Source organism: Oscillibacter sp. PC13 (assembly GCF_900115635.1).
In the GTDB taxonomy this organism is placed as follows: Bacteria; Bacillota; Clostridia; order Oscillospirales; family Oscillospiraceae; genus Oscillibacter.
In genome coordinates this window covers 114,624-165,309 of sequence record NZ_FOXE01000005.1, presented here as the reverse complement: position 1 = coordinate 165,309, position 50,686 = coordinate 114,624, and the positions used below count along the sequence as shown (strand labels likewise).

The following is a 50,686-nucleotide window of genomic DNA, read 5'->3' as shown; positions in this document are numbered from 1 at the left end:
CAAATCTTGCACCCGATACACAATTCCTCGTTCACGACCGCTTTCAGGGTTACTTTCTTCACGTTCGTTCCTCCTTTTTCCTATCCTCTTTTGTCTCTATTTGTTCGGTAATATCAAATCTCGTTCTTGGTTCTATGCAAAACAGGCATGAGGAAAGTTCTCTCCTCATGCACACTGTCATGTCGCCCATTTGGTGCTTTCAGCAGGCCACAGCCGTCTTATTTTTTGTAATAGCCAAGCCGGGCGGATAGCTTATCCGTACAGGCCAACAGATCCCTTTTTACCTCTTCCACATCCACATCCTGGACGCGCCCATAGGCAAAGGACAAACTCACAGCCAACTCCGCATCCCCGGTGTGCCGCAAAACTGGAGACGCTATGCAGGTAACCCCACGCTCAATCTCTTCCCGATCCATGGCAATGCCGGTGCGGCGAACCTCATCCAGTTCTTTCCGCAGTGCATCCTTTCGCGTGATGGTGTGCTCCGTTCGCTTCTGGAACATCTGGTTCCAAATATATTTGTTCAGATACTCCTCCGGCAGGAATGCCAGCATGGCCTTTCCAACACCGGTACAGTACATGGGCGCCCTCATGCCTACATTGGATGTGCTGATCAGGGAATTTCCGCGATCCAGCTTGTCAATATAAAGTACCTCCCCTTCACTGTGCGTTGCAATATGTACAGTTGCCAAGTACTTCGCCGCCAACGGCGCACAGCACTCCTTGGCCTCATTCCGCACATCGATTCTGGACAGCACCAGATTTCCCAATTCGAACAGCATAATACCCAGCCGGTATTTCTTGCTGCTCTCCACTTGTTCCAGGTAGCCGTAGCTGGCCAAAGTGTTTACCAGACCGAACACCGTACTTTTGTTCAGCCCCATCTCCGCGGCCAGTTCTGAAATTCCCATCTCCGGGGTCCGCTCAAAGCAACGGATGATTTCTGCTGCCCGTGCCACAGACTGCACTTGTATCCCGTTTTTCCTCTGTTCCTGTGTCATCGTTCTTTCCATTCTCTTCTCGTTATCAGCCAAAACCTAAAGCGCCATTTGCTGTATTTTACAATTATGATATCATAACTCCCCACACATTTGTCAATGCTTTTATTAATATCAAACTATATTCGTTAATGGCATACAATTATTTTGTGAAAATTTGATATTTCTGTCACTTGATAAAAAAATTTTCCTTGTTCTCAATTTCCAAAAAAGTCCGCTCTTTAAAGATCGGCCTTTTGGGTAGATAAATGGGAAACTGCCAGCGGTTTCGCCGGCAGTTTCCCATGGAAAGAAAAGAATAATATCAATTAATCCTCATTGTAGCTTTTAGCAAGCCGCACGTAGGTCTTGTAGCGCTCGTCTGCTTCCTTCTGTGCCTCAGCAAACAGCTTCTCGGCAATCTCAGGATACTTAATCTTGAGGCCGGCGTAACGGACCTCGCCATTGAAGAATTCGCTGACAGGTACAGAAGGCTGCTTGTAATCCAGAGAGAAGGGCTTCTCGGCCTTGTTGGGATCGTAGCGGTACAGGGGCCACAGGCCGCAGTCCACGGCCTTCTTCATCTCCGCCTGGACATTGTTCATGCCGGCCTTGATGCCGTGGTTAATGCAGGGAGCATAGGCAATCACAATAGAGGGCCCCTTGTGATTGACCGCCTCCGTGACAGCCTTCATCAGCTGACCGGGATTGGCGCCCATAGCAACAGAAGCCACATACACGTTGGGATAGGTCATCATCAGGCGGCCCAAATCCTTCTTGGCTGTCTTCTTGCCGCCGTCGGCAAACTTGGCGGAAGCGCCCACGGGAGTTGCCTTGGAGGACTGTCCACCGGTGTTGGAGTACACTTCGGTATCCACCACGAAAACGTTGATATCCTCACCAGAGGCCATCACGTGATCCAGTCCGCCGTAGCCAATGTCGTAAGCCCAGCCGTCGCCGCCGAAGAGCCAGACGACCTTCTTGCTTAGCTGATCCCTGTGCAGCAGAATCTGGTCGGCCAGTTCCTTTGCCTCGCCGGTGAGCTCTGCCTTTTCCAGAGCGGCCACCAGAGCACGGGCGTCCGCATCGTTCTTGTCCAGGTCCTCGAAGGTCTCCAGCCATGCGTTGATGGCGCCCTCCAATTCGGTGCCGGCCACCAGGGGCAGCAGCGCCTCGGCCTGCATCTTCACGCCATTGCGGCGCTGCTTGACAGCCAAGACCATGCCCAGACCGTTTTCAGCCTGATCCTCAAACAGGGTGCCGTAGAACGCGGGGCCGCGGCCTTCCTTGTTGACCGTGTAAGGCAGAGAGGGGAATGCGCCGGCCCACGCCAGGGAGCAGCCCACGCCGTTAACCCAGTAGGTCTTCTCGCCGTACAGCTGGGTGATAAGCTTGGCATAGGGGGTCTCGCCGCAGCCTGCGCAGGCGCCGGAGAACTCCACCAGAGGCTGGCTGAACTGGCTGCCCTTCAGGGTCTTACGCTCGAACACGCCCGGCTTGTCACTGAGGGACAGGGCATAGTTCCAGTTGGTCTCGTCGTACATGGTGTCGTCCACGGGCTCCATGGTCAAAGCCTTGTCCTTGGCCAGGCAGGAAGCGGCGCAGCTGCCGCAGCCGGTGCAGTCCAGGGTGGAGACCTGCAAACGGTACTTCAGCCCGGCAGCCCCCTTGGCGTCCACCATGGTGAAGCCGGCGGGAGCGGCCTTGGCCTCCTCGTCATTCACCAGGTAGGCCCGGATGGCAGCATGGGGGCAGACAAAGGTGCACTGGTTGCACTGCAGGCACTTGTTGGGTTCCCAAGCAGGCAGGCTGCTGGCAATGCCGCGCTTGTCGTACTTGGAGGTACCCAGGGGATACGTGCCGTCCTGGTGCTCCAGGAAGGTGGAGACGGGCAGATCGTCGCCGCGCTGGCGGTTGCAGGGAATCACAATGTTCTTGACCACATTGGGCAGATTCTCGTCCACGGTGCGCTCATCCTTTGCCTGAGACCAAGCGGCTGGAATCTCCACCTTCACGGGGCTGTTGATACCAGCGTCTACGGCAGCCAGGTTCATGTTGACCACCTTCTCGCCCTTCTTGGCGTAGGTCTTCTGGGCGGCTTCCTTCATGTAGCGGACCGCGTCCTCCACAGGCATGACGCCCGAAAGCTTGAAGAATGCAGCCTGCAGAATCAGGTTGGCGTGGTTGCCAAGACCCAGATCCCGGGCAATCTTGTTGGCATCCACCGTATAAAACTGCACATTGTGGTCAGCAATGTACTTTTTCACGTCGCCGGGCAGGTTCTTCTCCAGTTCTTCACCGCTCCAGGAGGTATTCAGCAGGAAGGTACCGCCGTCCTTGATCTCATGGATCATGTCATAGCGGGTGATGTAAGATTGGGAATGGCAGGCCAGGAAGTCAGCGGCCTTGATTAAGTAGGTGGAGCGGATGGGGCTCTTGCTGAACCGCAGGTGGGACTTCGTGATGCCGTAGGACTTCTTAGAGTCATACTCGAAATAAGCCTGGGTATACATACCGGCGTGGTCGCCGATGATTTTGGCGGAGTTCTTGTTGGCGCCGACCGTACCGTCGGAGCCCAGCCCCCAGAACTTGCAGCTGACGGTGTCCGCAGACTCGGTAATCAGCGGCTCCTTCACATCCAGGCTGAGATGTGTCACATCGTCCACAATACCGATGGTGAAGAGGTGCTTGGGCGTCCCGCTCTTCATGTTGTCAAACACGGCCTTAATCTGAGCGGGAGTAACGTCCTTGGAGGCCAAACCGTAGCGGCCGCCGAACACTTCGGGTGCGTTTTCCTTGTTGGCATAGCATGCACACACATCCAGATACACGGCGCCAGCGATGGCGCCGGGCTCCTTGGAACGGTCCATGGCGGTGATCTTCTTGACGGTCTTGGGCATGGCGTTCAGGAAGTACTGCATGTCGAAGGGGCGGAACAGGTGGATCTGCAGCATGCCGACCTTCTCGCCCTTGGCGTTCAGGTAATCTACCACTTCCTTTGTGGCCTCGCAGGCAGAGCCCATGATCACAATCACGCGCTCAGCATCCTCAGCACCGTAGTAGTTGAAGATGTGGTAGTCACGGCCGGTGATCTTGTTGATGCCCTGCATGTAGCCTTCCACAACGCTGGGAATGGAGTCATAGGTGCCGTTGTTGGCCTCCTGAGATTGATAGTACACATCGGGTCCCTGCACGGTGGTCCGCTGAACGGGATGCTCGGGGTTCATGGCGATCTGATGGTAGGCCTCCAGCGCATCCTGATCCATCAGCTGTGCCACCTGATCCAGATCGATCATCTCAATCTTCTGGATCTCGTGGGAGGTACGGAATCCATCGTGGAAGTGGATGAAGGGAACCCGGGTCTTTACTGTGGTCAGATGTGCAACTGCAGCCAGATCCATAACTTCCTGCACGCTGGCAGTGGACATCATGGTGACGCCGGTGGTACGGCAGGTCATTACATCCTGGTGATCGCCGAAAATGTTGTTGGCATGCTGGGCCACAGAACGGGCCGCCACGTGGAAGACAGCGGGCATCCGGTGGCCAGCCATGATGTACAGGTTGGGGATCATCAGCAGCAATCCCTGGGAAGAGGTGAAGGTCGTTGCCAGGGCACCAGCCTCTGCCACGCCGTGAAGCGCGCCGGAAGCGCCGCCCTCGGACTGCATCTCAACCAGCGTTACCGGCTGTCCAAACATATTCTTGCGGCCGGCGGCAGCCCACTCGTCCACCTTTTCACTCATCGGGGACGACGGCGTGATGGGGAAAATGCCGGCCACTTCCGTGAAGTGGTAGGCAACGGTGGCGCAGGCTTCATTGCCATCCATCGTTTTCATGATTTTTTTCTCAGACATGAAGATCCTCCTATTTAAATATCTCTATCCATCCATGCGTCTTTTCCCGGCGCGGAAGCTTCCGTGCCGGGAAAAGAGAGTCGCATCTTAAAATACCTTGGCAAAATTACATCTTAATGACAGCGCCCTGGTCAGCAGAGGTTGCCACCTTTGCATACAGCCGCAGGTAACCGTTGGGGATGTTTTTCTTGGGCATCTCCAAAGTCTTATAGCGCTCTGCAATCTCTTCGTCGGAGACATGCAGCTCCAACTTGCCCTCGTTGACGTCAATCAGAATCTCATCGCCGTCATGAACAATGGCCAGAGGGCCGCCCTCAGCAGCCTCGGGGGAGATATGGCCCACGAAACAGCCGTTGTTGGTTCCGGAGAAGCGGCCATCGGTAATCAAGGCAGCGGACTTGCTCAGGCCCACGCCGTACATGTACTTCATGGCCTTGAACATCTCACGCATGCCGGGACCGCCTTTTGGCCCCTCGTAGCGGATAACCACCACATCGCCAGCTTCAATTTTACCACCCAGAATGGCTTCTTCGGCCTCCTCCTCACTGTTGTAGCACTTGGCCTTTCCGACGAAGTGATGCATGGAGGGGTCAATGGCGCCGGGCTTGGAAACAGCGGTATTGGGGCACAGGTTGCCATGGAGCACGGCCACACCGCCGGTCTTGGAGAAGGGAGCCTCCATCGTCTTGATGATGGTGGGATCCTCGGGATACTCATATACATACTCAGCCAGGTTTTCCTTCAGGGTCTTGCCGCTGACAGTCATGACAGAGGTGTCCAGCAGATCGCCCAGGCGCTCCTCCACCTTCGGAATGCCGCCGGCGCGGTAGAAGGCCTCCATCTCGGGCTTGGCGGCGGGGTTCACCTTAGCAATCTGGGGCGTGATCTTGCTGAGGGTCTCGAACTCCTCTACCACGTTCATGTCCAGCTCCGCCTCGTTGGCAATGGCTGACAGGTGCAGCACCGCGTTGGTGGAACCACAGATGGCCATGGTGACCTTGATGGCGTTGCGGATGGCCTCCTTGGTCATGATCTGGCGGGGAGTAATGCCCTTCTTGCACAGATCCACAATCGCACGGCCAGCCTCGAAGGAGTGGCGCAGACGGGCGGCATAAGCGGCGGGAATCAGGCCGCCGCCGGGCAGAGACATACCCAGAGCCTCGGCCACACAGCACATGGTGTTGGCAGTACCCAGGAAGGAGCAGGAACCGCAGCCAGGACAAGCAGTGTTCTCCAATGCGTCGTACTCGCGCTCGGAGAGCTTGCCGGCCTTCACCATACCCAAAGCCTCGGAGATAGAGGTCAGGTCGGACTTGCGGCCGTCAAACTCGATGCCGCCCAGCATAGGGCCACCCACGCAGACGATGCAGGGGATATCCAGGCGGGCAGCGACCATCAGCATAGCGGGAACAATCTTATCGCAGGAAGCCAGCAGAACCAAGCCGTCCAGCCGATGAGCCTGCGCCATAATCTCCACGGAGTTTGCAATAATTTCGCGGGAGGGCAGAATGTAGTGCATGCCATCGTGGCCCTGAGCCACACCGTCGCAAGCGGCGATGGTGCCGAACTCTGCGGGTGTGCCGCCGGCGGCGTAAATGCCGTTCTTCACGTACTCTGCCACTTTGTCCAGATTGTAGTGGCCGGGAACCAAGGTATTCCAAGTGTTGGCAATACCGATCAGGGGCTTCCCCTCCTTCAGTTCGCTGTCCGTATAACCCATGGACTTAAACAAAGAGCGCGCAAATGCGCTATCTTCCATGCCAAGGATCGCCTTACTCCGAAGATCCATTCAATTTTTCCTCCTCAAAATATGTCTCTGATTGAATTCAATCTCTATCTTTACTGAACAAGCCATGTCTTTACGGCGCAATTCCGTTCTACATTACTGTCCGTCGTTCTCGAATTTATTATAGTGGTTTGTCTTTCATTTGTCAATATCGGACATAAATCGCCAATGTAAAATATGTAGGACATTTTTTATACTTATTGACAGCCGTCTGTGTTTATCCTATAATATATACAAAATGATATTCTGTATTGCAGAACATTTCGAAGGAGAGAGGACGATCCATGGCTACCACAAAGAACATCCAGTCGGTTGAGCGCGCCTTTGCAATCTTAGAATCCTTTCAGCAGCATGGCGGAATGGAGCGCAGCGTCAAGGAGATCTCTGAGGCCCTTGGACTCAATAAAAGCACCACATTCGGCCTGATCAATACACTGACCAATTTGGGATATCTTCAGCAAAATACAGGAAATCAAAAATATGTTCTGGGCCTGAAGCTTCTCAGTTTTTCCAACACCATTAAGGTGCAAAACAGCATTATCCGCACAGTACATCCCTATCTGGAGCAAATTAATCATAAGTATGGCGAAACCGCCCACTGCGCTGTGGAGCATCAGGAAAGCGTCATTTACTTGGATAAAGTGGAAGCAACCGGTTCCATTTCCATCAATACCCAAATCGGCACACAGAACTACATGCACTGCACCGGCGTTGGAAAGTGTATTCTCGCCTATATGCCCACTGATTATCAGGAAAACATTCTTTCTGCACCGCTGAAAACCATGACCTATAATACGATTACCAATTCCGAGCAACTGCGGGAGGAGATTCGGAAGATCCGGGAGTCCGGCTTCGCCATTGATAACGAGGAAGTGGAAGTTGGCCTTTCCTGTGTGGCGGTTCCCGTATTCTCCGCCCCAGACAAGGTTGCCTGCTCCATCAGCATTTCCGGCATGACGCCCAGGGTGCAGATCGCTATGAAGAATGGCTTGATAGAGGACTTGAAGCATTCTGCGGCGTCCATTTCCAAGAGCATGTTCGGATACGAATACACTGTGTCAGAGATCAAGTGATAAACCTTTCATTTACAAAGCAGCGGGGGAAAATTCCCCCGCTGCTTTTTTGTCTTTTCCTTATCAGTAGCAGGTCACACCGCCATCGATGGGCAGATTCACACCGTTGAGGAACGATGCTTCCTCACTCACCAGATACAGCACCGCATTGGCTACATCATCCACAGTTGTCAGGCGGCCCAAGGGGATCTCGTCGATCCTCGCCTGTTTTTTTGCCGGATCCGCCATCAGTGATGCCACAAACGGCGTGTCAATGGTGGCTGGATGAATGGAATTGCAGCGAATGTTGTCTTTGCCGTACCGGGCAGCCACAGACTTGGTCAGCAGCGTCACCGCGCCCTTCGTGGCCGTATAGGCCTCCGGTGTGTTCATATGGCCAATCAGGCCGCAAATGGAGGAGGTGTTGATAATCGTACCACCTCCCTGCCGACGCATCACAGGAATAGCATATTTGGTGGCAAGGAACACGCTGCAGGTGTTCACCTCCATCATTTTCATCCATTCGTCCTTCACCATCTCCTCAATGGGCTTCCGAATATTGATTCCCGCATTATTGACAACAGCATCCAGGCGGCCGCTCTCTGCTACGATCCGTTCCACCACCGCCTTCCAGTTCTCTTCGCTGGCAACGTCCATACCGGCGCTGTGAACCCTCCAGCCCATATCTGTCATTTCCTTAGCCAGTGCCTCTGCCCGGTCCGCTGCCAAGTCCAGCACCCAAACCTCAGCGCCATTTTCCGCCAGTAACTTTGTCTGCGCGGTGCCGATGCCGCCTGCGCCGCCGGTAATCGCCACCACTTTGTTTCTCACTGTCATGTAAAATAATACCCCTTTTCAGCCCCTGGTCTCCTTGTCCTGCCAGGCCTTGTTGGGATTCTGAACCCCCATTTTGCCGCCGGTCACCTCAAGGGTAGTGCCGGTAATGTAACGGGCATAGTCGGATGCCAGGAATGCCATGGCCCACGCCACATCAATTGGCTGGCCAAAGGAGTGCATGGCAATGGCACTTTTCATGTCCTCTCCGTTGGATTCTGTCAGAGCACGGGTCATATCCGTGTCAATCACGCCAGGAATATAACCGTTGACCCGAATACCATAGGGTGCCAGCTCTGCCGCCAACGTTTTAATCATGGAACTGACGGCGGATTTTGTGGCGGCGTACACCCCGCTGCCCACAGAGGGGAACAGCGCCGCAAAAGAGGATGCCATCAGCAAAACGCCGCCTCGCTCCTTCATCGTGCGGTAAGCGATTCTGGCCCCCAGATAGGCGGACTTCATGTTGGTGTCCACCGTCTTGTCCCACACTTCCTCCGTGGTGTCAATGATGCTGTACTGCGGATAGATGCCGGCGTTGCTGACCCAGATATCAATAGGGCCCAGTGCCGCCTTAGTATGTGTGGCAAAGGACTCCATGGAATCCGCGTTGGAAACGTCGCAGGTCTCGCCGAAAACAGCAATTCCCTTTGATTTCAAGCTGTCCAACGCCTTTTCCAGCTTTGCGGAATTGGTCCCGCAGACGGCTACTTTGGCACCAAGCGTACCAAACAGCTCTGCGCAGGCCAAGCCAATGCCGGAAGTTCCTCCCGTGATCAGGGCGACCTTGTTGTCAAAACGAATCTCCATATGTTTGTCCTTTCATGGTTTTATTTAAAATCTGCCCTCCGGCGGATGCCGGGTTAAAAGCAAGCCGGGAACACTCCGGTAAACGAAGTGTCCCCGGCAGGGAAAGCATATTTTATTCAAGAAAAATCAGCCCAGCAAACCCACTGCGTTAAAGATGGCAATGGCAATGATGCAGATGACGGATGCCACGGCACTGGGGATGGTGACATACTTCAGGGACTGCTTGGTATCCAGGTGGAAGAACTGACCCATGACCCAGAAGCCAGAGTTGCTGACGTGGTCAAATGCCAGGGTGCCAGCACCGATAGCCAGAACGGCAGCCAGGGGGGACAGCCCCAGGGAGGGCAGCATGGGCAGAACGATACCGGCGGCAGTCATACCCGCGGTGGTCATGGAGCCCACGGCGGTCATCATAATGACGGCCACGGCCCAGGGAATCAGGATTGCGGGAATAGGGCTGTTGCCCACCATCTCAGACAGGGGAGCCAGAGCCGGAGCACTCTTCAGCACAGTGCCGAAAGCGCCGCCCATAGCCGTGATCAGCAGAGGAGACAGGCAGACCAGCAGACCGCGGGCAACCCACTTGTTCAGGGCAATTTCGCTCACCTTGGAGTCCGCCTCGTTGGGGAAGTTCTCCTGATAGGCAGCCAGAACAGCCTTGCGCTGCTTATACGCCAGCCACAGGGAGTACAGGACGCCGATGAACAGAGCGATGACCTTGTGACCGATGGTCGTGCAGACAGCGTAGAAAGCGCCCTCGGGATCCGCGTACATAGAGGCGAAAGAGGACAGGGAGATCAGTGCCACGGGCAGCAGCAGGGGCAGGAAGGCCACAAAGGTGCCGGGCAGGTTTGGATCCTTGATCAGAATGTCGTCAATGCTGTCGGAATCGGTCTCAGCCAGGCCCTTGACCATCTCGGGATTGGGCTCAATCCATTCCTTCTCGGTCCATCTCTTCAGCACCAGCCAAGTGCCGAAGAAGCCGATCAGGGCGACAACAACACCCCAGACAATGGTCATGCCCAGGTCAGCCTCAAACATGATGGCAATGGCCAGAATACCGGGGGTGGGCGGTACCAGACCATGGGTCAGGAACAGGCCCAAACCGGTGAAAGAAGCCATCGTAGACATAGAGATGTGCTTCCGCTTGGAGAGCATGGAAGCGATGGGGGCGGTCAGCACCATGGTGATGTCGCCGAACACGGGGATGGACATGATGAAAGCGGTCAGTGCAGGGGCGAGCTCCATATTCTTGCCTCGGAACAGCTTAATAAAGAAGTTGGCAATGACCTTGGCCGCGCCGGTATCCTCGATGGCCATAGAGATGATACCGCCGAGGATGATGGTGATGCCGATGCTGCCCAAGGTTCCGCCAAAGCCGCTGCCAATCATATCAGCAGTGCCGGACACGCCGTAACCCAGAACAATACCGGTAAGCAGAGCAGTGGTGAACAGGGCCATGACAGGGTGAACCTTCAGCTTGATAATCATAAGCATCAGGACGAGAATTGCTGCCACCAGAACTACAAGAAATACTCCAGCAGACATAACGTGTTTTCTCCTTTTTCTCTAAAATATTCTGTAGAACTTCTGCAGCATCTTTTTCATTCGCGTATTGCTTTCCCAATGTTGTGGCAGCAGAATCTGCAGACCACTGTCTCACTTACACAGCGTTCTTTTTTGCCGCTCGATATTCTACAATATTGAACAACCAGATATTAAATCATCCGATGTGAGTTTGTCAATATCCCGGCGAACTTTTTAGCACTATTGCTGTAATTATCGTTTATAATTTGTTTAATATATCTATTGAATAATTTGCAATTAACATTTTTTTAGACTTCCTGTTTTTTTACCTACACCTCACTTTTCTCTAACCATTCTTTATTATAGAATTTTAGTCTATATTGATGCTTTTTATCGATATTGCCGTACAATTGCCTGACTTTTCACAATGTTTTTATTGTTTCACAGCAAAAAATGCCATGCGCCACTCCCTGTTTTCTTTTCCCTGAATTTCCTGTATAATGAAAAAATAGTGAATACATCATTTCGCGCCATATTTTCTCACAAAAATTGCTTGTACCAATTACTTCCGGAATGGTACAACTATAAATTTATGGGAGGCGATTCCTTGAAACAGCTTTTTTCGATGCAGGTGATTGCTCATATCCGGAGTGATTTCTCATCCAAATTCGGAATTCCCCGGCAGAGCGGTTTGGTGGATGCCCTGGAGTCTACCATCGTTCTTGAACCGCCGTTTCGTAATCCCGATGCGTTGCGGGGGCTGGAGGATTTTTCTCATATTTGGCTGATTTGGGCTTTTTCAGAATCTATACAGGAGCGGTGGTCCCCCATGGTCCGCCCGCCCCGGCTGGGCGGAAATGTACGGATGGGAGTCTTTGCAACCCGTTCTCCCTTCCGGCCAAATCCTATCGGACTCTCCTCTGTGCGTTTGGAGCGCATCGAGCTGACGGAAACAGTGGGGCCTGTTCTTCATGTACGTGGGGCTGACCTGATGAATGGCACGCCCATTTTTGATATCAAACCTTATATTCCCTATGGCGACTGTCATCCAGATGCGTTGGGTGGTTTTGCCCCCGCCGCACCTGAGGAAGTATTGAAGGTCTGTATTCCTCCGGACTTATTGGAGAAGGTTCCTGCCAAGCGGCGCGAAGCCCTCCTGGGTGTTTTGGCACAGGATCCGCGTCCTCCCTATCAAAAGGATCCAAACCGGGTCTATGGATTTTCCTTCGCTGGTGTGGAAGTTCAATTCCAGGTGGCAGATCCCGTCTTAACCGTGGTGGATATTTCCGCTTCGGCAAATGCGTATCCGGACAATACCTGAGCGTATATAGCAGAAAGGAGACAGACGCGATTGCGTCCGTCTCCTTTTTTCGCAGCCTTATCGACCACCTGGCACCAATGCCGCCGCATGGTGTGCCGCGGTCTGTTCTGGCTGATAGTACAGCCCTTCCCTATCATAGATTGCCTGCAGCTGCCGTCCCACCGACTCCAGGCTTCTGGACTGTGCGGTACAGAGGCCAGCCGCGGCAAGAGACGGCAGCCGGCCGCTGAGAAGGCCGTCTATTCGATCTCTGAACCCTGTCTCTGACGACGCCTTGTAGACTTGCACGCCGTCTGTCAGCCAGTCCCGGTAAACCGGGATATCCCGCACCACCGTCGGAATCCCGCAGGCCAATGCTTCCAATACCACGATTCCCTCCGTCTCCTCATGGGAGAGAAAGGTAAATACGTCGCAGCCGCAATAGGCGTCCCGCAATTCTTCCCGGCCCACAAAGCCCGGAAAAATCACATTATCGGGGGCCGTTTCAATCGCCTCCCGGATCTCCGCCGGCACCAGCTCCAATTTGGTATATCCAAACCAAAAGAATTTCACATCCGGCATGGATCTGGCCAGGGCCACGAACTCCGGCAGGCCTTTTCTGGCAATATAATGTCCCACGGAGAGCACGGTCTTCTCCGTCTCCGCCAGGCCGTATTTCTTCCGGAACGTCTGCCGGTGCTCTGTACTGGGAGTAAAAAAGCTGGTGTCCACGCCGTTGCTGAGACTGTAGATGGGGCGACGAATATGGTATTGCACCAGCAGCTGCCGGGAATACTCCGTAGGTGTAATCACCACATCTCCGCTGCTGTAGCAGAGGCGGATCCATCTCCGGAACAGCGGAGCCAGCAAATTGGAGCCCCGAAATGAATTTCGGAAGTCCTCCATGGTGGAGTGGCCGTAAAATACCACCCGTTTTCCATGAAGCCTGGCCCACAGGGCCGCCAACAGGGAGTCCGGAAATACGGTGTTGCAGTGGACCACCCGAGCCTCCCGGCTGCCGCGAACTGTAACGGGGATCCCTGTTCGCCGCAGCATCTCCCGCTGATGCTCGACAGCCTGGCCCACACCGCTTTTGCGAACCAGCGCCAGCGAGCCGCTATATAGCTGAACGCTCATAAAAGACGCCTCTCTTTATCATTTATCGAACTTAGACAATTGCCGACAGCCATTGGAACGCCGCGCTCAGCCCCAGGCTGTACAGGGCAATGGAGGCCGGTTTTCCAAACCAGATAATGGTGTTGAAGGTTCGCCAGGACATGGGTGTGGTCCCTGCCAACCAGCACAGGAAATCATCGGGTGCCACAGGGAAAAAAATAGCAAGTGCAAACCACTTAGAAAAATGCGTTCCTGTCCAGAGCTCGTATTTTTCAATGGTCTCCCGTCGGAACAACAGGGAGAGAATCGGGCGGCCGTAGAGCTTGGCCAAGAAAAAAGCAGCCATGGATCCCAAGCAGATCCCCACGTAATTATAAAGGAAGCCCATCCAGGGACCAAAAAGCAGCACTCCCGCCAGGCATCCCAGCCCACCGGGCAGAATCGGCACGATTACCTGTACAGCCTGGAACAGAACAAATACTGCCGCGCCAAAGGCCCCGAAGCCCCCCATAAAACTCTGCAGCGCCTCCTGAGACGTAAACAGCCGATGCTGCAGGCCGTACAGTACGAAGAGCACACAGAAGCCCGCGCCCATCAAGGTGCAGAAATTGATTGCGGCCTTGTTGATATATCTTGGCATAACGGATTCTCCTTTATGCAACAGCGCCGCTGTGGCCGCGCTCCAATACTTGGGCATAGACGGCCTCCATCCGGCGGGCAAAGGTTTCGGCGGAAAATTCCCGCCGAGCCAGCTCTGCCGCGCGGCAGGCCATCTCCTCCCGCAGATTTGGATCTGCCAGCAGGCGCGCCACCCCCGTGCGAAAGCCTGCGCCATCCTGAAATTGCCATCCATTGACACCGTCCACAATGACGCCGGAAAGGCAGGGATCGCGGCGGCAGAGCGCCGGTACACCAGCGGCCAGCGCCTCAATATAAGTAAGGCCTTGTGTTTCACTGTTGGAGGCGCTGACAAAGACATCCCCCAGCCGGTAATACTGTAAAATCCTATCCGGTGGAACCATCCCCGCAAAAATCACTTGACGCTCCAGTCCCAAGGTCTGTACCTGGCGCTCCAGCGCGGCACGGTACGGCCCATCTCCCACCAGCAGCAGCGTGATGCGGTCCCGCTGCAGTGCCGCCATATGCCGCACCAGCTCATCAATGTTTTTTTCCTCTGCCAAACGTCCAACATAGACCATCACAAAATTCTCAGAAGGAATTTCCAGACTCCTCCGCAGCTCCGCCTGCGCGGCAGCATCCGCCGGAGCGGAAAACCGCATCAGGTCAATGCCAGTCGGAATCACATGAACGGGGCGCTCCACCTGATACCGTTCCAAAAGCTCCCGAACCTTTGCCGTCGGTGCAATGACGCAGGCCGTTTGGCTAATCACCCACCGGGAGAAGGCCGCCACGGCAGCCTGTCCCCACCGGCGGCTTGGTGAAAAATAATGGGTATAATCTTCATATACCGTGTGGTAGGTATGGACAATGGGCGCCCCTGTGGCAGCAGAGAGCTTGCGGGCCAGAAGGAACGTGGAAAACTCGCACTGGGAGTGGATGATATCCGGCCTCCATGCCGCCAATTCCGCCAGCAGCTCCCGGCCCGGAGCCGTTCGCAGGCGAGCGCCGGGATAAATCATCCCCGCACTGACGGCGCCAATATATGTAACACCATCCTCGCACCAGGAATATGGCGTCTGGGACAGCGTCAGCACCCGCACCTCGTGTCCCCGTGCCATGAGCCCCTGCCTCAAATTCAATACGGAGGTTACCACCCCGTTAATAGTGGGTGCGTACCAGTCGGACGTAATTAAAATCTTCACAAACAAGCCGCCTCCTTTTTCAGGCGAAAATCCATTATCTGTACTAACCGTATTAATACAGTTAGTATTGCATTTCTGAATACACATGTCAAGTATCTTTGCAAAAAATTCACAAACTTGTTATACTGTATTATTCTAGTAATACAATAACACAATAATACAGTGTTGTCAAGCACAGTCTCCGAAAGCTTTTGTAAAATTAAGGAAGGCAAACCGGCAGCGCTTTTCTCAGCCGGATATCACTGATACGAAAGGCCGGACGGCTTTTCTTCAAAACAGGCCAACAGGAATCAGAAAATTTTCCAATTCCTGTTGGCCGTATCGGATCATTTATTTTGTCCCCTTCTCAGAAGGCGGTATAACGCGGCGAAAAGCCCACCTTTTTTTCGGGAAGGCACCTGCGTTGCAGACAGCTGCGGCAGGTGCTCCAGATCATACTGTTGGGAGGAAAGCAGTGTCTCCCCCGCCCTGTTCCGGATATAGTCTCCATTTGGCTGCAGGCAGCACCCCTTCACATTATCCCGGATCTGGCGGTCCAGGTACGCCAGCAAAAAGGCTTGAATCTCCGGGCTTTCCACAGGACAGGCAATTTCCACCCGCCGCTCTTGGTTGCGGGTCATAATGTCTGCAGAGGACAAGTAGATCTGCCGCAGAGGCCCATCCCCAAAACAGTAAATTCTGGCATGTTCCAGAAACCGCCCCACAATACTGGTGACTGTAATATTGGCCGTCTTTCCGGGAATGCCGGGAACCAGGCAGCAGATGCCGCGGACGATCAAGTTGACTTGAACCCCCGCCTGTGAGGCCTCCGCCAGTTTATCAATCAACTCTCGTTCCGTGACAGAGTTTGTCTTTATCAGGATGCGCCCTCGTTCTCCCCGGGCAATCTCAGCGTCGATCTGCCGCAGGAGTGTTTGCTTCAGGGAAACCGGTGCCACCAGAAGCTTTTGGTAGCTGCCCCGGAGATCTCCAATCAGCATATTCTGAAAAAAAGCCACCGCATCTTGTGCAATGGAAGAACTTGCAGTCATCAGGCAAAAGTCTGTGTACAAGGTCGCGGTCTTCTCGTTATAGTTTCCCGTTCCAACTTGTGTGATATGGGAAATTCCCGTCTTCTCCTTCCGGGTAATCAGGCAAATTTTTGCATGGCATTTGTAGCCGTTCGGCCCGTATATGACCCGGCAGCCAGCCTCCTCCAATTCCTGCGCCCATTCGATGTTATTGCGTTCGTCAAACCGGGCCCGCAACTCCACCAGTACGGTAACAGCCTTTCCGTTTTCCGCCGCCGCACACAAATATTTGGCCACGGCGGACTTTCGGGCCAGCCGGTAAACAGTAATCTGAATGGAGACCACCGCAGGGTCCGCAGCAGACTCCTTCAAAAGCTCCAAAAAGGGCTGCATAGATTGATAGGGGTAAAACAGCAGTACATCCCGCTGCCGAATCTGATCCAGCATGGGTGTCTCACGGTTCAAATAGACGGGATATGTGGGCACATGAGGCGGATAGAACAGCGAGAGATCCGGGCTGTCTATCTGATAGGCATAGTCCAGCGACAATGGAGCGGTGCAGGTATAGCACTGGTTTGGCTGCAGCTTCAGCCGCTGCAGCAGCACCTTCCGAAGCGCCGGGGCCTCTCCCTGCAACTCCAGGCGCACTGGTGCCAGCCGGTCCCGCTGGCGGATCAGTTTGGCCATATGGCTACGGAGATCCAAATCCTCCTCGTCAAAAATTTCATCGTAGGAGATATCCGCATTGCGGGTAACGGCGATGATGGACTGCTCCTCCACATGGTAAATTTTAAAAATCTTTCGCACATATGCGGCCAAAATGGTTTCTGTCCGCACAAAGGAGCCCGGATACCCAGGCAATGCCAGAACAGCCGGAACCGTATCCGGGATTCCCACAATGCCGAGGCGGTGATTTTCTCCGTCCCGCAGGAGGGCAGCGGTATACAGTTTCTTGTTCTTCAGATGCGGAAAGGGATGGCTCTGATCGATGATCTGGGGTGCCAGAAGCGGCTTCATATTCTTCTTGTAGTAATTGCGGACGTATTCCCGTTCTCCATTTTTCAGCCGATCATAAGGAATGTCCTCCACTCCGCGCTCTGCCAGTGCCCGGTGCACTGTGTCGTAGATGTGGTCTCTCTGACGAATCAAGGGCGCCACCGCCTCATAAATTCTGACCAGCTGTTCGGCAGGTGTGAATCCACCCTTGTTCTCCCGGGTTTCCGCCGCCACCAGGGACATGTCCAGAAGGCTTCCAACGCGCACCATGAAAAACTCATCCAGGTTGCTGGTAAAAATAGAAAGGAATCGAAACCGCTCCATCAGCGGCACCGATGAATCCGCGGCCTCTTCCAATACGCGCTGGTTGAACTTCAGCCAGCTCAGCTCTCTGTTTTGTGTATAGCTCAAATCCCAGTGTCCAGCAGCCTGTGACATAAATACCCCTCCCGCACGCCATATTGACTGATATAGAGTTCCTTTCCGCAAAGCTCTCCGCACAGGCCCTGCATCAGCAGAATGCCCGGCAGAATCGTGTGAATGCGATCCGGGCAGGCACTTAGAATCAGCTTTCTGGCCCGGCGATCCCGCTTCATTAAAAAAGCAGTCAGTTTCTCCAGTTCTTTTCCCATCAAGCGCCGGTTATCCGCCGTACGGCCATAATAGCTATTGGCAATTTTTAAAACGGCTCTGGCAGTTCCGCCGACACCGCATACCAGCCCAGCCTTTGCCGACGGCAGTCTGGCGCCCTCCAGCATCTCCTGAACAGCAGCATAGATCTCCTCTGCCTCGCTCCGCTTTGGCCAAATTTTAGAGACATATCGCGTAAAAAGGTTTAGTGACCCCACAGGCAGGCTCTGCGCCCGCAGGATTCTTCCCTCCCGCACCTCTACAATCTCCGTACTGCCGCCGCCGATATCAAACATGGCACCATTCTCCAGTTCCGTGGTACACAAAACCCCGTAATACCCCAGCTCGGCTTCCAGATCACCCGGCACCACATCCACCTCCAGGCCCGTCTTCCGCCCAATGACATCCAAGGCCTCCTCCGTATTTCGGATGTTTCGCAGGGAGGCCGTTGCAAACACATGCATTTCCTCCATGCCAAACTGGTGCAGCAGGCTGCGAAAATCCAGCAAAACAGCGCAGGCCCGGTCAATGCCCTCTTGGGACAGCGTGCCGTCCACAATGTCATTTGCCAAGCCCGCCATAACCTTTTCTGAGAATAGCAGCTCAAACTTCCCCTCCGGCAACGGATGGTATACCGACAGGCGGATGGTATTGGACCCCAGGTCCACAACTGCGATTTTCATCACATTTTCTCCTTTTCCGGCGGCACAGCAGCCAGCTGTACTCCTGAGAGGATAGCCGCCAATTCCAAATGTATCCTATTCTGATAGCATCCCATAAAATTCAAAAGCAGCTTCGTATTAAATCTGCGTAAAATCTTTTGTAAGCCGGAAACTTTCCTGCGTCTGACAGGTACACTGCCCTTTTCCCATTATTCCTTTCCCGCAGGCTTTTTATTGCCGCCCTAGCTCACGAAGAAAACAGGGGCGATTCCTCCGTGGGAATCGCCCCTGTTTTCAGCACGCTCCATCCATAGCCAGCACAGCGGCCTTTGTCGCGTGAATTTGTGGGGTGTCAAATACCGGCAGCGCGGTGTCCTCCTGCCGGATCAGCAGTCCGATTTCTGTGCAGCCCAGAATAACACCCTATGCCCCGCGCTTTGCCAGTCCGTCAATGATGGTAAGATATGCTTTCCGGGAGGTTACCGAAATGGTTCCCAAGCACAGTTCCTTGTAAATGACATCATTGATAATCTTCCGATCCACCTCATCCGGAACCAGCACATCAATCCCAGCCTTGACGAGTGGTTCCTTGCAGAAATCCTGTGTCATGGTATATGTCGTTCCCAACAGCGCAGCCCTGCCGATGCGGTTTTGCAGCAGCTCCGCCGCCGTTGCCTCAGCAATGTGCAGCCGCCTTTGGCAATGCCGCTTCTTCCAATGACAGCTCATTTTTCACACTGCTTCCTGGCTTTCCGGCGGCCGCCGCAGTTGACGGTCTACTCGCAAAATCACATATACCGCCGCTAAAAAAGTCAGGAATGCGGCGCAGGGCATGGACAGCATCAAACCGTAAATGCCGTTTTCCGCTCCAAAGGAATCCGCCGCCAGCTTTGGCATCAAAATGGCCAGTGGGACAGCCAGCACGACTTCCCGCAAAAAAGACAGCAGCGTGGACTCCAATGGTTTGCCCAGTGACTGCAGAAAAATAAAGGCCGCCTTGTTGACACAGTCCGGGATCATCATGCACAGATACAGGCGAAACGCCAGTTTGGCAAACGCGAAGTACTCCGGGGCATTATCTGTGCCAAAAACGCTGATCAACCGGACAGGAAAGGCCTGAAACAACAAGAATGCCACGGCACCCACCGCAGCCTCTGACACCAGCAGGCATTTCATCAGGCGGCGACAGCGCTCGCAGCGCCCGGCACCGTAGTTAAACCCCACCACAGGAATGCAGCCGGCAGCCATACCCACTACAACAGAAATGACGATTTGGAAGAACTTCATCACAATTCCCTGCACCGCCATAGGAATGGTAGCCGTCCCATCTGTACTGAAAGCAGAGGCTACGCCATAAATCGTGACCATATTATTGATAACGGCCATGGACAGCACCAGCGAGAACTGGCTTAAAAAGCTGGTGAATCCCAAAGGGAAAAACTGCGCAATCAGGCTCCAGCGCAGCGGGAGGCTGTCTTTTCGCAGCCGAATGGTACGCATGCGGAAGAGGTAAGCCGCCGAGATCACTCCAGTGATCACCTGACCCGCCACTGTAGCCACAGCGGCTCCCATCACACCCCAGTCCAACACAAAAATGGCAATGGGATCCAGTATCACATTTGCCACCGCTCCGGAGACCGTGGCCACCATGGCCAAGCGCGGCGCGCCGTCAGAACGGATGATTGGATTCATGGCCTGGCCAAACATATAAACCGGAATGCCCAGAGCAATCCAGAAGAAGTATTCCCGGGCATATTGCCGTACACTTTCATCCATCTTATCGTTGGCGCCGAAAAGCCACAACAGCTGGTTTGCAAAAATCAGGTATACCGCCGTCAAGACGACCCCTGCCGTCACTGTCAGTACAATCGCGTTGCCGGCGGCGCGGTTGGCGCTGTCCTGGTCGCCGCATCCCAGCCGGATACTAATAAAGGAGCATGCGGCGTCTCCAATCATAGTAGCAATGGCCAGGGCCAATACCGTCAGGGGGAAGACAATGTTCGTGGCACTGTTGCCGGCAGCCCCCACTCCCCAGCCGATAAATATCTGATCCACAATATTATACAGTGCTCCCATCAGCAGGGAAATGATACAAGGGATGGCGTACCGGCGCATCAATCTTCCCACTGGTGCCTCCAGCAGGATCTCATTTGGTTGTTCCATTTTGGTTCACCTCTCAAAAATTTCAGGCGGCACCGTATGATGTTTGCCGGTGCCTTTTCAAAAAAGAAGCAGAAATGCGTAAGCCCCTTCAGTTTGGGCTTACGCATTTCTGCTACACAACAGCGTTATTTTACTCCCGTTTTTTCGAAAATGTCAAGCCGGAAGTCTTTCATGGAGGGGCAGCTCTTCAAAATTCAGAACTTTTTTCATAGCCAGGCGATAGACCAGAAGAGACACCAATGGGCCCAGCACATCTGAAACAGGCTCCGCGTAAAAAGCGGCTCTGGCTCCAAAAAACAACGGCAGAGCCATCAGCGCCGCAAAATATACACCCTTTCGGAAAAAGGACAGCGGCAGAGCAAACTGTACCTGCCCCATACCGGTGAGTCCGTCCACCACCACATACTGCGCGCCAAGCGGAATAATGGCAAGCGTGCAGACCTTAATAGCAGAAAAGGCCTCTGCTGCCAAATCCGGCTCGGCGGTAAACAGGCGGACAAACAGCGGTCCAGCCAGTCGGGCCAGCACAAACAGCAGCGCTACATATCCCACACACATCAAAAGGATGTGTTTCTCCGCCTCTAAAACCCGGTCCCTCCGGCGCGCACCGTAATTAAAGGCCAGGATTGTCTGCGTGCCGGCGGAGATGCCGCCCAGCGGCATTGTCACAATCAGCATAAAACTCTGCGCAATCGTGGCGCAGGTCACCAACTGATCGCCCAGCGCTGCTCCGCCATATCGCTGCAGGATGGAGTTCATGCTGATGATCATCACATTATCCACAGCGATAATCGCAAAGGGTGTAAAGCCAATTGCCAGAATACGGCCCATCAGCCGCCAATGATATCTGCCAAAAGTAATGCGGACAGGTACCTTCGGCCCAAACAGGAACCGCAGCACATAACCACAGCTGGCCATCTGGGAGAGCACCGTGGCCAAGGCTGCTCCCACAACGCCCATGTCCATCCAAAAAATAAACACTGGATCCAGGATAATATTCAGCACCGCTCCCAGCACCACGGATTTCATGCCTACCTTGGAAAAGCCCTGGCAGATGATGAATTGATTCATTCCCAGAGCCAGCAGGTTAAACACCGTGCCGAAGAGATAGACGGTAAAATAGGCATTGGCATAGGGATAGGTCACTTCACTGGCGCCAAAAGCCATCAGCATCATATGTCGCATAGGAAATACCGCCACGGTCAGAATTCCGGCACAGATGCAGAGCATCAAAAAGCCATTGGCCAAAATGCGCTGTGCCTCTTCCGCCTTCCCCGCCCCCAGCCGAATGCTCATCAGCGGAGCACCGCCCACGCCAATCAAGGAAGCAAACGCCCCCAGCATTGTCACGACCGGGCCGCAGACACCCACACCTGCGAGAGCTGTCTCTCCGATCAGGGGGATGTTACTGATATAAATACGATCCACAATGCTGTACAGAACGCTGACAAACTGTGCCAGCATACTGGGAATTGCAATGCGCCAGACCAGGGAGCGGATGGGATCTGCACCCAAATTGTTTTCTAGTTTCATCTTACGCCGTCCCACTTACCAAAAAATCAGGACTGCCCAACGCTGGGCAGCCCCCTTATTATAGCAGGTACATTCGACTTTTCAAGCGGGAATTTTCTCTTGTGCCGCAGCCACAGCGCGATACTTCTATATTCCCGAGAGATCGAAGTCCGGCGTATATTCTTCTTTCGCTGACGTACGCTCCTGCGTAAAGCCATCCGTGATGCCGCAGTTCTCCAGATAGGCCTCAGCTGCCCGGTACTCCGCCTTTGTCACATGGCGGCCGAGATTTCCGGAAGCTCCAGGCTGGGGGGTATACTGGCTCATCAGGGAAAACAGTACATCCCCTGGGGCAAAGGTCTCCGCCACCCAGTCGATAGCCCGGCGCGTGTTCTCCAGCTCTCCCGGCAGAAGCAGATGCCGGATCAGCACACCGGATTTCAGCAGGCCGTTTTCTATCCGGTACGGTCCCGTCTGGCGGAACATTTCCAAAACGGCCGCTTTGGCCCAGTCGAAGTAATCTTCAGCTGCGGAATACCGCTTCGCCGGTTCCGGAATGGCATACTTCAAATCCGGCAGGTACACCTGCACTCTTCCCTCCAGCATCTTCAATGTCTCCGGCCTTTCATACCCGCCACAGTTCCATACCACCGGCACAGACCAGGGCTCCCCGCCAAGCGCTTCCAGAATCGCCGGTGTAAAGTGAGTGGGGGTAACAAGATCAATACAGGCGGCACCCTGGGCAATTAACTCCTGGAAAATCTCCCGAAGCCTCTCTGTCGTGACAGGTCTCCCGAAGCCCTCCTGCGAGATGACGCCGTTCTGGCAAAAGCAGCACCGGAGATTGCAACCGGAGAAAAACACCGTCCCGGCTCCGTGTTCTCCTACAAGGCATGGCTCCTCCCACTGGTGAAGCATGGCCTTGGCTACCACCGGGAGGGTCGGCATACGGCACAAGCCGCCGCCCGCCGCCTCCGTCCGCTCTGCTCCGCAGTTTCGTGGGCAAAGCCGGCAGATCATGGCTGCTCCACTCCGAAGTCCGGTCCCAGGTTCCCCTCCCGCCAGTGGCGGCGGCACAGGCCGATGTACTGGTCATTGGCCCCCAGAACTACCTGGGCGCCCTCCTTCAGCACATGGCCCGCTTTGTCAAACCGGGCATTAAACGTGGCTTTTTTGCCGCACCAGCAAATGGTCTTGACCTCCTCCAGCTTGTCCGCCATCACCAGCAGCGCCTCGCTGCCGGGAAAGAGATCCCCCTTGAAATCCGCCCGCAGGCCATAGCAGATGACGGGAATTCCCAGATCATCCACCAGATACACCAGATACATCACTTCTTCCCGGGTCAGAAACTGGGCCTCATCCACAATCACGCAGGCGTTTTGCTGCAGCTCCATAATCGTCAGCTGACGCATCTCGTCAAAATACATGCAGGGATAGGTCAGCCCGATGCGGGAGACCACCATATGATCCCCGTCCCGGGTATCCATCCGCGGCTTGACCAGCAGGGTCTGCTGGCCCCGCTCCTCATAGTTGAACCGGGTCATCAGGGCGTTGGCCGTCTTGCTGGAGCCCATGGCCCCATATTTGAAATAAAGCTGTGCCATTGATTTGTTGTCTCTCCCTCTCAGTCTTGTTTCCCTTCCTGCAGCACTGCGGGAAGGGAATACTCCGGCGGCAGCTCCGGGGCGTCCATCACCATTTTTTTGCAGCTGCCGCAGTACCACACCGTTTTGTACCGGCATAAAAAGCCGCCCTCGTCATCAATCCGCGGAAGATCTGGCCAGCCAGCGTTCACAACCCCTGGCCGCCGTCTGGTACAGCGGATGGCATCCCGGCCTGTGGCCAGATAGATCCTCTCCATCGCCTTTTTGCACCAGGGGCAGTTCTCTGCGGATGTCTCGTTCTCCGCCTCTCCGACGGCGGCGTTCTTTGCCAGCCTGCCGAAGTCCTTCAGTGCATCCAGAACGTGCTCCCCATCGGGCGGTGTTCGCTGTTTCCTCTCCGGCGGAGATGCTGCCGGGCGGCGCTCCGGCTCCCAGTCCCAGGGGTCCTCGCTCTTCTTCCAAAAGGCCATTATTGTTCCTCCTCATCCTCTGTCCGGGGAAGATGACCCTCAAATATCTCTCCCGACCGCCGGGGCAAAAAGGAAATGGGCGCAGGCGTCTCCTTCCCGTGGTGGTAGCACCACAGCCACCGGAAACACCAGAAGAGCTTCCGCAAGAGCAGCAGAAGCACTGCAATCAGCAGCAGGTTTAAAAATTCCAAATTACTGCCCCTCCTCTTCGGAGTCCTCCTCCTGATAGTCCACCGTATACACCGGCCCATCAAAGCGGGGCTCCTTGGGTGCCTCCCGCCCGGGCGCGCCGCTCCGTCTCCGGCGCATCAAAAACACGATGACAGCCACCAGTAAAATCGGCACCGCCAACCGCAGTATCAGCATCACAAGTCCGACCAGCAGCCGGAAAATTCCCAGCGGCAGGCCCACCAGCCATCCCATGGCAGTTCTCCTTTCCTATTCTCTCACAGCGTGCAAACCCAGCCCGTGGAGGGCGGGTACGTTTTCTTCTCAAACCGGGGATCCACCCCCCAGGCAGCAGCGATGTTCAACACGTCCTCTTCGCCCGGAAACAGCTCCCCGGAGCTGTCATCGTTGGAACAGGGAAACGCCGCAAAGCCCAGATCCAGCTCCTCCGGTGTCAATGGGCCGATATTCCTCCGGCAAGCCTCTCCCTCTTCCCAGCAGTATTCCCGTGCGCGGACGCCATTCCGATACCTTCCCCAAAGGTAGAAATCTGATATCCGATGGGAAGCAAAAAACTGCACTTCTAAAAACTGGCTGGAAAATGCGTCCAGCGGCCGCTGGTCATCCCACTCCCCCAGAAGATCCTCCGCGCCGATCACCAGCACGAATTCGTCCAGAGCCGGCGATACAAACACCTGTCCGTTCCGCCTTGCGGCAGCCAGCCCCGTGATCCAGTTGGCGGGCTGCCGGGATCCAGGTTCCAACTCCGAGATAATCCGCTCCGGGTCTCCACACCTTACCGCCAGCCAGGTGGTTTTATATCCAAAAGGTACGGGGCTGTCCGGCTCCGCGGAGAGCTTAGCCTCTTCCTCAGGCGCCGTTTCCCCGTTTTCCAGCCGGATGGTACCCCCATAGGCGCCAAGGGCTTTTAACTGGCGGACCAGCTTTCTGTGCCTTCGCCAAGCCTGCAGCCGTTCTACGGCTTTGCTCAGCAGCCAGCCCACAGCCACCAAACACCAAAAGCGTCCCATCAGCAGGCCCGCCAGCAGCAATACGGCACCCAGCAGCAAATTCCGCACAGTCACCTCTCCAGTTCTCTCTTCGCTTCCTCATAGTACCGGGCAAAGGCGGAGGGTACAGCGTGCGTCTCAAGCCCTGCGGCATCCACCCATTCCCATTCCGCCGGACCGTTCCCGGCCACCTCCAGGGTATACCCGGTCATGTGCCATTCCACGTGGGTAAAGATGTGCCTGGCCGTCAGCTTGTTCTTCCAGGCCCTGGACTCCAACCCCCAGGCAACCACTGCCGCCGACGCGGACTGCTCGTCCATGCTCCCCTCTACATTGGGAAACTCCCACAGCCCCGCCAAGAGGCCGCTGTCGGGCCGCTTCCGCAGGGCGGCTCTGCCGTCCCGCAGCAGGAGAAATACCGTCTTCTCCTCCGTCCTCCTTGCCCTTTTCGCTTTTTTCACCGGCAGGCTCTCCGCCGTGCCTCTCAGCCGGGCCAGGCAGAAGTCCGCCGCCGGACACTCTCCGCATTTCGGCGGTCCGTTGGGGACGCATACCGTGGCTCCCAGTTCCATCGTGGCCTGGTTGAAAATGCGGATGTCCGCCTCTTTCTCCGGCATCACCGCCTGAACCATGGCCCGAACGTTCTTTTTGGTTTTTGGATCCGCGATGTCGTCATGGCAGTCGGTCAGCCGGGTCACCACCCGGAGGACGTTGCCGTCCACCGCCGCCTCCCGCCGGCCGAAGGCCGCTGAGGCGATGGCGCTGGCGGTATAATCCCCAACGCCCGGCAGCGCCAGCAAGCCGCCGTAGGTATCCGGGAACTGCCCTCCAGCCTCTGCCACCAGTTTTGCCGCCTTCTGGAGATTTCTGGCCCGGCTGTAATAGCCGAGCCCCTCCCACAGCTTCATCAGCCGTTCCTCCGGCGATTCTGCCAGAGCCTCCACCGAGGGGAACGTCTGAAGGAACCGGGCATAATAACCCAGTACCGCCGCCACCCGGGTCTGCTGAAGCATAATTTCCGACACCCAAATCCGGTAGGGGTCCTCGGTTTTCCGCCAGGGCAGGTCCCGGGCGTTGGCCCGGAACCAGGCCAGCAGAGGCCCGGGGAGCCGGGCGAGAATTTCCATTGTCATTTTTTCTGTACACATGGTATGATTGTAGCATATCAGCGGCGGAGTTCCCACCCCCTGCCGATATTTTTTTGAAAACCTCTTGACTTTCCCCCTTATGGAAGGTATACCATCCAATCAGAAAGTGAGGTACAGCCCTTGAAAATCAATGAAGTGGAGGCCCTGGTGGGCATTACCAAAAAGAATATCCGCTTTTACGAGGCCGAGGGTCTGCTGACTCCACGGCGGAACAGCGAGAATGGCTACCGGGAATACGGCGATGCGGAGGTGGAGACGCTGCGGCGCATCAAACTGCTGCGAAAGCTGGGGATGCCGCTGGAAGAAATTCGTCAGATGCAGGGCGGCGTTCACACCGTGGGAGACGGCATGCGCCGCCATCTGGTAACCCTGGAGCGGGACCGGGCCAATCTGGAGGAGGCCGCCCGTCTGTGCGCGGAGCTGGCGGACTGCCGGGAACGGCTGGATGCTCTGGACGCGCAGTCGCTTCTGGAACGCATGGAGCAGATGGAACAGGAGGGAACCACCTTTATGGATAAGCAGAAGCGGGACACCAAACGCCGCCGGTACGTAATGCCGGTGGCCATGGCCATACTGATGACCATTCTCATGGCGGCGCTCATCTGGCTGTTTTTATGGGCCTTCTCCACAGACCCTGCCGGCGCGCCGCCGCTGCCCCTGCTGGCGCTGTTTGTGGCAATTCCGGCGGTGGTGATTGTGGGCGTGCTGGCCGCGTCGGTGCAGCGCATCCACGAAATCGGCAAGGGGGAGGAAGAGGATGCCAGAAAATATTGAACCCCGGCGGGTACCCCCAAAGTCCCGGAAAAAGAAGGCGGTGCTGTCCGCGCTGCTAAGCGGGGGCTGGCTGCTGTTTTCCGCGGCGGTGATGCTGCTTCTGCGACAGGTCGTGCAGCCCGGGGGCATTCTGTCTGTTTTGCTGCTGGCGCTGGCCGTGCTGGATACGGCCTTGCTGCTGCCGCTGGCGTTCTGCCTGCGGCAGCGCCTGAGAGAAATTCAAGGAGGAGAAGAAGATGAAGCTTGTCAGTATTGAGACCATTCCCGGGCAGAATTTTGAAACGCTGGACATTGTGAAGGGAACGGTGGTCTACAGCAAAAACTTCGGCCGGGACTTTATGGCCGGTATGAAGACGCTAGTGGGCGGCGAGATTGTGGGCTATACAGAGATGCTGAACGAGGCCCGCCAGATTGCCACTAAACGGATGGTGGACGCGGCAGAGGCTCTGGGTGCGGATGCGGTTGTGGGGATGCGGTACGCCTCGTCCTCCGTCATGCAGGGCGCCGCTGAGGTCATTGCCTATGGAACGGCGGTGAAGTTTTTGTGATGACGGTCACGTTTCTTGCCCACAGCGGTTTTCTGGTCGAGCTGCCGTCGGTGCTGCTGATGTTTGACTGGCAGAGCGGCTCCCTGCCGCCTCTGCCTAACGGAAAACCGCTGCTGGTCTTTGCCAGCCACCGGCACGAGGATCACTTCAACCCTCAAATCTTTGCTCTGGACGACAGCTGCAGAACCGTCCGGTTTCTGTTGGGTAAAGATATTCGCCTCTCTCCAAGGCACCGGGAGCGCTGGGCGCTCTCCGATGAAACCGCGGCGCACTGCCTGTGCCTCGGCGGAAACGAAACCGCGGACCCGCTGCCGGGCATCCGGGTGGAGACTCTGCCCTCCACCGATGAGGGCGTGGCCTTTGTGGTGACGGCGGACGGCAAAGCCCTCTACCACGCCGGTGATCTGAACTGGTGGCACTGGGAGGGGGAGGACAAAGGCTGGAACCGCAACATGGAAGTGGATTTCAAGCGCTTCATAGAGCCTCTCCGGAGCCGCCGGCTTGACTTGGCCATGGTTCCCCTGGACCCCCGGCAGGAGGCGGCCGCGGACTGGGGCCTCTTATATATTCTGACACTGGCAGACCTCCGCCATGTGCTGCCCATGCACCAGTGGGAAGACTTCGGCCTGACGGCAAGGTTCCTCTCCGGTCACCCGGAATATGCCGGGCAGGTGGAGGTCATCACCGGGCCTGGGCAGCGTTTTGCCTTTCCGGACTAGGAGAAAATCCCGCCGGGCAAATCCGCTGCTCATAAAACAGGAAAAGCATTCTGCCGCTTCCAAAGAAAGCGGCAGAATGCTTTTTGCGCAGAACAGCCCGACAAATACATAGGCAGGCAGCGCCTTCATGGTCTTGACCATTTATAACCGCTGTTTTCATACGCCGTATCTTTCATCGCTTAACGAAAGCCCGCCAGTTTACGCACCTGCAGCTAAGGCCGCCTTTGACATTTATTTTTCCTTTGGAGTCTTCTTTGCAACCGGAATCCAAACCTCATACTGTGCGTTTTGCGGATCCGGATTCAGATAGACCTCGATATCCGGAGCATTGGCATATTCATATCCGGAACCCGGAAGCCACTCTGTAAGAATGCGCCGTTCAAGTTCCTGGATCGACCGGTTATCGCCCGCTCCGGAAAAAATTGCCCATGTGGACGCAGGCACGGTATATTCCTTAAAGTTCTCCTTTTCCTTTGTACTTGAAACAGCAATAAAATATTCCCACTGTTTTTCATCATTACAAACGCTGACGCCCAAAAGTCCCATTGGCGGCGTGTCCATCATATCCGCCAGCTTTTGTATCGTTCCGTCTGCGGCAGCGTCTCGCCACATCTTTGGTACAACCATAAAGTTTTTTTCAATTTCTCTGTCAAGCGGTGCAGATATACCAATTACGCGAAAAGCACCGTTTGTTTCAATTCGATAATTCATCTCTGTTGCTCCCTTCAAAGTCATGCAGAATACAATGGGAGCGAAAAATTTTACCGTAGCGCCTTTTTTTCTGAGTAGCGACGGAGCTATTCTGTGAAATGACCGAAAACTTCTGTGGAATGCTGTGGGCGAGCTGTAGCCGTATTTTAAAGCAACATCGATAATTTTTTCCCCGCTTTGCAGGTCACTCGCTGCCAACGACATTTTTCTTCTTCGGATGTACTCTGCCAGAGAAATACCCGCCATATAGGTAAACATTCTCTGATAGTGATAGGCTGAGCAGCATGCAATCCGTCCAAGCTGTTCGTAGTCGATTTCGTCGGTCAAATGTTCCTCGATATAACTCACGCTCTGGTTCAATCTTTCAACCCAATCCATTGAGATACCCCCGCATCCGCATATCATCATACCGCTTTTTCTAATGACTGTTCTCTCAATATCTGCACAAAAAAGAGAGCTTTTCCAGGAGAACGCCTGTCCCCCATCAAATTTTTCCTCTCTTCATCAAAATCATATCAGCTCCAAAGGCGTCGCGCAAGAGTGCAAGCGCGTGCACTGATACACCGCTTTGCGGCGTACGCTGCAAAAGATGTGTTTTATAATCACCCGCCAAATGCCCGGGGGATTTTTTATATGGCCGGCAGATGGCGGATCCGCCGTTCTCCGGGCGGCCCTGCCAACTTGAAAGCGGACCACAGGGATGCCCCCCGTGGTCCGCTTTATTTTCCATTTGCTACTCCGGCAGCCACAGATAGCTCCCGGCCGTGCCGGAACCCGTATCCGCCGAAAACTCCGGTACAAAGCCGGTATTCTCACCTGCCGCAGCGACTTCTGCGGCCAGTGCTTCCGACTGTTCCTCAGTGGCAACTGCATAAATCCGCTCCACCTTGGGCGCCACATCCGCCAGCATCAGTCCCGCGATATTGTCGCTTCCCTCCGCAATGACGGTCTCCGGCAGCTCCAACGATAACCTGACGTCGGAATCCGCCAGCGCCGCCTCCATCTCTTCCAGGAAAGCCGCCAGGTTCTGGTTTTTCATCGTCTCGCCGTAATTGATTTTATCCAGCTTGCCCGCCGTGGGATAGCTCACATCCGTCAGCAGGATTTCGTCAAAACCCAACTCCGCCAGTTCCTTTGCCATGCTGCACAGATACTGCCGGGCAGCGGGCTTCCCCGGATCCAGCCAGTTGGAATTATTGCCGTCGTAAAAGATATAGCCGCCGGTGTTCTTCAGCCCCATGCCTTCCACATCCGCTTTGGCGGCAATCGGGTCCAGGAAGCAGGCGAGCCGGGCAATCGTATAAGGGTACGTTTCATTCACTTCGGCAATGGCGGCCGCAGTGGAGGTCTCTGTCTGCACAATGGACGCACTGACAGCGGCAGCCGCGGCAGAGTCGTAATACACGTGGCCAGAGGCGTCCTTCACCGTCAAGGCCACGGTGTTGGCACGGGAGACCGCAAGGGTGGAGGATGCCAGAATGGACATCTTTCTCTCTTGCCAGGCGCTGTCTGTCAGCGGCGTCTCCGTCAGCTGAACCGCCCTGATCTCCGGGTCTTTCTTCGTCTCCTCAATGGTAATATCCAAATCGTCCGGCGTCTCCTCCGGTTTGTCCGGTTCCTGCTGAGGCAATTCCAGGTGCGGCCGCCCGTTTTCGTCATAGACAATATAGCGCTGCATCGCTATGACCGAAAGAGCAGCCAGAATGATCAGCACCAGCAAAACTGCCAGCACGATCTTTCCCTTGGACGTACGTCCCCGATAATTATGGTATCCTCTTGTGGGACTCATCCCCCGTCACCTCCGCTCTGCAATCGCTTTGCGCCGCGGTCAGTCCTCAATGGCCATCATCTTATTCACCCGGCGCTCGTGGCGTCCGCCGTCAAACTCCGTGGAGAGGAACACTTCCACCATCCGCTCCGCCATATTCTTTCCGGTAAAGCCAGCGCCGATGGCCATCATGTTGGCGTCGTTATGACGGCGGGTCAGCTCCGCCTGCAGGCAGTCGGCACAATGGGCGCAGCGGATGCCCCTTACCTTGTTGGCGGCAATGGAAATTCCGATGCCGGTGGTGCAGATCACAATACCCCGCTCACACGCGCCGGAGGCCACCGCCCGGGCCGCCGCCTCGCCAAAGTCCGGATAGTCGCAGCTCTCCGTAGAGTGGCAGCCGAAATCCTCATATTCATACCCCAGTTTTTCCAGAACGGTCTTCACATATTCTTTCAGCTCATATCCGCCGTGATCGGAAGCCAACGCAATTTTCATCATGCCAAACCCCTCATTTTTATCAGTATTGGTGGAATTCATCCTACGCTTTCCAGAAGCAAAATGCAAGTCATAACTTGTGCCACACGGCCTTCTGCCGCTCAAACGTGCAAAACTGTGTGAATCCGCAGTCTCTCAGCAGGGCCTGCCGCTCCGGAATCGCGCATCCAAGATGCCGGGGCGCGTGCGCATCAGAACCCAGAGTGATGATTTCGCCGCCCAGCCGGAGGTACCGACGGAGGATGTCCGCGCCTGGCAGGGGCTGATTTCCCCGATTGGTATTCAGCTCCATGCCGCAGCCGTTTCCAATCAGTGTCCGAAGAATGGTGTCTACCTGCTCTTCAAATCCGTCAAAGGTCAGATGGAATCCCCGGTTCTCGTTGAGATACCGCAGCGGCAGCGTCAGATGGCCCAGAACGGTAAACCGCCCCCACTCCGCCATCTTCTGTACCTGGCCCAGATAGTCGGCGATTCCAAGGTGGGCTTCTCTCTCATCTTTTGGGTCAAAGTAATAGAGATCGTCGCCACGGTACCGCTCCGAGAGCATATGGATCGATCCAATGATGAAATCCAGATCCGGTGCCTTGGCCAGCATCCGATCACACCAGTCAAAATTCCACAGGGCGTCCCCCAGTTCAATGCCCAGCCGCAGCTGAATCTGGCCGCCCCAGGCTTCCTGTGCCTCGTCAAACTCACGGCGCAGGGCATCCCAGTCATAATCCGTCTCCCGCAGGCGGACATCTCCAAACTGCACTGGTTCCACATGATCGGTAAAGCACACCTCATCCAGCCCCGCCGCCACGGCGGCCGCCGCCATGTCCTTCATGGAGGTTCCCGCATCCGGGGAAATCCGGGAGTGGGTATGATAATCTGCCAAATACATTCGCTCACTCACTTCTTGAACTTTTTGAAGAACTTTTTTCGCTCCTCATAGTTGTTCTCGCCCACACTTTCGGCAAACTTTTTCAAAGCTTCCTTCTGCTCCCGGTTCAGGTTTCTAGGCGTCTCAATGTACACCGTAACATACTGGTCGCCCCGGCCATGGCCGTTGATGGAGGGAATCCCCTTTCCCTTCAGGCGGAAGGTGGTGCCGGACTGTGTTCCCTCCGGCAGGGTATACTTCACTTTGCCGTCAATGGTGGGAATCTCCAGTTCCGCACCCAGCACCGCCTGGGCAAAGGTAATGGGCGCCTCGCACAAGACAGAGGTTCCCTCTCTCCGGAACAGCTCATGGGGCCGGACGGTGATGGTAATCAAAAGGTCGCCGGCCGGGCCGCCGTTTTTGCCGGCGTGGCCCTGTCCCCGGATGGAGATGGTCTGGCCGTTGTCAATACCGGCGGGAATACTGGCTTGGATGGTCTTGCGCTTCCGGACTACACCGCCGCCGTGACATTCCTTACAGGGCTGGTGGATAATCTTGCCCTTGCCGCCGCAGCGCCCGCAGGGCGAAGTGGTGGCAAACACGCCCATGGGCGTCTGCCGCCGCACCTGCACCTGGCCGGTGCCATGGCACTCCGGGCAGATCTCTGGCGTGGTTCCCTCGGCACAGCCGCTGCCGTGGCAGGTGTCGCAGGCCTCATAGCGCTCCACCGTCACGGCCTTCTCGCAGCCGAAAGCCGCCTCCTCGAAGCTGATGGCCAGCGACTGCCGGATGCTCTCGCCCCGCTGGGGAGCATTTGGATTCGTGCGCCGTGCGCCGCCGAAGCCGCCGCCGAAAAAGCTGCCGAAAATGTCGCCCAGGTCCCCAAAGTCAAAGCCCCCGTCGAAGCCCGCTCCGGCACCGAAGTTGGGATCCACCCCGGCATGGCCGTACTGGTCATACCGTGCTTTCTTATTGGGATCCGACAAAACCTCGTAGGCCTCGTTGACCTCCTTGAACTTTTCCTCGGCCTCCTTGTCGCCGGGGTTCAGATCCGGATGATACTTCCGGGCCATTTTTTTATATGCTTTTTTGATCTCATCCTCAGAGGCGCCTTTGGCAATGCCCAGGACCTCGTAATAGTCTCGTTTCTGCTCAGCCATAGAAAAAACTCCTCATTCTCGAAACGCCACATAAGGGACAGGCGTTTCCTGTCCCTTATGGCTTTATGAGAGGTGCTTACTTATTCTTGTTCTCGTCGTCATCAACCACTTTATAGTCGGCATCATAGTACTGGCCTCCCTGCTGGGCACCAGCGTCAGGGCCTGCCTGGGGACCGCCCTGGGCGCCCTGTGGATTGGCCTGCTGATACAGCTTCTCACTGACGGCGTAGAAAGCCTGGGTCAGCGCTTCGGTGTCCGCCTTGATGGCCGCGGTATCCTGACCTTTCAACGTCTCCTTCAACTTGTCAATTCCGGCCTGCACCTTGTTTTTGTCGTCGGCGGGAATCTTGTCGCCCATCTCAGCCAGTGTCTTTTCGCTCTGGTAGACCATCTGGTCGGCCTGGTTGCGGACTTCCACTTCTTCCTTCAGCTTCTTGTCCTGAGCGGCATACTGCTCGGCTTCCTTGACGGCCTTTTCAATGTCGTCCTTGCTCATGTTGGAGGAGGAGGTAATGGTGATGTGCTGCTCCTTGCCGGTTCCCAGATCCTTGGCGGAGACGTTGACAATGCCGTTGGCATCGATGTCGAAGGTCACCTCAATCTGTGGCACGCCGCGGCGGGCCGGAGCAATGCCGTCCAGGTGGAAACGGCCCAAAGACTTGTTGGCAGCGGCCATCTCCCGCTCGCCCTGCAGTACGTTGACCTCCACACTTGTCTGGTTATCAGCTGCAGTGGAGAAAATCTGGCTCTTCTTCACGGGGATGGTAGTATTGCGGTCAATGAGCTTGGTGCACACCCCGCCCATGGTCTCAATGCCCAGGGACAGCGGCGTCACGTCCAGCAGCAGCAGGCCCTTCACATCGCCGGTGAGAACGCCGGCCTGCAGGGCAGCGCCCATGGCCACGCACTCGTCGGGGTTGATGCCCTTGAAGGGCTCACTGCCGGTGAAGTTCTTTACGGCCTCCTGCACGGCAGGAATCCGGCTGGAACCGCCCACCAACAGGACCTTGCTCAAATCAGCGGGCTTCAGGCCGGCATCGCCCATTGCCTGCCGGACAGGGCCCATGGTGGCGTCCACCAGATGGGCGGTCAGCTCATTGAACTTGGCCCGGGTCAATGTCACATCCAGATGCTTGGGGCCGTTGGCGTCGGCTGTAATATAGGGGAGGTTGATGTTGGAACTGGTCACGCCGGAGAGCTCAATCTTCGCCTTCTCGGCAGCCTCTTTCAGACGCTGCATGGCAACCTTGTCGCCAGAGAGATCCACACCGTCTGTACGCTTAAACTCGCTCACCAGATACTTCATCACGCACTCATCGAAGTCGTCGCCGCCCAAGCGGTTGTTTCCGGCAGTGGCAAGTACCTCGATGACGCCGTCATCGATCTCCAGAATGGAGACATCAAACGTACCGCCGCCCAGATCGTAAACCATGATCTTCTGGGACTGCTCCTTATCCACGCCGTAGGCCAGAGCCGCAGCGGTGGGCTCGTTGATGATGCGCTTGACATCCAGACCTGCAATGCGGCCGGCGTCCTTGGTGGCCTGACGCTGAGAGTCGGTGAAGTACGCGGGGACCGTGATGACCGCCTCGGTGACGCTCTGGCCCAGATAGGCCTCTGCGTCTGCCTTCAGCTTCTGCAGAATCATGGCACTGATCTCCTGGGGCGTATAGTTCTTTCCATCCACAGTGACTTTATAGTCGGATCCCATCTCACGTTTGATGGATGCAATGGTGCGGTCCGGGTTGGTGATGGCCTGGCGCTTTGCCACCTGGCCCACCATCCGCTCGCCAGTCTTGGAAAAGGCCACAACGGACGGGGTGGTGCGGTTGCCCTCCGCGTTTGTGATAACGACAGCCTCGCCGCCCTCCATCACTGCCACGCAGGAGTTGGTTGTACCTAAATCGATGCCGATAACTTTAGACATAATTGGTTCCTCCTATGAAAACGAAAAATATATAATAAAAATAATAAAAAATGATGGATTTACAAGTTCAATTGGCCACTTGAACAATGGCATGCCGAACTACCTTGTCACCAAGCATAAAGCCCGCCTGAAACACCTGTGCCACCGTATTTTCACCCAGAGACTCATCGTCAACATGCATCACGGCATTGTGCCGTTCCGGGTCAAAGGGCTGGCCCTGTGCCGCAATTTCCGTGACACCCAACTTTGCGAGCAGCTCCTGGAACTGATGGAAAATCATCTCCAGTCCCTTCTTATGGGGAGAATCATCATCCCCCTCTGTTTTGACGGCCCGCTCCAAATTATCGTACACCGCCAGGAACTCCTTCACCGTATCTGCCTTGGCATCCTGATACAGTACATCCTTCTCCTTGAGTGTGCGCTTGCGGTAATTGTCGTATTCCGCATTCAGGCGGACAAACTGTTCCTTCACGGACTCCAACTGCTTCGCAGCCAGTTCCATCTGCTCCACCTGCTCACGTGTAAAGGAGTACGCCTTCTCCTTTTTCTTCTTTGCCTTTCCGCTCTTTTCCGTCTTTTCAGCCGTCTCCTCCGCTTGGGGAGCCTCCTGCTTTGGCGTCTCCTGCGGCTGATCTTCCTCTGGAATCGGCTGCTTTTTTTCCTCACTCATTCTTTCGGTTCCTCCTTCGGGGGTAATTCTTCATGTTTTCCAAACAGCCGCGTCAATCCGTCGGCAAAGCCGGCAAGTCTTGCAGCCACGGTTGCATAGTCCATCCGGGTGGGGCCCACCACGCCGATCAGCCCCCGCATATCATCTCCGATATCATAGCTGGCCACCACCACGCTGGTGTTTTTCAATGCATCACTGATGTTCTCCGGTCCGATTAAAATCTTCATCGGCCCGTCATCCGGTACCGGCAGATTCTCCTTGCTGTCCGTGAGAAAGCTCATGAGCTGATGTGCCTTATCTGCATCCCGGAACTCCGGCAGCTTCAAAAGCTGATTGGCCCCTACCGTGACAACCTCCCGCTGGCTGACCTCCTCCAAAACGTCCACGGCATAGGACACGGTCTGGCTCAGCAGCAAAAACATCTGCGGCAGTATTTGATCGGCCACCGACATCAGCCGAAGGTTCATCTCCTCCATAGAGATGCCTGTAAAGTGGCTGTTCAGCAGATTGACCAACACCGGCATCTGCTCTTGGTCCACCTTCAGCTGCATCCGCAACAACTGGCTCTTTACACGGTTATCTCCCAGCATCATCACCACGATGCAGCTGTTCTCATCCACCGGCAAGAGATCAAACCGCCGGGCTGTAAAGCTCTTTTTCCCTGTGGCTGCCACATAGGCGGGGTAATTCACGAAAGAAGACACCGCGCGGCCTGCCTGAGAAATCACCCGATCCAGCTCCTCCATTTTCAGGTGAAGGGCCTGGTTGATTTTTTCCGTCTCTGCAATGGACAGCCGCTGCCGCTCCATCAGTTCATTGACATACAAACGGTATCCCTTTGGAGATGGCACCCTCCCGGCGGAAGTATGGGGCTGCTCCAGGTACCCAAGCTCCACTAAATCCGCCAACTCATTCCGAACTGTCGCGGAACTGACACTGCCGCTCATCTCGGTGGCGATCGCCTTGGAACCTACCGGCTCTGCAGATCGAATATAGTCTTCGACCACCATCTTCAATATTTGCTTTTTCCGGTCTGACAGTTCCACAAAAAGCACCTCTGACTTCTTCTCCGGGTCTGCTGCGCAGCTTTAGCACTCGCTTTCCCGGAGTGCTAAAGCGAGTTTACCACCAGAGAATACCATTGTCAACGGTTGGATATAAACAAATTGTAAACAACCAATGAAAAACATGTGAATGTTTCAAATCCTTGTGCCGCAATGCAAACCCGTTTGTACGAGCGAGTTCGTGTCTCCGTCCTCTTCGCAGAATTGTGAACGTCACCCGGGGTTCCGTTTCATATAAGCGAACATAGTTTGTGCATGGTAATTGCTCGGCGCCAACCGACTGTTCCGTCCCACCTATTCATGAAAATTTGGGGGTTTTCCTGTGCTGATGCCCTTCTTTCTGCCCCATTTTGGCGGGGGTCCCTGCAGCACTGCTTCCAGTCCCCACCCAATCGTTCACTTTTGATATACGCTGCAAAGGGTCGTCTCACCTTCTGTTTTCGGTTTCCAATTTGTATTTCTTCCTGGGAATGCTTCCAAACGCATAGTTGAGCTCCTTCCGCCACTTGAATTGCCTCCGTCCACCCGAATGCGGCATTGTTATATTCAAGAGATATTGAACGCAGCCCGGTTCGGCTGGATAGCCGAACCGGGCTGCATGTTGGATATTTGTATAAACGACGGTTCTTCCTTATATTTATTCGAAAATAATATCTTGGAAATATTTTGTTATATAGGTGAGAAATACCTGTGACGCCTGGTTGTGATGACGTGTTTTGTCCCAAAATATGCACTGGGCTCGCTTGGTAAATGGAGGATCAATTTTAATGGCTACTGTTTCTCCAAGATATCCCAAGAGTTTTGTATGAGCAGTGGCAATTGTGTTCCCAGCCCCGGCCATTACCATATTGAAGCGCATAGAGTAATCACATTCCATCACTACTTGGGGAATAAACCCAGCTGCGCGGCACACAACGTCAAAAAAGTGGCGGGAGGAATCTTGCGGGGAAAGCGCTACAAAAGGCTGGTTCTTCACTTCACAGAGGTCAATCTGCCTCAAATTGGCCAGAGGATGCTTTGGATGCACTACCAAAACTGCATAATCCGAATCATACAAAACGCGGGAAGAAATGTTGGGAGGACATATAAAGTCCATAGGGCTAGCAATCAAGAAATCATATTTATACAATAAATCCTTGCAGTCAATTTGGTTAATTCTAAGCGATTCATGGGAAATTTTATAATTTGGATTTTCCTTCCAAAACGACAAAAACGCGTTTTGAAACACATTAGGGCTCGTGGTAGCAATATGAACCGTTGACTCTTTTTTCGTACCAATATCAGATACCTCAGCCTTGGCGTAATCCAAAGTGGACAGCGCATTGTTAATACGTTTCAAAAAAAGGGTTCCATTTCTGTTAAGAAACATACGGCGTCCTACCCGGTCAAACAGCTGTATTCCCAGTTCCTTTTCAAGATTGGATATGCTTGCGCTTAGCGCAGGGGGCGAGAGATACAATTTATTTGCTGTCTGTGTTAAATTTCCATTTTCCGCCAATGCCTTAAAATAGCGAAGTTGTGATAATTCCATTTTAGCCCTCACCTCCTAGGCTTTGTTCTGGTATAGCAAATTTATAACCCAACTAATTATGATACCTGTTAGAAAAGGGCGTACTGCCATATAACGTATGATTAAGAATCCTGAAAACGAATCGTCCGAGGGCATATTTAGAACAGACAAGCTCTGAAAAGCCCTGCATTGGATACGGTGTATCCGAATCCACCGTACCCAATTTGATATCTGTCATCGCAAGGATACTTTTTATGCAAGTTAACTATTCACACAATGATTATCAAATTCCTTCCGAAAAGAGGCTCACTCTTAAGGAATCGAATGGGGGTATTCGCAGATGATTGGCCATCGGCGCCGTTGTTGTTTATTTATTTCGAACAATACAAGAAGTTATATATAATTTTTTTTAGGCAAATTGTATGATACTATTTTAATGTAAACTTCCCAGTCAAAGATCTGCCGTTGTCAGAGGGCATTTGCAAGAACGTAATATGATAATTATATTTCGCTTATCAAAAACTGTCAAGTTCGCTTGGCCCCCCAGAAGATTGACCCCGGATTAGAATGGATCAAATATGATTTCCCAGACGTTGTCGTATTATAGCTCGCACTTTGCGGGTTGTAAGATAGGGCGTTTCTGAACGGCCGCAGAATGCCCATTCAATTAAAATACAGGAGGTCCTATGATGAAAAAGATGAAAAGAGCTTTTGCACTGCTTTTATCTATGGCAATGTTGCTGGCCCTGGCTGCTTGCGGAAGCAGCGGAACAACTGAACCCCCTGAAAGTAGCAGCACTTCTGGCGACACTTCTGGCGACACTTCTGGCGATTCTGCCGCTGTTGAAAAAATTGACAGTCCGTCTGCAAACCTTGTCATGGGTACCGCCGGTGCCGGCGGAACCTGGTATGTCCTTGGCAGCGGTATTGCGAATCTGGTAACGAAATATACCAATATCAATATGACCGCCTCTTCAACTAACGGCACTGTTGAAAACATGCGTCTGGCCGGAGCCGGCCGACTTGACATTGGGATGACCCAGCCTCCGGCAGATTATGATGCCGTCATGGGGCGTGATTTGTTCGAAGGTGAAAAGTATGAAAACCTCCGCTGGATGTGCGGTGGGCACTATTCCATTGGCCAGATTGCTGTCCCTGCAGATTCCGATATTCACTCCATTGCGGATCTGAAGGGCAAGCGCGTTGCGATCGGCGTGGTGGGAAGCGGTGTCCGCCACATTGTTGGAAATGGCCTGATCCAGCTGGGCGGCGTCACACTGGACGATATCGAGATCGTTTCCGTGAACCAGGATCAGGGGACTGAGGCGCTGCAGGACGGCACTGCCGATGCGGCAGTCTACTCCGGCGGTATCTTGGTATCCGGTCTTCTGAACCTTTCTCAGAGCATGGATGTACGCATTCTCTCCATTCCACAAGGTTCCATTGAGAAAATGGCCGAAACCAATCCGTCTCTGGCCGCTGCCATGAAATATGTCACAATTCCTGCGGGCACCTATAAAGGGCAGACAGAAGATGTTCTGACATCCGGCTTTATCACGGCCTATACAGTAAATGAAGATGTGTCTGATGAGGCGGTTTACGCGATTTTAGAAACCATTTATCAACACAGTGGTGAGCTGGAGGAAATCTCCACATCCGGTTCCGAATATACGCTGGAGGGCGGATTGGCAGAGGGCTGCACGATCACTCCGCATCCCGGAGCAGTAAAATGGTTTGCTGACCATGGAATTACCATTGAAGACCCACTGGCTTAATATCTGAGTGAAGCAAAAGCTTGTATTCCCCTCGTTTTGCCAGCGCATGTTTTTGTGAGTACATAGACGTCAAATGGCAATCTGGGGGGATACAGTTTAAGCTCACCTGCACAGAAAGGAGCACTTGTATGGCCCAAAAGTGGCGCATCAAAATCGCCGCAGTACTGGGGCTCATCTTAGCCGTTGTTCAACTGTACGGCGGCTTATGGCCCATAGCCACACAGACATTGCGCGCAATTCACGTGGCGCTTGGACTCGGTATGGCGTTTATGGTTTACCCGTTTTTCAAAAAGAAAGATGGCAGGCCGGACCTCTTGTCAAGCAAGCTGATGTTTGCTGTGGATTTTTTGTTCGCTACCGGCATCATTCTCTGCTGCACCTATTTCATCACACAGCTGGAAGCGCTGGCTTACCGTGGCGGCAATCCCTCAACAATGGATGTCATTGTCAGTTGTGTGGCGGTCCTGCTTGTGTTAGAGTCCTGCCGCCGATCTCTTGGTGCGGCAATGCCGATTATCGCGGTTATATTTATCGTGTATGCCATGCTGGGGAATCTACCTGGGTTTTTGCAGCACCGGGCGATTGATCTGGAATGGCTCTCGACGCATCTTTTCCTCACCACGGAGGGTGTGTTTGGCACGACTATCGGCGCCAGTGCGACAACGGTGTTTTTGTTCGTTCTTTTTGGTGCGGCACTGGAGAAAACCGGCGGCGGGGAGTTCTTCCTGCAGCTGGCATACAGCATTTGCGGCCGTTATCGTGGCGGCACAGCAAAGGTTGCCGTTGTCGGCAGCGGTCTGATGGGAATGATCTCCGGAAGCGCCGTGGCAAATGTGGCAGGCGTAGGCTCCATCGCCATTCCGCTGATGAAGCAGACTGGCTATAGTGCTGATGATGCAGGCGCTATCGAGGCCGTTTCCGCCAGTGGTGGACTCATTATGCCCCCTGTGATGGGTGCTGCAGCTTTTATTATGGCAGAAAACCTGGGCTTGCCATACTCTACTATCATCCTTGCCGCTGCATTGCCAGCAACGCTGTACTATATGGCAATTCTCTTCTCTGTCGACTTTATTGCCGGACGTCAAGGTTTGGTTGGAATGCCAAAGGAACAACTGCCTAAATTTAAGGATGTCATGAAGGTCGGTTACCTGTATATCATCCCCATGCTGATCCTGATCTATTTTATCTGTATCGCAAAGACCTCCGCACAGCGTGCGGCATTCTGGGGCTTTGTCTCCATTGTGGTTTTGTACGCAGTACAAAAAATCGGGAAGGAAAAAGACATCCGCGGCTTCTGGAAAATGTTCCTGGACATTTTAATTGATGGCTCCCGCCAGGCGGTTTCCATCGTGGCAGCCTGTGCCTGCGCCGGGATTATTGTCGGTGTGATCTCTCTGACCGGCCTTGGGCTGACGCTCTCCAGCGCGTTGGTGGATCTGGCTGGTGGATCGCTGTTCCTGCTGCTGGTATATACTGCAGTCGCCTGTATCATCCTCGGCATGGGCCTGCCGGTTACTGCGTGCTACATTATTCTGGCAGTTCTGGCCGCACCCGCCATCATCAAACTGGGTGTTCCCGCTATTGCAGCTCATCTGTTTGTGATGTACTACGGCGTACTCTCCAATATTACGCCTCCTGTTGCACTGGCCTCTTATGTCGCTGCAGGCATTTCCAAATCCAAGCCTTTGAATGTTGCAGTGACCTCCTGCAAAATGAGCGTGGTTCTCTTTGTCCTGCCTTTCATGTTTGTTTATCAGCCGGTGCTGATTCTTCAGGATGTGCAGGCTGTCGCGCTGATCTCGGCTTTAGTGACCAGCGTAATCGGTGTAATTGCCATTTCTGCCGGATCACAGCGGTACTTCCTCCAAAAGGCCTCTTTTGCTGAGTGCTCGCTTCTGTTAATCGGCGGCTTCTGTATGCTTTATCCGGAATCCATCTCTGATATTGTTGGAATCGTTCTGTTTGCTGTTGTGCTTTTGTTTCAATTGAAAAAGAAAAAGGGCGCACGGACAGCAAATGTGTGAAAGGAGACAGTCAATGAAATTCGATACAATTACAGTCGACCTGGAAAATGAGATCGGCCTTGCAACCATTACCATCAGCAAGCCTCCCGTCAATGCCATGGGTTCTGATGACTATGGAGAGTTGTACGAGGTTCTGTATAAAATCAGCAAGATGAAGGATATCCGTGTGGTTATCCTGACGGCGGAAGGAGAGAAGCTCTTTGTAGGTGGTTCCGACGTAAAGGAGTTTATCGCTTTGGATGGTGAAAGCGGCCCCCTTTATACGGAGCGTAACAACGGTGTACGGTCTTACCTGTACAATTTCCCAAAGCCCGTCATCTGTGCGCTCAACGGCTCTGCTTTTGGCGGCGGGGTGGGGTTGGCCATATGCGCCGACATTCGCATCTCCGTGCCGGAGGCAAAGTTTAATCTTGGCGAGATCAATATGGGTATTCTGGGTTTAACGCAGCACTTCACTGCCCGCTGCTTTAATGGAGCTGCCAGAAAGATGGTCTATACCGGTGAGAGAATTACTGCGGAGGAGGCCATGCGGATTGGCTTTATAGATGAAATTCTTCCGCGTGAGGAGCTCATGCCCCGGGCACGGCAGCTGGCGCAGGAAATTGCCTCTAAGTCCCCTTTGGCCATTCAGTATGCAAAGCAGTGCATGATCGAAGCAGAAAAAAACAGCTTGGATAAAATTGATTTTGAGGCTGAGTGCATCGGAAAGTTGTGGGCAACCGAGGATAAGACGGAAGCGACTTCCTCTTTTCTTGAAAAACGCGAACCCCATTTCCGCGGCTGTTGACAGGAAAAGGGGGAATTGCCTGCCATGAGTAAAATTATGTCTCCCGAAGAAGCTGTATCATCCTTTGTTCACGATGGCGACAGCATCTCTATCGGCGGTTGCACAACGAATCGGAAGCCTTATGCGCTGGTGCGTGAAATCATCCGCCAGAAAAAGAGAAATTTATATCTGCACGGGGCTGCTTCCGGTGGTGATGCCGATATGCTGATTGGCGCAAACTGCTGCGCAGCCTATATCAACTCCTATTGCGCAAACTCCGGATATACAAATGTTTCCAGACGCTATCGGAAGTATGTGGAAGAAGGGCAGATCCTCTTTGAGGACTACTCCCTGGATATTCATGCGGCCTTGTATCATGCGGCTGCCTTGGGATTTCCGTTTATTGCCGTTAAGCACATGCTCGGCTCTGACCTAGTGGAACAGGTTGGCATCAGTGAAGAGGTCCGTGCGCAGCATCCAAAGCTCCCTCCTCAAAAATGCAGGGTTCTTGAAAATCCATTTCATCCCGGGGAGCAGCTGTGCTACATTCCTGTTCCAGACATTGATGTAGCGCTGATTCATGTTCAGAAGGCATCTCCAGACGGAACCTGCCGGATTGAAGGCGCTATTTTCAATGATTTGGATATGGCTTTGGGGGCCAGGCATGTCATTGTCAGCTGCGAAGAGATTGTAACTGATGAGGAAATTCGCCGGGAGCCCGGTGCAAACCAGATCTCCTGTATTATCCCGGATGCAATTGTTCTTGCTCCTTATGGTGCGCACCCTTCACAAGTCTATAATTATTATGACTATGACCGTGATTATTTGAAGTATTATGACAAGGTCAGCAAAGAGGATAGCCTGTATGCCGCTTTCCTGGATGAGTGGGTTTATGCTCCGGCAGATCATTTTGCCTATCTGGACAAGCTTGGTGTTAAACGCCTGATGGATCTGCGTGTATGCCGTGGTATGAATTTCGCTGTTTCGCACGAGCGCTGAAAGGAGGCAGGGATATGAACTATACCAACAAGGAAATGCAGGTCATCATGATTGCGCGTCAAATCAAGGACGGCCAGCGTGTAATCGTAGGTACCGGACTGCCTCTGGTGGGCGCCTCTCTCGCAAAGCGTACTTATGCGCCGAATTGCTGTCTGCTCGTGGAGAGCGGTATGGTGGACGGATGCCCGGTAGAAGCCCCGACCAGTGTTGCAGATCTGCGGTTCTCCCATGGTGCTTCTACACTGGGTGAAACCTTCCGGTACTTTGGGATGCAGAACAATAACCTGCGGAAAAGCGTAATGGATCTCGGCTTTTTAGGCGGTGCGCAGATTGATCCCTATGGAAATCTGAATTCTACATCCATCGGAGACTATCACCATCCGTCCGCGCGTTTTTCCGGAAGCGGTGGTGCAAACGGTATCGCCACCTATGTCAATACAGTTTTAATGATGCAGCATCAAAAGCGCCGGTTTGTAGAAAAGGTGGATTACTTAACCAGCCCCGGCTGGATAAATGGGCCGGACGGGCGTCGGGAAAAAGGACTTCCACCTGATCGCGGCCCCCAGGTCGTCATTACAAATTTGGGGCTGATGCGGTTTGATGACGAGACAAAGCGTATGTATGTCGCCGAATATTTTCCAGGCGTCACTGTACAGGACATTCAAGACAACACCGGGTTTGAGATCGATGTCTCACGCGCTGTGGAGTCAATTCCTCCGGAGCCGGAATGCCTCGAGATTCTTCGAAATCAAATTGATCCCAGTCGACTTTATATTGGAAAAGAATGAGTCATCCAGACCGCGGAATCATTTTCTAAAAACCGTTAAGAAAGAGAGGATTATCTGATGAACGAATACTCCATGCCCCGTTACTTTCAAAATATGGAAGCAATCGGAGAGTCCCTTTTCGCAGTTGATCCGGAAAATACGCAAATTTTAAAGAATGCCGAGCAGGCTGTTGCTGAAAGGATTCAGGAAATTCTCGAAAACGGCAAAGCGACTGCTGATCTCAACAGCGCGGGACAGTTATGTGCCATGCAACGTATCCATGAACTCATCGATGAAGGCACTTGGCTTCCGCTCAACAGCTTGTTTAATCCGCAAAATAACGCCAATGGATCTACCAACATCGTCAAGGGCCTGGCTAAGGTCAGCGGCAAATGGGTCGTAATCGTTGCGTCCGACAACAAAAAAATGGCCGGGGCATGGGTTCCTGGCCAGGCAGAAAACCTGCTTCGTGCGTCTGACACCGCAAAGCGGCTCAGAATTCCTTTGGTATATTTGCTGAATTGCTCTGGTGTCAAGATGGATGAGCAGGAAAAAGTTTATCCTGACCGCAGAGGCGGCGGTACCCCCTTCTACCGCAATGCTCAGCTGAATCAACTGGGGGTTCCGGTGATTGTCGGAATTTATGGCACAAACCCTGCTGGCGGCGGATATCATTCCATCAGTCCAACGATCCTCATCGCCCACGAGAAAGCCAATATGGCCGTTGGCGGCGCTGGCATTGTCGGCGGCATGTCTCCCAAGGGGCATGTGGATTTGGAGTCCGCACAGGCGTTGATCGAAGCGCAGAAGGAGCTTCGGCAGGATGTGCCCGGAACAGCAGCCATTCACCACGATGAAACTGGCTTCATGCGGGAGGTTTATGGAACAGAAGAGGAGGTCTTGGCCGCAATCCGCAAGTATATCGGCTACACGCCTGCGTTCAATCCTGAATTTTTCCGTGTAGATACACCCTCAGCTCCCGCCTTTCCGGCGGAAGATCTTTATTCCCTGTTCCCTGCAAACCATAAGCGCCCCTATGACATCTATGATGTCATCGCACGGTTGACTGACGGTTCCCAGTTCATGGAGTACAAAAAAGGATACGGTCCCGAAATTGTAACTGGCCTTGCAAAGTTTGACGGCATGTTGGTTGGTGTCGTAGCCAATGTGCAGGGGTTCTTCCTGGATTATCCGGAGTATCGGGAGGATGCGCTGGGTGTCGGCGGCAAACTGTATCGGCAGGGCCTTATTAAGATGAGCGAATTTGTCACGCTGTGCACGAGAGATCACCTTCCCATGGTTTGGCTGCAGGACACGACAGGCATTGATGTTGGTAACGAAGCCGAGCGCGCAGAACTGCTCGGGCTTGGTCAGAGCCTCATCTATTCCATTCAGAACTCCGATTTGCCCATGCTGGAGATTACCATGCGAAAGGGAACTGCCGCAGCGCACTATGTCCTTGGGGGGCCGCAGGGGAATGACACCAACGCCTTCTCCTTGGGCACGGCTGCTACGGAAATCTATGTCATGCATGGAGAGACCGCTGCGGCTGCTATGTATGCGCGGCGACTTGTCAAAGATGATGCAGCGGGCAAGGATCTGCAGCCCACCATTGACAAGATGAATCAGCTTATCACTGATTATGCAAATAAGTCCCGGGCAGAGTACTGTGCCAAGGCTGGTCTGGTAGACGAGCTTGTCAGTCTGGATAAGTTGCGGGATTATTTGCGAGCCTTTACTGCCGCAGCCTATCAAAATCCAAAAGGAATTTGCCCGCATCATCAGATGGTTCTGCCAAGAATCATTGCTGATTACAACCGGCAGGCATCTGCTTCCGCTGAGGAATGAGCTTATGAATGTTGTTGTCTATGCAATTATGGCATACTTTTTCACAGGCATCATCTCTTTAGGTATTGTTGGCATCATCGTGTTGATTAACCATGTCCTTTCTTCAGAAAAGGAGGCGGAATGATTGGAGATCCTGCTTCAGCTATTTCCAGGGATCGGCACATTTTTTGAAATGGATCCTTTGGTATCCGTTGCCAGAGTTGCTCTGATCATATTGGGGTTCTTTTTGGCCTATTTCGGATTCAAGCGCACACTGGAGCCGCTGATTATGGTCCCCATGGGTATTTCGATGATGGCAGTGAATGCAGGAATTATGTTTTTGAATTCCGGGGCCATTGGAAATATGTTTGTTGATCCACTTGCTTCCGATGCTGTAGAAATTGTCAATATTATGCAAGTGAACTTCCTCCAGCCCATTTACAACCTCACCTTTTCCAATGGGCTGATCGCCTGCCTGGTATTTATGGGGATCGGAGCACGGAGTGAGATTAGCTACCTTTTGGCAAAACCTTGGAGTTCCATGATCATTGCAATTTTTGCCGAGCTTGGAACATTTGTCACATTGGTAGCAGGTGTAATGGCATTTGGCCTGCCGCCAGGTTCGGCTGCAGCGGTTGCCAGTATCGGAGGCGCTGACGGCCCCATGGTGCTGTTCACCTCATTGATGCTGGCACCTGAGCTGTTTGTTCCGATCTCGATTATTGCCTATTTGTACCTGAGCCTGACATATGGTGGATATCCATTTCTAATTAAGCTGTTCATTCCCAAAAAGTACCGCGGGATTGATATGTACGTGGATGTTCCACAGGTATCGCAGCGTTCAAAATTTGTATTTATTGTGGTTTCCTGTTTCATTCTTTGCCTGTTGCTGCCGGTAGCATCTCCCTTGATTTTTTCCTTCTTTATCGGCATGGCTGTCAAAGAAGCTGAGATTGGAAAATATACGGAGCTCCTTGAGGAAGGATTGTCCTATTTTGCCACATTCTTTCTGGGCGTTGTCCTCGGTGTTTTATGTGAAGCCTCTACCATTTTAAACCCAACCGTCCTCACAATCCTCATCTTGGGTATTATGGCCCTGGCTGTTTCCGCAATCGGCGGGCTTCTTGGCGGATGGGTGATGTATTGGTGGCACAAGCATCGGGGGCTGGACTTCAATCCGGTCATCGGGATCGCAGGGGTTTCCTGCGTACCCACCACGGCCAAATTGGCGCAGCATGCTGCCATGGATGAAAATCCCTTTGCCATGATCCTCCCTGTGGCTATGGGAGCCAATATATCCGGTGTGTTTACATCCGCAATTGCAGCCGGCATCTTTGTAAGCACCATCCATTTAATTGGATAGCTATTTGTAAAATATTATTTTAAAGGAGTGTAGAATCCATGGAAGTGAAAGCCAGAATCCCAGGTAAGGTCATTTCTCTCAGTGTGAAGGAAGGCGACACTGTCAAAACGCGGGCGTTACTTGCCGTTATGGAAGCTATGAAAATGGAACAGCCAGTTGCCAGCCCCGTTGATGGTGTCGTAAAGAAAATCAATGTTAACGTCGGGGATAAAGTAAAAAGCGGAGATGTCTTAATGAGCATCGAATAGTATAAAAAAGTGCTGTCCACTTTCCGGTTTCCAGGTGGACAGCACCTTTTCACTGCAGATCATCTACATTACAGCAGCAAGAGGTGATTTTATGAAAATCAAACAGGTGTGGGGCGTATATTACAGCGCCACTGGTTCTACAGAAAAACTTGTCAAGTTCTTTTCCACTGTTCTGGCAGCTTGTTTACATGTCCCTGTAAAATTCAGGCCTCTGAATTCTCCCGCAGATCGTCAGCCAACACAGTCCTTTACAGATAGTGACTTGCTTGTGGTAGGGACACCTACCTATGCCGGAAAAGTCCCAAACAAGTTGTTGCCAGCGTTTCAATCCTGCCTATTGGGGAATGATACGCCAGCAGTCGCCATGGTAAGCTTTGGAAACAGAAGCTATGATCATGCATTGGCAGAGCTGTGCTTTGTTTTGGAGCAAAATGGTTTTCACACCGTGGGGGCTGCGGCCTGTGTGGCGCAGCACGCAATGGCAGCTCAGCTGGCTGCTAACAGGCCTACCAACGAAGACTTGCAGTTTATGGGCCGCTTTGCAGAAAAACTGGCCGGTAAGCTGGATGCTGCCGACGCCCTCCCGCCCCCGCTGTGCGTTCCCGGAGACGCGAATGCCGCTTATTATACCCCTCTGGATCTGCAGGGCAGGAAAGCAGTCTTTCTGAAAGCCACGCCAAAGACCGATGTTGAAAAATGTACAAATTGCAAAATTTGTGCATATGTTTGCCCCATGGGCTCCATTGACCCAAATCATGTCACAAATATAACCGGGATATGCATCAAGTGTCACGCCTGCATCAAACGCTGTCCTGCTCATGCAAAATATTTTGATGACGATGCACTTTTGTCCCATATTGCCATGTTGTGCGCCAACTATTCTGCAGCAAAGTCATATGAGACATTTCTTTCCAATTTTTCTTAATCTGTTTGTTCCGAATAAATTGCAGCAGCAAAGAACCTCAGAATTCTAAATGTTCCTCACCCCTCTTATGTTCTCTTGAAACTGCCGTTCGTCTTCAAACTTCTCTCCTTTAGCAAAAAAGTCCGGGAGCGTGCCGCTCCCGGACTTTTTTTATTTTTTAAAGCAGGTCTTTCACGGCCTGCCGCACATCGCCTGACAGATAAAGAGACCCCAGGGCGCAGACAGCCCCGTCCCTGCCTGCTGCCGCAGCGGCTGTCCGGACAGCTTCGGCAATAGAGACACAGGCATGGACAGGGATCCCCCTTGCCAGGATCAACTGTCTCAGCGCTTCAGCCCCCATGCCCCGGGGGCTGTTGGGCGTAACAGTCACCGCCGCCTCTGCCAGGGGCAGCACCAGATCCAGCATCTTGGGGATCTCTTTATCCGACATCATCCCAAGCAAAAGCACCAGTTTTTTCCCAGGGAGCAGCAGGCGAAGGCTCTTCGCTGCAGCGGCCATGCCATTGGCATTGTGCGCCCCATCCAGCAAAAACATTGGATGCTTTTCCCGCAGAAGCTCCAACCGCCCAGGCCACTCCACTCGGGCGAGTCCCGTCCGGATAGCGCCCTCCGAAATCTCCCAGCCTCGTTGGCGAAGCGCTTCCAGCGCTGTGACTGCAACAGCGGCGTTGAATACCTGGTAATCTCCTGCCAGAGACATCTGCAAGTCCTCATGGGGGAGGATGTCAAATCGTGTCCCGGAAAGCCGCGCTTCTCTCACACGGATGCGGGTGAAGTCCGTCTCCGTCAAGCGGGCACTCCGCTCCCGGCAGACCCGGTGGAATACCGCATCGGCAGGCGGGCAGCCGCCATAACTGACCACCTCTCCCCCCTGCTTGATGATTCCAGCCTTTGCGGCGGCAATATTCTCCAGCGTGGGGCCAAGCTGTGCCACGTGATCCATTCCCATGGCAGTGAGAATGGCGACCTCCGGCGTATCAATTACGTTAGAAGCGTCCAATTCTCCGCCCAGTCCCGTCTCCAGCACCACGATATCACATAGCTGTTCCTGAAAGTACAGCAGCGCCAGCGCGGTGATCAGCTCAAACTCCGTGGGGTGATCCTCCATGGATTCGACAATTGGTCGGATCCGATCCACCAAATTTGCCAGCGCCGCCTCTGAAACGGGTTCTCCGTTGATCCGGATGCGCTCGGTAAAGTCCACCAGATGCGGAGACGTATTCAGCCCCACACGGAAGCCGGCAGCCTGCAGCACGGATGCCAGCATGGCACAGGTGCTGCCCTTACCGTTGGTACCGGCCACGTGAATAAATTTCAGCGCCTTCTGGG

Annotated in this window: 47 protein-coding genes (1 of these 47 running past the window's edge); 15 read left to right on the top strand and 32 right to left on the bottom strand. The window is 53.9% G+C overall.

Annotation, left to right across the window (positions count from 1 at the left end; genetic code table 11):
• Window positions 1-218: 218 nt before the first annotated feature.
• The 3 genes from BMZ81_RS04485 to ilvD all read right to left on the bottom strand — a co-directional run bounded on the left by BMZ81_RS04485 (window position 219) and on the right by ilvD (window position 6,620).
• Window positions 219-1,013, bottom strand: coding sequence for an IclR family transcriptional regulator (locus tag BMZ81_RS04485; RefSeq protein WP_242942564.1), 795 nt, complete (start codon window positions 1,011-1,013; stop codon window positions 219-221).
• Between the two features lie 293 nt (window positions 1,014-1,306).
• A complete protein-coding gene (nifJ, locus tag BMZ81_RS04480) occupies window positions 1,307-4,831 on the bottom strand; it encodes a pyruvate:ferredoxin (flavodoxin) oxidoreductase (RefSeq protein ID WP_091129118.1) in 3,525 nt (1,174 codons plus the stop codon).
• 106 nt (window positions 4,832-4,937) lie between these two features.
• Entirely contained in the window at window positions 4,938-6,620 is a 1,683-nt protein-coding gene (gene ilvD / locus BMZ81_RS04475; RefSeq protein ID WP_091129117.1) for a dihydroxy-acid dehydratase, read from the bottom strand.
• A gap of 281 nt (window positions 6,621-6,901) precedes the next feature.
• On the opposite strand from ilvD, the gene BMZ81_RS04470 reads away from it, so the two are divergent.
• Window positions 6,902-7,690: an IclR family transcriptional regulator gene (locus BMZ81_RS04470; RefSeq protein WP_091129114.1), complete on the top strand. Its 789-nt coding sequence runs from the start codon at window positions 6,902-6,904 to the stop codon at window positions 7,688-7,690.
• Window positions 7,691-7,753: 63 nt separating this feature from the next.
• Here BMZ81_RS04470 and BMZ81_RS04465 read toward each other — a convergent pair whose 3' ends face one another.
• From BMZ81_RS04465 to BMZ81_RS04455, 3 genes are all read right to left on the bottom strand, one after another.
• Entirely contained in the window at window positions 7,754-8,506 is a 753-nt protein-coding gene (locus tag BMZ81_RS04465; RefSeq protein WP_091129113.1) for an SDR family NAD(P)-dependent oxidoreductase, read from the bottom strand.
• 18 nt (window positions 8,507-8,524) lie between these two features.
• Window positions 8,525-9,313, bottom strand: a complete 789-nt coding sequence (locus tag BMZ81_RS04460; RefSeq protein ID WP_091129110.1) for an SDR family NAD(P)-dependent oxidoreductase — start codon at window positions 9,311-9,313, stop codon at window positions 8,525-8,527.
• A gap of 126 nt (window positions 9,314-9,439) precedes the next feature.
• Window positions 9,440-10,861: a GntP family permease gene (locus BMZ81_RS04455; RefSeq protein WP_091129109.1), complete on the bottom strand. Its 1,422-nt coding sequence runs from the start codon at window positions 10,859-10,861 to the stop codon at window positions 9,440-9,442.
• 604 nt (window positions 10,862-11,465) lie between these two features.
• Between BMZ81_RS04455 and tsaA the strand changes: the two genes are divergently transcribed.
• Window positions 11,466-12,161 (top strand): tRNA (N6-threonylcarbamoyladenosine(37)-N6)-methyltransferase TrmO, encoded by a 696-nt coding sequence (gene tsaA / locus BMZ81_RS04450; RefSeq protein ID WP_091129141.1) that lies wholly within the window; start codon window positions 11,466-11,468, stop codon window positions 12,159-12,161.
• Window positions 12,162-12,218: 57 nt separating this feature from the next.
• Here the strand turns inward: tsaA and BMZ81_RS04445 are convergent, their stop codons facing one another.
• The 15 genes from BMZ81_RS04445 to mutY all read right to left on the bottom strand — a co-directional run bounded on the left by BMZ81_RS04445 (window position 12,219) and on the right by mutY (window position 26,437).
• Window positions 12,219-13,277: a glycosyltransferase family 4 protein gene (locus BMZ81_RS04445; RefSeq protein WP_091129106.1), complete on the bottom strand. Its 1,059-nt coding sequence runs from the start codon at window positions 13,275-13,277 to the stop codon at window positions 12,219-12,221.
• Window positions 13,278-13,308: 31 nt separating this feature from the next.
• Window positions 13,309-13,896, bottom strand: a complete 588-nt coding sequence (locus BMZ81_RS04440) for a TVP38/TMEM64 family protein (protein ID WP_091129103.1) — start codon at window positions 13,894-13,896, stop codon at window positions 13,309-13,311.
• A 13-nt stretch (window positions 13,897-13,909) separates the two neighbouring features.
• The gene (locus tag BMZ81_RS04435) at window positions 13,910-15,079 is read right to left on the bottom strand and encodes a glycosyltransferase family 4 protein (RefSeq protein WP_091129139.1); all 1,170 of its coding nucleotides are present in this window, start codon (window positions 15,077-15,079) and stop codon (window positions 13,910-13,912) included.
• Window positions 15,080-15,405: 326 nt separating this feature from the next.
• Window positions 15,406-17,523 (bottom strand): polyphosphate kinase 1, encoded by a 2,118-nt coding sequence (gene ppk1 / locus BMZ81_RS04430; protein WP_091129101.1) that lies wholly within the window; start codon window positions 17,521-17,523, stop codon window positions 15,406-15,408.
• Window positions 17,493-18,398, bottom strand: a complete 906-nt coding sequence (locus BMZ81_RS04425) for a Ppx/GppA phosphatase family protein (RefSeq protein WP_091129099.1) — start codon at window positions 18,396-18,398, stop codon at window positions 17,493-17,495. The genes ppk1 and BMZ81_RS04425 overlap by 31 nt, the downstream gene beginning before the upstream one ends.
• A 402-nt stretch (window positions 18,399-18,800) precedes the next feature.
• Window positions 18,801-19,106: an aspartate/glutamate racemase family protein gene (locus BMZ81_RS04420; RefSeq protein ID WP_347498049.1), complete on the bottom strand. Its 306-nt coding sequence runs from the start codon at window positions 19,104-19,106 to the stop codon at window positions 18,801-18,803.
• Between the two features lie 3 nt (window positions 19,107-19,109).
• Window positions 19,110-20,540 carry an MATE family efflux transporter gene (locus BMZ81_RS04415; protein ID WP_091129096.1) on the bottom strand — a complete coding sequence of 477 codons (1,431 nt, stop codon included), beginning with the start codon at window positions 20,538-20,540 and terminating at the stop codon, window positions 19,110-19,112.
• A 153-nt stretch (window positions 20,541-20,693) separates the two neighbouring features.
• Window positions 20,694-22,073 carry an MATE family efflux transporter gene (locus BMZ81_RS04410; protein WP_091129095.1) on the bottom strand — a complete coding sequence of 460 codons (1,380 nt, stop codon included), beginning with the start codon at window positions 22,071-22,073 and terminating at the stop codon, window positions 20,694-20,696.
• A 126-nt stretch (window positions 22,074-22,199) separates the two neighbouring features.
• On the bottom strand, window positions 22,200-23,072 hold the full coding sequence (locus BMZ81_RS04405; RefSeq protein ID WP_091129091.1) for a radical SAM protein: 873 nt from the start codon (window positions 23,070-23,072) through the stop codon (window positions 22,200-22,202).
• A complete protein-coding gene (locus tag BMZ81_RS04400; protein ID WP_091129087.1) occupies window positions 23,069-23,656 on the bottom strand; it encodes a thymidine kinase in 588 nt (195 codons plus the stop codon). Before BMZ81_RS04400 ends, BMZ81_RS04405 begins: the two co-directional genes overlap by 4 nt.
• 20 nt (window positions 23,657-23,676) lie before the next feature.
• Entirely contained in the window at window positions 23,677-24,126 is a 450-nt protein-coding gene (locus tag BMZ81_RS04395) for a PF20097 family protein (RefSeq protein ID WP_091129086.1), read from the bottom strand.
• Window positions 24,126-24,317 (bottom strand): hypothetical protein, encoded by a 192-nt coding sequence (locus BMZ81_RS04390; RefSeq protein WP_091129083.1) that lies wholly within the window; start codon window positions 24,315-24,317, stop codon window positions 24,126-24,128. Before BMZ81_RS04390 ends, BMZ81_RS04395 begins: the two co-directional genes overlap by 1 nt.
• Before the next feature lies 1 nt (window position 24,318).
• Complete coding sequence (locus tag BMZ81_RS04385; protein WP_091129081.1) at window positions 24,319-24,549, bottom strand: hypothetical protein; 231 nt, start codon at window positions 24,547-24,549, stop codon at window positions 24,319-24,321.
• 23 nt (window positions 24,550-24,572) lie between these two features.
• Entirely contained in the window at window positions 24,573-25,373 is an 801-nt protein-coding gene (locus BMZ81_RS04380) for a hypothetical protein (RefSeq protein ID WP_091129079.1), read from the bottom strand.
• 2 nt (window positions 25,374-25,375) lie between these two features.
• Window positions 25,376-26,437: an A/G-specific adenine glycosylase gene (mutY, locus tag BMZ81_RS04375; protein ID WP_347498048.1), complete on the bottom strand. Its 1,062-nt coding sequence runs from the start codon at window positions 26,435-26,437 to the stop codon at window positions 25,376-25,378.
• A gap of 135 nt (window positions 26,438-26,572) precedes the next feature.
• Between mutY and BMZ81_RS04370 the strand changes: the two genes are divergently transcribed.
• The 4 genes from BMZ81_RS04370 to BMZ81_RS04355 are packed head-to-tail and all read left to right on the top strand — an operon-like array spanning window position 26,573 to window position 28,493.
• Window positions 26,573-27,226, top strand: a complete 654-nt coding sequence (locus BMZ81_RS04370; protein ID WP_091129076.1) for a MerR family transcriptional regulator — start codon at window positions 26,573-26,575, stop codon at window positions 27,224-27,226.
• Window positions 27,210-27,482, top strand: coding sequence for a hypothetical protein (locus BMZ81_RS04365; protein ID WP_091129073.1), 273 nt, complete (start codon window positions 27,210-27,212; stop codon window positions 27,480-27,482). Before BMZ81_RS04370 ends, BMZ81_RS04365 begins: the two co-directional genes overlap by 17 nt.
• The gene (locus tag BMZ81_RS04360) at window positions 27,463-27,774 is read left to right on the top strand and encodes a YbjQ family protein (RefSeq protein WP_091129071.1); all 312 of its coding nucleotides are present in this window, start codon (window positions 27,463-27,465) and stop codon (window positions 27,772-27,774) included. The genes BMZ81_RS04365 and BMZ81_RS04360 overlap by 20 nt, the downstream gene beginning before the upstream one ends.
• Window positions 27,774-28,493 carry an MBL fold metallo-hydrolase gene (locus BMZ81_RS04355; protein WP_091129070.1) on the top strand — a complete coding sequence of 240 codons (720 nt, stop codon included), beginning with the start codon at window positions 27,774-27,776 and terminating at the stop codon, window positions 28,491-28,493. Before BMZ81_RS04360 ends, BMZ81_RS04355 begins: the two co-directional genes overlap by 1 nt.
• Window positions 28,494-28,724: 231 nt before the next feature.
• On the opposite strand, the gene BMZ81_RS04350 is transcribed toward BMZ81_RS04355, so the two are convergent.
• The 10 genes from BMZ81_RS04350 to BMZ81_RS04305 form a co-directional block, all read right to left on the bottom strand.
• Window positions 28,725-29,582: an AraC family transcriptional regulator gene (locus BMZ81_RS04350; RefSeq protein ID WP_091129068.1), complete on the bottom strand. Its 858-nt coding sequence runs from the start codon at window positions 29,580-29,582 to the stop codon at window positions 28,725-28,727.
• Window positions 29,583-29,688: 106 nt separating this feature from the next.
• The gene (locus BMZ81_RS04345; protein ID WP_091129066.1) at window positions 29,689-29,934 is read right to left on the bottom strand and encodes a hypothetical protein; all 246 of its coding nucleotides are present in this window, start codon (window positions 29,932-29,934) and stop codon (window positions 29,689-29,691) included.
• A 3-nt stretch (window positions 29,935-29,937) separates the two neighbouring features.
• The gene (locus BMZ81_RS04340; RefSeq protein WP_091129064.1) at window positions 29,938-30,993 is read right to left on the bottom strand and encodes a putative glycoside hydrolase; all 1,056 of its coding nucleotides are present in this window, start codon (window positions 30,991-30,993) and stop codon (window positions 29,938-29,940) included.
• A 39-nt stretch (window positions 30,994-31,032) separates the two neighbouring features.
• Window positions 31,033-31,470, bottom strand: a complete 438-nt coding sequence (rpiB, locus tag BMZ81_RS04335; protein ID WP_091129137.1) for a ribose 5-phosphate isomerase B — start codon at window positions 31,468-31,470, stop codon at window positions 31,033-31,035.
• A 70-nt stretch (window positions 31,471-31,540) separates the two neighbouring features.
• Window positions 31,541-32,353 (bottom strand): histidinol-phosphatase HisJ family protein, encoded by an 813-nt coding sequence (locus BMZ81_RS04330; RefSeq protein WP_091129061.1) that lies wholly within the window; start codon window positions 32,351-32,353, stop codon window positions 31,541-31,543.
• Window positions 32,354-32,361: 8 nt separating this feature from the next.
• Window positions 32,362-33,492 carry a molecular chaperone DnaJ gene (gene dnaJ / locus BMZ81_RS04325; protein WP_091129059.1) on the bottom strand — a complete coding sequence of 377 codons (1,131 nt, stop codon included), beginning with the start codon at window positions 33,490-33,492 and terminating at the stop codon, window positions 32,362-32,364.
• 76 nt (window positions 33,493-33,568) lie between these two features.
• Window positions 33,569-35,419 (bottom strand): molecular chaperone DnaK, encoded by a 1,851-nt coding sequence (dnaK, locus tag BMZ81_RS04320; protein WP_091129056.1) that lies wholly within the window; start codon window positions 35,417-35,419, stop codon window positions 33,569-33,571.
• 67 nt (window positions 35,420-35,486) lie between these two features.
• Complete coding sequence (grpE, locus tag BMZ81_RS04315) at window positions 35,487-36,089, bottom strand: nucleotide exchange factor GrpE (protein WP_091129054.1); 603 nt, start codon at window positions 36,087-36,089, stop codon at window positions 35,487-35,489.
• Window positions 36,086-37,135: a heat-inducible transcriptional repressor HrcA gene (hrcA, locus tag BMZ81_RS04310; protein WP_091129135.1), complete on the bottom strand. Its 1,050-nt coding sequence runs from the start codon at window positions 37,133-37,135 to the stop codon at window positions 36,086-36,088. The genes grpE and hrcA overlap by 4 nt, the downstream gene beginning before the upstream one ends.
• Before the next feature lie 655 nt (window positions 37,136-37,790).
• Complete coding sequence (locus tag BMZ81_RS04305) at window positions 37,791-38,684, bottom strand: LysR family transcriptional regulator (RefSeq protein ID WP_091129052.1); 894 nt, start codon at window positions 38,682-38,684, stop codon at window positions 37,791-37,793.
• A gap of 665 nt (window positions 38,685-39,349) precedes the next feature.
• On the opposite strand from BMZ81_RS04305, the gene BMZ81_RS04300 reads away from it, so the two are divergent.
• The 9 genes from BMZ81_RS04300 (at window position 39,350) to BMZ81_RS04260 (ending at window position 49,357) form a co-directional block, all read left to right on the top strand.
• Window positions 39,350-40,438 (top strand): TAXI family TRAP transporter solute-binding subunit, encoded by a 1,089-nt coding sequence (locus tag BMZ81_RS04300; RefSeq protein ID WP_091129050.1) that lies wholly within the window; start codon window positions 39,350-39,352, stop codon window positions 40,436-40,438.
• A 128-nt stretch (window positions 40,439-40,566) separates the two neighbouring features.
• Window positions 40,567-42,462, top strand: coding sequence for a TRAP transporter permease (locus tag BMZ81_RS04295; RefSeq protein WP_091129048.1), 1,896 nt, complete (start codon window positions 40,567-40,569; stop codon window positions 42,460-42,462).
• 13 nt (window positions 42,463-42,475) lie between these two features.
• A complete protein-coding gene (locus BMZ81_RS04290; protein ID WP_177187199.1) occupies window positions 42,476-43,249 on the top strand; it encodes an enoyl-CoA hydratase/isomerase family protein in 774 nt (257 codons plus the stop codon).
• 24 nt (window positions 43,250-43,273) lie between these two features.
• Window positions 43,274-44,227: a CoA transferase subunit A gene (locus tag BMZ81_RS04285; RefSeq protein ID WP_091129045.1), complete on the top strand. Its 954-nt coding sequence runs from the start codon at window positions 43,274-43,276 to the stop codon at window positions 44,225-44,227.
• A gap of 14 nt (window positions 44,228-44,241) precedes the next feature.
• A complete protein-coding gene (locus BMZ81_RS04280) occupies window positions 44,242-45,015 on the top strand; it encodes a CoA-transferase subunit beta (RefSeq protein WP_091129042.1) in 774 nt (257 codons plus the stop codon).
• Between the two features lie 57 nt (window positions 45,016-45,072).
• Window positions 45,073-46,842, top strand: a complete 1,770-nt coding sequence (locus BMZ81_RS04275) for an acyl-CoA carboxylase subunit beta (RefSeq protein WP_091129039.1) — start codon at window positions 45,073-45,075, stop codon at window positions 46,840-46,842.
• Between the two features lie 124 nt (window positions 46,843-46,966).
• Window positions 46,967-48,184, top strand: a complete 1,218-nt coding sequence (madB, locus tag BMZ81_RS04270; RefSeq protein ID WP_091129038.1) for a Na+-transporting malonate decarboxylase, carboxybiotin decarboxylase subunit — start codon at window positions 46,967-46,969, stop codon at window positions 48,182-48,184.
• A 38-nt stretch (window positions 48,185-48,222) separates the two neighbouring features.
• Entirely contained in the window at window positions 48,223-48,432 is a 210-nt protein-coding gene (locus BMZ81_RS04265) for a biotin/lipoyl-containing protein (protein WP_091129035.1), read from the top strand.
• A gap of 91 nt (window positions 48,433-48,523) precedes the next feature.
• Entirely contained in the window at window positions 48,524-49,357 is an 834-nt protein-coding gene (locus BMZ81_RS04260) for a 4Fe-4S binding protein (RefSeq protein ID WP_091129033.1), read from the top strand.
• A 157-nt stretch (window positions 49,358-49,514) separates the two neighbouring features.
• Here the strand turns inward: BMZ81_RS04260 and BMZ81_RS04255 are convergent, their stop codons facing one another.
• A protein-coding gene (locus tag BMZ81_RS04255) for a bifunctional folylpolyglutamate synthase/dihydrofolate synthase (protein WP_091129030.1) crosses the window boundary here: on the bottom strand, window positions 49,515-50,686 show its 3' portion. 103 nt of this gene lie beyond the right edge of the window; only the last 1,172 of its 1,275 coding nucleotides appear in the window; its start codon lies off the right edge, out of view; its stop codon occupies window positions 49,515-49,517.

What these genes read in the sequence shown, in the direction of transcription:
- BMZ81_RS04485 (WP_242942564.1), bottom strand. Translation starts at nt 1,013, where the DNA reads ATGGAAAGAACGATGACACAGGAACAGAGGAAAAACGGGATACAAGTG.
- nifJ (WP_091129118.1), bottom strand. Translation starts at nt 4,831, where the DNA reads ATGTCTGAGAAAAAAATCATGAAAACGATGGATGGCAATGAAGCCTGC.
- ilvD (WP_091129117.1), bottom strand. Translation starts at nt 6,620, where the DNA reads ATGGATCTTCGGAGTAAGGCGATCCTTGGCATGGAAGATAGCGCATTT.
- BMZ81_RS04470 (WP_091129114.1), top strand. Translation starts at nt 6,902, where the DNA reads ATGGCTACCACAAAGAACATCCAGTCGGTTGAGCGCGCCTTTGCAATC.
- BMZ81_RS04465 (WP_091129113.1), bottom strand. Translation starts at nt 8,506, where the DNA reads ATGACAGTGAGAAACAAAGTGGTGGCGATTACCGGCGGCGCAGGCGGC.
- BMZ81_RS04460 (WP_091129110.1), bottom strand. Translation starts at nt 9,313, where the DNA reads ATGGAGATTCGTTTTGACAACAAGGTCGCCCTGATCACGGGAGGAACT.
- BMZ81_RS04455 (WP_091129109.1), bottom strand. Translation starts at nt 10,861, where the DNA reads ATGTCTGCTGGAGTATTTCTTGTAGTTCTGGTGGCAGCAATTCTCGTC.
- tsaA (WP_091129141.1), top strand. Translation starts at nt 11,466, where the DNA reads ATGCAGGTGATTGCTCATATCCGGAGTGATTTCTCATCCAAATTCGGA.
- BMZ81_RS04445 (WP_091129106.1), bottom strand. Translation starts at nt 13,277, where the DNA reads ATGAGCGTTCAGCTATATAGCGGCTCGCTGGCGCTGGTTCGCAAAAGC.
- BMZ81_RS04440 (WP_091129103.1), bottom strand. Translation starts at nt 13,896, where the DNA reads ATGCCAAGATATATCAACAAGGCCGCAATCAATTTCTGCACCTTGATG.
- ppk1 (WP_091129101.1), bottom strand. Translation starts at nt 17,523, where the DNA reads ATGTCACAGGCTGCTGGACACTGGGATTTGAGCTATACACAAAACAGA.
- BMZ81_RS04425 (WP_091129099.1), bottom strand. Translation starts at nt 18,398, where the DNA reads ATGAAAATCGCAGTTGTGGACCTGGGGTCCAATACCATCCGCCTGTCG.
- BMZ81_RS04420 (WP_347498049.1), bottom strand. Translation starts at nt 19,106, where the DNA reads ATGAGCTGTCATTGGAAGAAGCGGCATTGCCAAAGGCGGCTGCACATT.
- BMZ81_RS04415 (WP_091129096.1), bottom strand. Translation starts at nt 20,540, where the DNA reads ATGGAACAACCAAATGAGATCCTGCTGGAGGCACCAGTGGGAAGATTG.
- BMZ81_RS04410 (WP_091129095.1), bottom strand. Translation starts at nt 22,073, where the DNA reads ATGAAACTAGAAAACAATTTGGGTGCAGATCCCATCCGCTCCCTGGTC.
- BMZ81_RS04405 (WP_091129091.1), bottom strand. Translation starts at nt 23,072, where the DNA reads ATGATCTGCCGGCTTTGCCCACGAAACTGCGGAGCAGAGCGGACGGAG.
- BMZ81_RS04400 (WP_091129087.1), bottom strand. Translation starts at nt 23,656, where the DNA reads ATGGCACAGCTTTATTTCAAATATGGGGCCATGGGCTCCAGCAAGACG.
- BMZ81_RS04395 (WP_091129086.1), bottom strand. Translation starts at nt 24,126, where the DNA reads ATGGCCTTTTGGAAGAAGAGCGAGGACCCCTGGGACTGGGAGCCGGAG.
- BMZ81_RS04385 (WP_091129081.1), bottom strand. Translation starts at nt 24,549, where the DNA reads ATGGGATGGCTGGTGGGCCTGCCGCTGGGAATTTTCCGGCTGCTGGTC.
- mutY (WP_347498048.1), bottom strand. Translation starts at nt 26,437, where the DNA reads ATGACAATGGAAATTCTCGCCCGGCTCCCCGGGCCTCTGCTGGCCTGG.
- BMZ81_RS04365 (WP_091129073.1), top strand. Translation starts at nt 27,210, where the DNA reads ATGCCAGAAAATATTGAACCCCGGCGGGTACCCCCAAAGTCCCGGAAA.
- BMZ81_RS04360 (WP_091129071.1), top strand. Translation starts at nt 27,463, where the DNA reads ATGAAGCTTGTCAGTATTGAGACCATTCCCGGGCAGAATTTTGAAACG.
- BMZ81_RS04355 (WP_091129070.1), top strand. Translation starts at nt 27,774, where the DNA reads ATGACGGTCACGTTTCTTGCCCACAGCGGTTTTCTGGTCGAGCTGCCG.
- BMZ81_RS04350 (WP_091129068.1), bottom strand. Translation starts at nt 29,582, where the DNA reads ATGGATTGGGTTGAAAGATTGAACCAGAGCGTGAGTTATATCGAGGAA.
- BMZ81_RS04345 (WP_091129066.1), bottom strand. Translation starts at nt 29,934, where the DNA reads ATGGAAAATAAAGCGGACCACGGGGGGCATCCCTGTGGTCCGCTTTCA.
- BMZ81_RS04340 (WP_091129064.1), bottom strand. Translation starts at nt 30,993, where the DNA reads ATGAGTCCCACAAGAGGATACCATAATTATCGGGGACGTACGTCCAAG.
- rpiB (WP_091129137.1), bottom strand. Translation starts at nt 31,470, where the DNA reads ATGAAAATTGCGTTGGCTTCCGATCACGGCGGATATGAGCTGAAAGAA.
- BMZ81_RS04330 (WP_091129061.1), bottom strand. Translation starts at nt 32,353, where the DNA reads ATGTATTTGGCAGATTATCATACCCACTCCCGGATTTCCCCGGATGCG.
- dnaJ (WP_091129059.1), bottom strand. Translation starts at nt 33,492, where the DNA reads ATGGCTGAGCAGAAACGAGACTATTACGAGGTCCTGGGCATTGCCAAA.
- dnaK (WP_091129056.1), bottom strand. Translation starts at nt 35,419, where the DNA reads ATGTCTAAAGTTATCGGCATCGATTTAGGTACAACCAACTCCTGCGTG.
- grpE (WP_091129054.1), bottom strand. Translation starts at nt 36,089, where the DNA reads ATGAGTGAGGAAAAAAAGCAGCCGATTCCAGAGGAAGATCAGCCGCAG.
- BMZ81_RS04305 (WP_091129052.1), bottom strand. Translation starts at nt 38,684, where the DNA reads ATGGAATTATCACAACTTCGCTATTTTAAGGCATTGGCGGAAAATGGA.
- BMZ81_RS04300 (WP_091129050.1), top strand. Translation starts at nt 39,350, where the DNA reads ATGATGAAAAAGATGAAAAGAGCTTTTGCACTGCTTTTATCTATGGCA.
- BMZ81_RS04295 (WP_091129048.1), top strand. Translation starts at nt 40,567, where the DNA reads ATGGCCCAAAAGTGGCGCATCAAAATCGCCGCAGTACTGGGGCTCATC.
- BMZ81_RS04290 (WP_177187199.1), top strand. Translation starts at nt 42,476, where the DNA reads ATGAAATTCGATACAATTACAGTCGACCTGGAAAATGAGATCGGCCTT.
- BMZ81_RS04285 (WP_091129045.1), top strand. Translation starts at nt 43,274, where the DNA reads ATGAGTAAAATTATGTCTCCCGAAGAAGCTGTATCATCCTTTGTTCAC.
- BMZ81_RS04280 (WP_091129042.1), top strand. Translation starts at nt 44,242, where the DNA reads ATGAACTATACCAACAAGGAAATGCAGGTCATCATGATTGCGCGTCAA.
- BMZ81_RS04275 (WP_091129039.1), top strand. Translation starts at nt 45,073, where the DNA reads ATGAACGAATACTCCATGCCCCGTTACTTTCAAAATATGGAAGCAATC.
- BMZ81_RS04265 (WP_091129035.1), top strand. Translation starts at nt 48,223, where the DNA reads ATGGAAGTGAAAGCCAGAATCCCAGGTAAGGTCATTTCTCTCAGTGTG.
- BMZ81_RS04260 (WP_091129033.1), top strand. Translation starts at nt 48,524, where the DNA reads ATGAAAATCAAACAGGTGTGGGGCGTATATTACAGCGCCACTGGTTCT.